We start from the raw sequence: 57,671 nt of genomic DNA, 5'->3' as shown, positions 1-57,671 counted from the left end.
ATATATTATTTGTTACATTATAATTAAAAATACTACATTTAAACCTTATTGTCAATACATAAATCAAAACTTATCAATAATGTACCCTAACAAGCCAAAACTTGATTTTTTTATTACTCCAGCCAAGATCCCACGGTACTCTATATCTATCAGTATTATGGCAATTTACAAGAGAATATCCCTTAGAATCATAGCCTGTTACAACTGAAATATGAGTTACCTTTCCTTTTTTTTCATAAGCTACAAAATCACCAGGTTCAAGCTTATAAGATGCCTTATAAACCTTGTCATAATCTCCATATGCTATCAAAGAAGCTCTTCCGCTATATATCATATAATTTTTAAATGCATGTGCATTTACCCAAGCCTTAGTAGCTCCACTTGAATCATAATTCCATTCTCTCGTTTTTCTAAAGCCTCCTCCCTCATATAACATTTGAGATGCGAAATTAGCACAATCTCCTCCTAAGGGATTATAGTTTCTATACTTACTGTTGTACTTATATTCATGTTCCTCATCTGCTGCTGCACCACAGAACATGTCTGCATACTCTAAGGCTTTTTTTCTTCTCTCATTAATATTATAGTTATCTCTTTTTTCTTGCTCTATAATATGTTTTTTTATATCATCAAACTTTATATTTTCTAAATTAAGAGAATCTGCAAAAGGATCTGTATACCACTCTTTAGTTATACACCATCCCTCTTCATTCTTGATAGTATCTAAGGAGTGATATGTTCCTATTCTGCATATATTAGTTTCATTTTTAGAATTATTATACTGATATTTATACTCAGTTGATGCCGTAAAATTTATAGAATATCCTCCTTCCTTAGATCTTATTCTATTTATCTTTACTTTAGTCTTTATATCTTTAAATGTAATTCCCTGTTTGTTTGACCAAATATGTAAGTACTTCATTTTTTTCATCTCATGTTCATATGCCCATACTCCATATTTAGTATTTTTATCATACAAATTGTTTAATTTACTCTCATCTTCATCCAAAAGTGCTTTATTTCTTGTTTCAAATATTTCTTCTAATATTTGCATACATTCTTGATCAGTAAAAGCTGTTATAACCTTTGATTTAATTTCTAATGAATATAAAGATATAGCCAAAACCAACATGCATATAATTCCAACAACAGATTTTCTTTTATTTATTATAATAAACACATTTATACCCCCTAAAATCTACTCAAAGAATTATATGTATTTAATTTTTAAAATATAATCTATATATTCTAATATTACTAATAATTATTTTTTTACAAATCATAAAGTGAAACTTAGGTTAGATGGATTTTTAGATCTTTTAACTTTTGGATAAATTAATATTTCAAACCTCTCTTTATTTTTTTTAAGTTATCTCTCATAATTTCTATATAGTCAGACTTTATATCATTATTTAAGTACTCAATAGAATCCAACTGCAATATGTTCACTTGTAATTTTTTCGATATTTTTCTTAAATTTTCATCTATTTTATTTTCTGAAAATATGTATTTTATTTTATTATCATTTATAAATTCATATAAATCATCCACTTTAGAAATATTTGAAATATCTATTTGATTTAGATCGTATCTATTTGCAATATAAGAAAAAGCATTACTTGAAACTAATATATCTTTTTTATTTAAGCTATTTATTTCATTAGAATATAGCTTATCTAATTTTATTAATTCTTGCTTAAATAAATAATAATTTTTTTCATAAATCTTTTTGTTTTTATTATCAGCTTTTATAAAAGCATTTTTTATATTATTTGACTCTCCTATTACATTTAAAGGATTTAACCATGTATTAAAATTCTTTTGTTCATCATTTATAGTTTTTATACCTTCACATGCTTTTACTATTATTACTTTATCATTTGAAATAGAATTTATAATATTATCAATCCATGGTTCTGATCCATTATATATTAATACATCACTTTTGTTTAAATCTTCTATAATTGCTTGAGTTGGCTTAAATTGATTTGGTTTTATTGAGTTGGGAATTATCATTTTTAAATCAATTTTATCTTTACCTATATTTTTTGCAAATTCATACATGGGATAAATTGTAGTGTAAACTTTAATCTTATCATCCTGCCTTAAAATTGCCTTAGATGTTTGTATTGTTTTACTTTTATTTACTGATATTATAAATATAGATAAAACAACAACACAAAAAATTAATATCTTACTTTTCATATCAAATTCCTCCTATTTTATATAGTCTCTATAATTTTTTACATAAATAGTTAATAATATACACATTAACTTATTTCTGAATTAATTAATATAAAAAATTCGTCTACTCGCTAACGCGGTGACTCATATCGCCAACGATCCTTACAGGCTCCGTTGCTCAAAAATAGTTGTAGGTGCAGGTGTTTTATCAATATTATCCACAATTTAAAAATCATATAATTTCCTTAAGCGTAAAAAAGAAAAAAGTTCTTCTATAAAGAATCTTAAATGTAAACTTTTTTGAAACTCCTATCGAAATTTATATTTATCAACAATTTAAAGAGGAATATAATTTCCTATAAAATCATAAATATAAAAATTTTATAGATTTAATATTAATATTGAATTTTTATAGATTTTTGAATAAACTATATACATTATTAATAAGGAGGTTTTTTATGATTTCAAATACATTATCTGTAGTATTAATATTGAATATCTTATTTGCAATTGCAATAATATTTTTAGAAAGAAAAAAACCAAGTGCTACTCTAGCTTGGCTTATGCTTTTACTTTTAATACCTAATATCGGTTTTATCGTTTATTTATTATTTGGAAGAAATTTAAGTAGAAAAAAAATATTTGAAATAAAGCCAGAAGAAGCTAATAGCATAAATACTTTTTTAGAAAACCAAAAACTACAACTGCAAAACAACTCTTTAAAATTCAATGATCCATCTATTGAAAATTACAAAGATATGGTCTATATGCATTTAACTCATAGCGAATCTATTTTTACACAAAATAATAATATTGAAATATTCACAGACGGAAACGATAAATTTGAAGCGTTAATCAAGAGCATTCAAAACGCTAAAGACCATATTCACATGGTTTACTTTATAATAAAAAACGATTCGTTAGGAAGAAAAATAGTAAATGAACTTACAAAAAAAGCAAAAGAAGGGGTAGAAATACGATTTTTATACGATGCTATAGGAAGTCATTCTCTTCCTAGAAGTTTTTTTAAAGATCTTAAAGCGGCCGGAGGACAAACTATCGCTTTTTTCCCTATAGTAATTCCTTTTTTAAATCTTAAAATAAACTATAGGAACCATAGAAAGATAGCTGTAATAGACGGTGTAGAGGGCTTTATAGGTGGTTTTAATATAGGCGATGAATATTTGAGTCTAAATAAAAAAATGGGCTATTGGAGAGATACTCATATTAAAATAAAAGGCGATGCTGTCCATATGTTACAAACTAGATTTTTACTTGACTGGAGAAGTGCTCACAATAAAAAATTAGAAATAAAGCCCAAGTATTTTCCTAAAATAACTTCAAACGGAAACAGCGGTGTCCAGATAATATCAAGTGGACCCGACTCTGAATGGGAACAAATTAAATACGGTTATATTAAAATGATTAACTCTGCCAAGGAAAATATATATATACAAACACCTTATTTTGTTCCAGATGAAAGTATACTTCATGCTTTAAAACTTGCTTCTTTATCAGGCGTAGATGTTAAAGTAATGATTCCAAACAAACCAGATCATATGTTTGTATATTGGGCTTCATCTTCATATGCTAGCGAATTACTCAAAGCAGGTGCTAAGTGTTATATATACGATAAAGGATTTATACATGCAAAAACAATAGTTGTAGATGGTAAAATAGCATCTGTTGGAACTGCCAATATGGATGTTAGGAGTTTTAAACTAAACTTTGAAGTCAATGCCTTTATATATGATAGTGTAATTTCAAATGAGTTTAAATCAATATTCGAAAAGGATATGAATGATTGTACGGAGGTTACTCAAGAAATGTATAATAACAGGCATTTAATAATAAAATTCAAAGAATCCATTTCAAGACTACTATCACCAATATTGTAGTTTTTAGAAACCAAAAAACAAACGAGGATATCCTCGTTTATTTTTTTATTATAATGAATCTAATATTTTCTCAATTTTTCTCACTACCTTATTAACTTTCTCTTCAATACCCTCACTTCTTATTTTAGCTCCACATTTTGGACAATAAATACTACTTTTAGGTAATATAGCGTTACATCCTGGTTCAGGACAAACTATATGTCCTACATCCTTTGATGTTATTTTTCTTTTACACCTAGGACATCTACTTCCTGGTATATCTGAAATTTGTTTATTGCACTTAGGACATTTTAGCATCTTTATCTCACCTCGTATAAATAATAAAAGAGCTATTTGATTAAAAACTCTTTATATATACTATTCTTTTTTGGGAATTATTGATAGAATATAAAAGTAAAATCTGCACGATTTTATATAAAAGCTAAAAATTCTAAAGCTTTATCCGTAGCAATTATAATAGGAGTGATTTTTTTGAATTATATAATTTTTGACCTTGAATTAAATAGTAAACCTTTTAAGCATAAGATACCAAACGAAATAATAGAAATAGGAGCTGTTAAGCTAAATAATGATTTAGAAATAATAGACAGGTTTCAAGCCTTTATAAAACCAAAGTATTTTTCCAAATTATTTTCATTAATAAAGAAAAAAACTAATATAAAGCAAATTGATATAGATGGTGCTGAATCTTTCAAATCAATAATAAAAAATTTCAAGGAGTGGCTAGACAAGGATTATTTATTATGTTCTTGGGGATATGATGATTATTACCATATAAAAACAAATTGTAAACTTCATAATATAAAATTAGGTTGGATTGATGAGTTTTTGGATATACAAAAACAATTTTCTAAAATCAAAAAATTAGAAAAAGGTAAAACAGCTAGCCTTTCAAACGCTCTAGCTTTGTGTGATATAGAAATAGAAGATACCAATATGCATAGAGCCGATATTGATGCAGAGTATACTTGTAAAATATTTATTCATCTATTTAAAAAACTCGATTTTTCTAATCTATCTATAAAAAAATAAAAGCTCAATATTGAGCTTTTATTTTTTTGTAAATATTTCTTTTGCTTCAATCATACGCTGAATTGCAGTTATAAATATCAATATAGAAAATATATTAGTTATTAAACCTGTATTATTTGGACTTAATATCATGCACGTAAAGAATATGAATCCTTCCGTTCTTTCAGCTATTCCAGCTTGATAGTAAAATGACTTTATGCCATTTTTTTCACTTAAAGCCCCCACAGTTAAAAATATAGTCATAGAAAAAATTATGCAACAAGTAAGTATCAAATAGTTAAATATTAATTGGTTAAATTTAAGTGCCAAACTTATTATAATAAATATTTCTACAATTCTATCGAAAGTAATGTCAAGTAATGTCCCCCAAAGAGTTGAATTATCGCTAGTTCTTGCCATAGCTCCATCAACAGCATCTAAAAAACCCGATATCCAAAGTAATAAGCATGCAACTATATTATGATTAAAATACACTCCAATAGATGCTATTATTCCAATTATAAATGCTAATACAGTGACTTGATTAGGTGTCATTTTCAAATTTAAAAACCCTTTCGAGGCTTTATCTATCATAGGATTAACATATTTTCTTGCATGAGTATCTAACATTGTATTTCCTCCTCATCTGCTATAAATAAAAGTCCTTTTTCATCATATTGTACAAAAACTCTTTCATCAAATTTAAATTCTACATTGGAGTCATAGACTTGTATTGTTTCAAGTTCCATAAAATTAATATCTATTTTAAAAACAATAAAACCTTGTCTAAATGAGAATTCTCTTATTGTACCTTCAAATACATTTACCATATCATAACAATTACTAATTTTTAACACTTTTAAACATTCAGGTTTTAAAAGAAGATTCCCACTTACATTATCTTTATTATATCTATTCAAATTTATCTTCAAATCGTTCGTTATAAATATTTTATTTTTAATATTTCCATACAAAATATTATTAATTCCCATAAATCTAGCAACATGAGTACTAATAGGATTTTCATATATTTGCATAGGAGACCCCTTTTGTACTATCCTACCTTCTTTCATTATAATCATATTGTCGAATAAATTAAATGCTTCTTCTATATCATGAGTTACAAACACTATAGTCATATTATATTCTTTATGAATTTTTAATATAAGATTCCTCATTTCTTTTCTTAATTCAGGGTCTAGAGCACTAAAAGGCTCATCCATAAGTAACAATTCAGGCTTTAATACCAACGCTCTAGCTAAAGAAACTCTTTGCTTTTGTCCCCCGCTTAATTCATTTGGGTATCTTTTTTCAAACCCTTTAAGCCCTACGGATTGAAGTACATCATATATTAATTTAGAAATTTCTTTTTTCCCAACTTTTTTAATCTTAAGTCCAAAGCTTATATTTTCATAAACATTCATATGAGGAAAAAGTAAATTTTCTTGAAATATCATACCTATATTCCTTCTTTGAGGTAAAATTTCATTAACTATATTTTGATTCATATAAATTTCTCCATGTTCAATATCGATAAGTCCTGCTATTATCTTTAAAAGACTTGTTTTACCACATCCAGATCCTCCAACTATTCCAAAAAAATCTCTATCTTCAATTTTAAGTTCATCTATATTTAAATCAAAATTTGACGTTTTTTCATATTTACTATAAGTTTTTTTTATATCTTTCAAATATAATTTCGTCATAATCAAATCTTCCTCTCATGTCTGGTATCACAGTGAATCATAATATCTTTTTAGATAGTATTCCATAATACCAAGTGTAGATAAGCATATAAATGCAAATATTATGGCGTATACACATCCTATAGTTTTTTCTCCAGAATTAATATACGGAACCATATTAGTTGAAAGAGTCTGTATTTGTCCTCCTCCTATTAAAATAGTCGTTATATATTGACTAAAAGATATTAATACCGTTAAGATAGAACCAGCTATAATCCCAGGAAGTAAAAAATACATTTTCACATTAATAAAAGTGTTTAATTTACTAGCTCCAAGCATTTGACATTGCTGCTCCCACTCAAATCCAAAATTCTCAAAACTAATTTTAATAGCCCTTATCATATACGGTAATGTAGGTACTATATGTACAAAAACTACTCCCCATATACTTTCTGTTAAATTCATTCTTATAAAAGTTTTATGTATTCCCATTGCAGATATTATAGGAGGTATTACAATAGGCATAATCAATAAAAACTCTATTATATTTTTGTACTTACAATTATATCTAGCTATTGCATCCGCTGCTGGAATTCCTACTACTAAATTTATAATCACTACAATCAAAGCTATTTTTAAACTCATAAATATAGCATCTAACGAATTACTATTTAATAAAACATACTTCCATCCTTCAACGTTGAGGTTTCTAGGAATTATATCAGGCCAAACCCATCCATTAGAAAAGCTCATAAAAAAAATAAAAACAACTTGAATTAAAGAAATTAATATTATTAATGACAGTACTATTAACGATATCTTATCCCCGTGTTTAACCTTCATCACTTTATCTTCCTCCATTTTCGCATACTTAAGTGATTTAAAATATACCCAACCCCAATTATAACTAATACTACAACTACATTTATAGCAAAAGCTTTTGGTCTTTCAATCAAATCTGAATTCATATACATTTGATATGAATAAACAGAAATCATTTTAGGATAAGTAACCCCTAATAAGAAAGGTATTTCAAATTCAGCAAAAGTGTATGCAAATATTATAAAACAAGATGTTTTTAGAGGATTAACTAACATCTTAAGTATAACTTTCTTAAATAATTCATTCCTACTTCCACCTAGCATATATGTCAATTCTAACCAAGATGATTCGACCTTTAAAATAACAGGGTATAGCATTAAAACTATAAATGGAGTGGTTTTTAATACATAAGTAACAATTATACCTATACCAAATTCATCATTTACTATTACCGGAAATTCATTAGCACTACTTATTATTCCTAATTTAAAAAGAATAGAACTTATCCATCCACTTCTATTAAATATAAGTAATATAATGTATGCATAAACTAAATACGGAAATAACATAGGTATTTGAATCAAGAGTTTAAATTTGGATGCAAATTTATAAAATACTCCAGTTTTCATTATATACAATAAATATACTATAAAAGTACCTATCAATGCAGATAATACTGTCGATATTATAGCTACTTTAAATGTAATACAAAATGACAGACAAAATTCTGTAGATCTAAACAATTCATGGTAATAATCAAGAGTAATATCACCTATATTACAAATAGACGTAATTCCTAAGCTCTGTATAAGTCCTTGTATTAATCCAGACACAAATAATACCATAGTGACTATTAATGCCGGTAATACTAATAAATACGGTCTAATTTTTTGAAACATTTTCGTCCCAGCCTTTTTCTATTTGATCTATGTATTCAGCCTTCATTTCTGGAATTTTGTGTTTTCTAATTTCATTTAAAAATTCCAATTTATTTTCTTTATAAATCTCATCTATCTTTAATTTATCTTCGTCTGAAAGTTTATCATACGCTATACTAAGTCCATCTCCCCAATTGCTAGGATTCAATTTATATATCTGAGATTTGGGTGATAATAAAAAATCTATAACTGCCATGGCTCCTGCTTTATTAGAAGCATTAAATGGTATACTCAAGTAATGAGTATTAGACAGTGTTCCATCATTCAACACAAATACATCTGTTGATTCTTTAAATTCTCCACTTTGTATTTTATTAAATGCATGAAGCGGATTATAAGACATACTCATTAATACTTCTGAATTTGAATATAACATATCAAGTTTAGCACTACTTTCAGGGTAAGTTTCTCCTTGTCTCCATAAATATGGTTTTATTTCATTCATATAATTCCACATACTTCTTAAATCTTTGTCTTCTATATAATCTTTTTTGAATAAATCCATATAAGTTTGACGTATGAATGCACTTCCTGTGAAATCTGGTACTGATGGATATGTAAATTTTCCAGGATTTTGTTTTATCCAATTAGTAAGTTCATTTATATCCTTTGGTGGATTTTGTATAACATTAGAATCATATATAAACACAAATTGAGATTTTCCAAAAGGAACTTCCATTCCCACAGTATCTTCTCCAAAATCATACTTAATATCGTCTGTTTCTTTATCAACATATTGATTATAATTTGGAAGTTTATCAGCAAAAGGTCCCCAAAGTAGTTTATTTTCATTTGCTAATTTGAAATTTTCTCCATTCATCCATATTATATCTATACTTCCATTTGATTTTTCTACTTCTTTTTCTGTTAATAGCTTATTTATCATATCTTTTGGATCATTTATAGCCACTCTATTTAAATTAATATTTAATTCTGCTTTTACTAATGGTTTAACCCAATTATCCATATATTCATTTACTGATTGATCTCCAGCCCACATATATATATTAACAGTTTCACCATCAGCCTCTTTAGAAATATCTTCCCATTTCATTTCAAGTAAATTCAATGATTCCTTATTATCTTGATTTGAGCATCCAGATAATACACTTAAACTAATTAATATTAAAAGTGCGATAGATATTATTTTTTTCATAAGTTATTCTCCTTTATTAATATTTTTTAATTGTTCAATATATGTTTTACACTTATGCCTATTTATCCATTTTTGCAAATAGTTAACTCCCTTTTGATTAAACTTTGAATTCATATTATCATCAAATACTAAATCTAGTACATGAATACTATTTTTACCTGCTGTTTTCATAGATTTAACACAAGATTCACAATACGACAATATATAATTAGAATCAGCTTCATAAGCTCTTTTTCTCATGTGCTTTAAAGCTAGTTCTTTATTTTGTATGCTTAATTTTTCTCCACAACATGAAGTTTTTTCTCTACAATTATTAAATTCTTCTATCTTGATACCCATTTCATTTAATACATCTCTAACACTTTCATGTATAATATTTTCTTTTCTTATAGGACATGGATCATGCAAAGCAAATACTATATCTAAATCTTTATATCTATTTTTAACATCACTTGGTATTCCAATATCATTTATAGATTCCCAAATAGATTTAACCTCAATGTCTGGACTATTTTCTTTTATAGTCCTATAACAGGTTTGGCATGCTGTTATTATCTCTTTTACTTTCATTTTTTCTATTTCTTCTTGTAATTGTGAATAATACGATTTAAAACCGTCTTTATTTCCTGATATTTTAGAAGGAGCAGCACAACATTTTAAAATAATACCTGTATTCCCTAGATTATCGCTTAAATATTTATATGTTTTCATTACTATTTCAGGACTATAATCAGTTAGGCTACATCCTGGAATAAAAACTCTCATATTATCTTTATTATAATCACTTGATGCAGTAAAAAATTTTGAAAAACTGGATAATTGATGTAGTTTAACTCCTATATTACTTTTTTTCATAGTCAATTCACCCTTTAACTTTAGTTTGTAGTATCGCTAAATTTAATCATATATATAAATAAAACCCTTCTTATTATTAAGAAGAGTTTTATTTATATATATCAAAATAAAGTATATCATATATAAATATTGTTTAACTATATAAAATTTATATAGAATATTAATTAATCATTAGATTTTTTTATAGTAACTTTCTATTCATTATTAAAAAAGGTCTTAATATCTAAGATATTAAGACCTTTTAGTTTATTAAGCCATAGCTGATTCTGATTTTTCTTTTAATGCTGCTTGAGCTGCTGCAAGTCTAGCAATCGGAACTCTATATGGAGAACAAGATACATAGTTAAGTCCTATATTGTGGCAGAATTCCACAGAAGCAGGTTCTCCTCCATGTTCTCCACATATACCAAGTTTTATGTCTTCTCTTGTTTCTCTTCCAAGTTTTGATGCCATTTTAACTAGTTTTCCAACACCATTTTTGTCTAATACTTGGAATGGGTCTTTTTCAAATATTTCTTTAGATTCATATTCTACTAGAAATTTATTTGCATCATCTCTAGAGAATCCATATGTCATTTGAGTTAAATCATTAGTTCCAAAACTAAAGAACTCAGCTTCTTTTGCTATTTCATCAGCAGTAAGTGCTGCTCTTGGAACTTCTATCATAGTTCCAACCATATACTTCATGTCTACTTTTGATTCTTTTAAAACTTCTTCTACTACATTTACAACAAATTCCTTTATATATTTAAGTTCATTTATATCTCCAATAAGAGGTATCATAATCTCTGGTGATACATCAAATCCATTGTTTTTAGCCTCGATAGCACCTTCCATTATAGCTCTTGCTTGCATTATATATATTTCAGGATAAGTTACTGCAAGACGGCATCCTCTGTGTCCAAGCATAGGATTAAACTCTTCTAAATCCTCAATTCTCTTTAATATATCTTCATAAGATATATTCATATCAGCTGCTAAGTTCTTTATATCTTCCTCTTTTTTAGGTAAGAACTCATGTAGAGGTGGATCTAAAAGTCTTATAGTAGTATCTCTTCCTTCCATAGCTTCAAATATTTCTGAAAAATCTTTTCTTTGCATAGGAAGTAGTTTTTCTAAAGCCTCTTCTCTTTCATCAACAGTCTTAGATAAAATCATCTTTCTAACAACAGGTATTCTATCTTCTTCAAAGAACATATGCTCAGTTCTACAAAGGCCTATACCCTCAGCCCCAAATTTAACAGCAGTCTTAGCATCCTTTGGAGTGTCAGCATTAGTTCTTACCTTAAGAACTCTTACTTCGTCTACCCAATCCATGAACTCTTCAAATTTTCCTACAAGCTCAACTTCATTTTTAGGTATATTTCCTATATAAACACTACCAGTTGATCCATCAAGAGATATATATTCTCCTTCTCTTATAACAAGGTCTTTAACTCTAAGTTCCTTTTTCTCTTCATTAACTTTTATATCAGAACAGCCTGCTACACAACATTTACCCATACCTCTTGCAACAACAGCTGCATGAGATGTCATTCCACCTCTTGCAGTAAGTATACCTTCACTTGATACCATTCCCTCTATATCTTCAGGTGATGTTTCAAGTCTTACAAGAATAACTTTTTCTCCATTTTCATTTGCAGTAACAACATCATTTGCATTAAAGTATACTTTTCCAGATGCTGCACCAGGTGATGCTGGAAGTCCTTTTGATATAAGAGTTGCTTCTTTTAATGCTTTATCTTCAAAGTTAGGATGTAAAAGTTGATCTAATTGTTTAGCATCAATTCTCATTATAGCTTCTTGTTTAGTTATTAGTTTTTCACTTACCATATCAACTGCTATATTTATAGCTGCCTTTGCTGTACGTTTTCCATTTCTTGTTTGTAAAATATATAAATTTTCATTTTCTATAGTAAACTCTATATCTTGCATATCTTTATAGTGATCTTCCAGTGCTCTAGTTATAACTTCAAATTTATTATATATATCAGGCATAATATCTTTTAAGCTTGCTATCGGTTGAGGTGTTCTAATACCTGCAACAACATCTTCACCTTGAGCATCTACCAAATATTCTCCAAACAATACATTTTCACCAGTAGATGGATTTCTAGTAAATGCAACTCCTGTACCTGATGTTTGACCCATATTCCCAAATACCATAGACTGTATATTTACAGCAGTTCCTAGCTTATGAGGTATATCATTTAACTTTCTATATATATCTGCTCTAGGATTGTTCCATGAGTCAAATACAGCCTTTACAGCTAATATTAATTGTTCCTTAGGATCAGATGGAAACTCTTGTCTTAATTCGCTCTTGTATATATTCTTAAATTCTTTAACTATATTTTTTAAATCATCAACATTAAGTTCAGTATCGTATTGGTATCCTTTATCTTCTTTTATGTTATCTAATACTCTTTCAAACTTATATTTTTGAATTCCCATAACAACATCTGAAAACATTTGAATAAATCTTCTATAACTATCATAAGCAAATCTTTCATTATTAGTCTTTTTAGAAAGTGCTTGTACAGCTGTATCATTAAGTCCTAAGTTAAGTATAGTATCCATCATTCCAGGCATAGATATAACAGCACCTGATCTTACTGAAAGAAGAAGTGGATTTTCATTATCCCCTAGTTTTTTATCTAAAGTTTTTTCTAACTCTGAAAGATTAGTCATTATTTCATCTAAAAGTTCATCCCATATCTTTTTATCTTTCTTGTAGTAAGTATTACACGCATCTGTTGTTATTGTAAATCCCGGAGGAACAGGAAGTCCTATTTTAGTCATTTCAGCTAAGTTGGCTCCTTTTCCACCTAATAGATTTTTCATTTCCTTTGAACCTTCTTTAAAGCTGTATACAAATTTTTCCACGTTTTACACTCTCCCTTTAATATAGACTTTAATATTATTTGATTATCTTATATTTTAGTAATTACATATGATTTTGTTTTAGCTATTAAGAAATCCCTTATACACTCTAAGACCATTTTCTTTCATTATATTTATAATAAGTCCTGCTGTTTCTTCAATGGCTTTATTTGATACATCTATTATTGGGCATCCTAACTTTTTCATTATATTTTCTGCATATTCAATCTCTTCTAATATTCTTTGCATATTCGCATAGTTAGCATTTCCAGACAAACCTAATGCCTTTAACCTCTCTTGTCTTATCTGATTTAACTTTTCTGGAGTATTAGTAAGACCTATTATTTTTTTGTTAGGTATTTCAAATAATTCCTTAGGAACCGGAACTTCAGGAACTAAAGGTACATTAGCTACCTTTATATTTTTATTTGCAAGGTACATACTAAGAGGCGTCTTAGAAGTTCTAGATACACCAACCAATACTAGATCTGACTTTATCAATCCTCTTGAATCTTTTCCATCATCATATTTTACAGCAAATTCTATTGCCTCAACTCGCTTAAAATATTTTTCATCAAGTTTTCTTATTATTCCAGGTTCTCTTAATGGATTTAAACTAGTTCTTAATCTTATTAAATCTATAAGAGGATTTATCAAATCTAATCCTGGTATATTGTTTTCCTGACAAAACATCGATGTACGGTTTGCAAGTTCTAAATCTACAAGTGTATAAACTATTATAGAATTTTGATGCTTTGCATCATTCAATATTTCATCTAGAAATTGCTTATCTAGTACATATGGATATTTTCTTATTTCATAGTTTTTTAAATCGAACTGACCTATAGAAGCTTTGGCTACTTGTTCTCCTGTCTCCCCTAGAGAATCCGATATTATATATATAACTAAATTTTCCATAATACACTCCTTTATTCTTCAAATAACTCTAAAAATAATTTTGTTATATTGGTTTTAGATACCCTACCCATAACTTTATAATATTCTTTATTATCTGCTAATTCTTTTTTTACTACAGGTACTGAATCTACCTCATGCTCTATTATCTTTTTCACTATCTTAATTACTGTATCTTCTTCTTTAGCAATAATAACATTTGGCATTCTAGTCATAATCATACCTACAGGTATTTTATTTATATCAATTCCGCCTATAGTACTTTTAAGTAAGTCTTTTCTAGATACTACACCCGATAAAAAACCATTATTTATTATGTATATACTTCCTACATCTTCTAAAAACATGGTAACAATAGCGTTATATACTGTAGTTTCTTCTGTTAACATAACTGGTATGCTCATTATTTCACTAACTTTTTTATTCTTTAATTCTTCTGATATTATATGATTTTTATTTATTCCAGCATAAAAATAGCCAACCTTTGGTCTTGCATCTAATATACCCGTCATAGTAAGTATTGCAAGATCTGGTCTTAAAGTCGCTCTTGTCACATTTAACATCGCTGCTATATTTTCACTAGTTATAGGCTGATGCTCCTTAACTATATCTATTATCTTAGTTTGTCTATCGTTAAATTGTATAATAAACACCTCTTTTCTTTTAATGTGATATACTTATTATCACCCGTTCCTTATATAGTATATTATATATACTTATTTGTTATATGTAAATAAAAAAATCAAATTTGGCAAAGAAATTTATTTAATGTCATCATACGCTTGACAAATATAGTTATTGCATATGACTAAAAAAATTCGTCTAGTCGCTACGCGCTGACTCATGTCGCCAACGATCCCTACCGGGCTCCGTTGCTCAAAAATAGTTGCAAGTGTAGTTCTTAAATAAATGTTATCCACAGATTCAAAATTATATAATTTCCTATAGTATAAAAAAGTCGGGAATTTCTCCCGACTTTTTTTACTTATATACTATTTTTGACAAATCACATATTAAAAGCATAGTATCATACACTTGTTTTAATAAAGCTAATCTATTATTCTTGATATTTTCATCTTTATCCATAATCATTACAGTCTCAAATAGATTGTCAATAGGATTTTTAAGTATAGTAAATTCATCTAAAGCTTTAGAATATTCTTTTTTATCTATCGATGATTTAACAATATCTTTTACTTTTTTAAACTCATCATATAAAACTTTTTCTTCATCAGCTTGTAAATATTCTTCTTTTATTTCGTCTAACTCAGCCTTTTGAGCTAAAGTAGATACTCTATTAAACGCAGTTAAAATTTCTACTATTTCATCTTTTTCTATCCACATATTAAGCTCTTTTGCTCTATTATACATATCAGATACATCATCTATATCCGAACTAATAACAGCATCTATAACATCATATCTTATGCCCATTTCACTGAATATATTTTTTATTCTTTGATTAAAGAATTCTAATATTTCTTGACTAACTTTTTCTTTATCAAACTCTAAATCGTTGTAATTACTTAAAGCATAATCTATTATACTTCTTAAGCTTATATTAATATTTTTATCCATTAATATATTAATTATACCTAAAGCCTGTCTTCTTAGTGCATATGGATCTTGAGATCCTGTAGGCTGTATTCCTATTGCAAAAAATCCTGCTATTGAATCCATCTTATCAGCTATAGCTATAATAGTTCCAGCATTCGTAGTAGGTAATATATCACCTGAGAATCTAGGAAGATAGTGTTCGAATATAGCATTTGCTACTGTATCATTATCACCCGATACCTTAGCATATTCCCTTCCCATAACACCTTGAAGTTCTGTAAATTCAAATACCATATTAGTAACCAAATCAGCCTTACAAATTTTTGCAGCTCTTATAGTATTGTCTCTTTCTTGTTCATATCCAAATTCTGAAACTAATTTTTTAGATAATTCTTCTATTCTTAAAGTTTTATCATATATAGTCCCTAATTGTTCTTGGAATACTACATTTTTAAGCTTTTCAATATATTTTTCAAGCTCTATTTTAATATCTTCTCTATAGAAAAATTGTGCATCAGCAAGTCTTGCCTCTAAAACTTTTTCATTTCCAGCTTTAACATTTTCGATTTTATAATCAGTACCATTTCTAACAGTTATAAAGTTAGGCAATAACTCTCCATTTTCTTTTAATACAGGGAAATATCTTTGATGCTCCTTCATTGGTGTTATTATAACTTCTTTTGGAAGCTTTAAATAATCTTTTTCAAACTCTCCATAAAAAGCTGTTGGATATTCAAGTAAATAGGTAACTTCATTTAATAATTCCTCGTCCATTAATACTTGTCCATTTAATGAACTTGCAACTTCTATACATTGTTTTTTTATGATTTCTTTTCTCTCATTTTGATCAAGTATTACATAGTTTTTTCTAAGTTCATCTAAGTATTCATCAACTGAATTTACAGTTATACTTTCTTTTCCTAAGAATCTATGTCCTCTTGTAACATTAGATGATTTTATACCTTCTATTTCAAAATCAAGTACCTCTCCATTGTATATAGATAATATCCATCTAATAGGTCTTGTAAATCTTAACTGTTTACCTCCCCATTTCATAGTTTTAGGGTAATTTATAGATTTTATCAAATTAGGAAGAATATCCTTTAATACATCTTCTGTATTTTTTCCTTCTTCTTTTAATTTTGCAAATACGTATTCTTCCTTACCTGCAACCTTAAAATATAGATCCTCTACCTTTAATCCCTTACTTCTCATAAAACCTTGAAGAGGCTTTGTCGGTTCATTATTATCATCAAAAGCTATTCTCTTTGCAGGTCCTTTTATTTCTTCTTCTAAATCTTCTTGATTATCAGAAAGCCCCTCTATCATCAAAGTAAGTCTTCTTGGTGTTCCATAAGTTTTTACATCTTCAAAATTTATTCTATTTTCATTTAATAATTTTTTTGAATTTTCTTTTAATTGTTTTAAAGAACTATCCATAAATCTTGCAGGAATTTCTTCACATCCAATTTCAAATAAAAGATATTTATTCATATTATTTTCCTCCTTTCTTTAAAAGAGGGTATCCCATTTCTTCTCTTTGATTAACATAAGCACTAGCAACCATTTTTGCCATATTTCTAACTTTTCCTATAAATGATGCTCTTTCACTTACACCAATAGCCCCTCTTGCATCTAATACATTAAATGTATGAGAACATTTTAATATATAATCATAAGCTGGTTGAACCAAACCTTTTTCCAATAATTTTTTAGCTTCTTCTTCATAAGCATTGAAGTGTTCAAACATCATATCAGTATTTCCTTCTTCAAAACTATAAACAGAATGTTCATATTCTGCTTTTTGGAATATATCTCTATAAGTTATTTCATCATTCCACTGAAGATCATATACATCGTCTTTTTCTTGAATATACATAGCAAGTCTTTCAAGTCCATAAGTAAGTTCTGCTGATTCAAGTTCGCAATCTATGTTCCCAACTTGTTGAAAATATGTAAATTGAGTAACTTCCATACCATCAAGCCACACTTCCCAACCAAGTCCCCAAGCTCCAACAGCAGCTGCTTCCCAGTTGTCTTCTACAAATCTTATATCATGTTCTTGTGGATTTATTCCTATAGCCTTTAAACTCTCTAAGTATAACTCTTGTACATTATCTGGAGACGGCTTAAGTATTACTTGAAATTGGTGATGCTGATATAATCTATTAGGATTTTCTCCATATCTTGCATCTGTTGGTCTTCTTGAAGGTTCTACATAACAAACCTTCCAAGGCTCAGGACCAAGTGATTTTAAAAATGTATAAGGACTCATAGTTCCGGCTCCCTTTTCTACATCATATGGATTCATTACTATGCAACCTTGCTTCGCCCAATAGTCTTGTAAAGAAAGTATCATATTTTGGAAATTCATTTTTTCCCCTCCTATATTTATTTAAAAAATTTAGCCTTTCGCTTTTGGCGAAAGGCTAAATTCTAAACAATTCTAACTTTAAATTTAACAAAATCAGGGTTATTTGTCAAGCTCATTACCCATTTCTTGAGTTTATTCCTTTATTATATCATCAGTAATATCTTTATTATCAGATTTATTAAAATTCATTTTTTCTTTTATATCATTAAATGATTCTTGTGTCATATCATTTATATCTACAGTTTCGCCATTTGTTTTTACTATTTTTATTTTGTACTTACCTACAACAGCAGCAGATACACCTACTATTGTAGCAATTGGTCCTAGTACTAACCCAATCGCTCCTGCTGTTACAGGTAGATTAAGCATTACATCTCCATCTTTTTCAAGCATAACCCTAGTTATATTTCCTTTTTTAAGAATTTCTTTTAATTTTTCTATCATTTCACTGCTTTTCTCATTTATACCCTTAAATACATTTCCTTCTCTTTTTTCAAGATAAACTAAAGCTTCTATAACATCTCCATTTGAATTAACTAATGCTTCTTTAGCTTTTTCATACCCTACATTCATTCTTTCCATAATCTGATCAATTTTTTCAAGTGTTATTTCCATACTATCCACTCCTTACCCTTTTAAATTCTCAAGAAAACTTAATGATTTCAAATCTAAATTTTCTATATGAGTCATTAAATATTTTTTTAAAATATTATCTAGTTGATTTATTATATATTTCGATACCCTTATTTTGTTACATATTACTATGTCGTTTTTTAATATGTATTCCATTAAGTTTACAGTTGTGGGATCAGTTTTTATACTATACTTATCTTCATCAATACATTGAATACACAACATACCACCCTCTGTTACGCTAAACTTTCCTTTATTCAAGTTATTATTCCCACAATTAGTGCATTTTAAAACACTAGGTTTATATCCTATATAATCCAAAAATTTAAGCTCAAATATATTTGTTATCAATTCGTAATTAGCATCATCATATGAATATAAATACAATGTTTTCAATAATAGATCAAATAGTCTATTGTTAGTCTGATTTTCAAATATATTCTGTTCAACCAATGAACTAATATAACTAGCGTGAGCTAAAGTATCTATATTATACGATAGATTGTAAAAATTTTGTTTTACTTCACATTGATTTAATTTGTACATATTACCACTTCTTCTAATAGAAAAATTAGAATATGAAAACACCTGAGTACCGGATAAGAATGTGCTCTTTGCTCTTCTAGCACCTTTCGCAAGTACTGAAATTTTCCCAAGCTTTCTAGTAAATATAACTATTATAGAATCTGCTTCTTCATACTTGATCGATTTCAGTACTATCCCATCTGTATTTATGAACATAATTATTTTCAATCTCCCTCATTGTATTTGATTTACACTTTAGGCTGTCGTAAGTCTTAACATACATATACGCATTTATGTCTCCTGTTTTTTTAAAATATTCCCATAATGATTTATTCATTTCAAAAAACCCCCTTCTGTCCATCTATATTTATTTTTGGGTAAGAAGGGGGATAATATACATAATATTTTTTTTTATTTTAAGAAAATTTTAGTAAAAGGGTAGTTGTTAATGTAAAGTATATAGTAAGACCAGTTATATCAAGTGTCGTTGAGATAAACGGAGCTGATGCAACAGCCGGATCAACGCCCAATCTTTTAAATACAATTGGTACTAATGTACCTATTGTAGCAGCAGTTAACATATTAGCTGCCATTGCTATTCCTACAACAATTCCTAATTTGAAGTCTCCTATCCATAAATAAGCAACTATACATATTATCAAACTACATATAAGCCCTACACTAAGCCCTATGCTCATTTCTTGAGATATTGTCTTAACAGCATTCTTTTGGTCTATATGACCTGTTGCTAGCCCTCTGACAGTAAGGGTAGATGATTGAGTTCCAACATTCCCTCCCATTCCAGTTAAAAGAGGCATAAAAAAAGATACAGCTGCATACGCCTTTATTGTACCTTCATATTTCCCAAGTATTCGCGCTGACAAAGTACCTCCAATTAATGTTATAAGTAACCACGGAAGTCTTGCCTTTACAGCAGATATTACTTTTGGAAAAAATTTAATGTCTTCTAAGTATTCACTCTCAGATTCAGATGTTCCTGCAAATTTATATATATCTTCTGTTGCTTCCTCTTGTATAACATCAATTATATCATCGACAGTTATTATACCTCTTATTTTACCATTTATATCTGTTACAGGAATTGCCAAAAAGTCGTATTTGGATACAATTCTTGCAACTTCTTCTTGGTCGTCATTTACATTAACATCAATTACCTTTTCACTCATTACATCTTCTATAATAGTATTAGGTTTTGAAACAATAAGCTCTCTTAAAGAAATAACTCCAACAAGCTTATCATTCTTATCCACTACATACACATAATATATAGTTTCTGCATCTGGAGCATTTTCTCTTAAATACTCTATAGCTGCATAGCATGTAATATCCTTACTTAATACAACAAAGTCTGTAGTCATTATACCACCAGCACAGTCTTCGTCGTATACAAGTAATTCCTTTATATCTTGAGCTAATTCCTTATCTAAAAGATTTATTATTTCATGTCTTTTTTCCTCTGATAAATCACTTAATATGTCGACCATATCATCTTGAGACATAAGATCTAATATTCTCTTTTTATGGTCTATACTAATTTTTGATAATATAGTTGTAAACATATCAGAATCTAAATCATCAAGCACCTTAGCTGCAACTTCTAGCGGAAGTACCTCAAATAATTTTATTTTTTTTTCTTCTTGTAAATCTATTAATATTTCCGATATATCTCGGGGATGAAGTTCTTCTATATATTCATTTAAGTCTACTATCTTCTCACTGTCTATCAATGCATTAACTTGGACTATTATCTCTTTAAATAAAACTTCATTTTTATTCATAGATTCCTCCCCCCATAATACACATTATTTATTGTTATATCCAAAACTACTTATATAGTTTTCTAAGTTTCTCCAATTAGATTTAACTTTAACCCAAGTTTGAAGATATACTTTTGAACCTAGAAGCCTTTGAATATCTTCTCTTGCAGATTTTCCTATTCCTTTTAACTTTCTTCCATTTTTTCCTATTATAATTCCCTTATGTGAATCCCTTTCACAGTATATAACAGCAGATATATCTATTATATTTCCACCTTCTCTTGATTTCATTTGTTCAACCTCAACTGCAACTCCATGAGGAACTTCTTCATGAACATAATGTAGAACCTTTTCCCTTATTAACTCAGAAATCAATACTCTTTCAGGTTGATCTGTTATCATCTCATCAGGAAAATACTTAGGTCCTTCAGGTAAATGTTTATTTATAGTATTTATTAATGAATTTAAATGACCTTCTTTTAATGCAGATATCGGTACTATTTCATCAAATATACCTTCTGCATCATATTTTTTCATAAGAATAATCAGATCTTCTTTTTCCATCTTATCTATTTTATTTATAACAAGTACTATAGGTGTTTTAACATTTCTTAGATCTTCTATAATTCTTCTATCTCCAGGACCTATAGTTTTAGAATCATCAACAACAAATAAAACTACATCTACTTCATTAAGAGAATCAGATGCAACTTTAACCATATACTCTCCCAATTTATTCTTCGGTTTATGTATTCCCGGTGTATCTAAGAACACTATTTGAAAATCTTTAGTAGTCAAAACTGATTGAATTTTATTTCTAGTCGTTTGAGGCTTATCACTCATTATAGCTATTTTCTCTCCAACAACTTTATTCATAATTGTAGATTTACCTACATTTGGTCTTCCTATTATACTTGCAAATCCTGATTTAAAACCCATTTTAGTCACCTCTTTATTTTTTAAGGTCTGCTCCGGTGAACCCATACGGAATCAATTCTTGTATAGACATTTCTCTATGCTCACCTTCAGACTCTCCTAATATAACTTTAATATCTCTACCAAACTCTAATATAACTTGTCTACATATTCCACAAGGATAAGTTTCCCCTATATTATCGCTAGTTATTGCTATTTTTTCAAACTCTCTTTCACCTTCTGATACAGCCTTAAATATTGCAGTTCTTTCTGCACAATTAGTTCCTCCATAAGATGCACATTCTACATTGCATCCAGTAAAAACCTTTCCTGATTTAGTTAAAAGAGCTGCTCCTACATGAAATTTAGAATATGGAACATATGCATTCTCCTTAGCCTTTTCTGCTATTTTTAATAATTCTTTATTATCCATTTTAAATTCCTCCTTTAGTTTTCTTTACAGCCTACAATTCCCCCTGAAACTATTATTTTAAGAGCATTGTCAATAGATAAATCTAAATAGACTATATCTTTTTTAGCTACTGCAACAAGCATTCCAGATGTAGGATTTGGAGTTGTAGGTATGAATACAAACACACTTTCTTCTCCTGTGTATCCATTTATAGAATCTGGTGCATTCGTAGTTATGAACCCTATTGTATATATACCCTTTGAAGGATATTGAACTAAGACAGTATTTTTAAAACCTTCTCCTTTTTTAGTAGCAAAAGCATCTACTACTTGTTTTACAGAAGAATATATCATTCCAACTAAAGGAATTTTATGCATTACCATTTCAAATCCATTAAATATTCTTTTTCCTATGACATCCGTTGCAAAAATACCTGCAGCAAATGTCAATATAAGTGTTATTACTATACCAACACCATAAAGATGAATTCCTAATAGTTTTTCAAGAGGAACTCTAAATATATAATCTACCTTATTGAAAAGCCAAAATACTAATGATATAGTAACAGCAATTGGAAGAATGGTAAAAATTCCGCTTATAAACACTCTTTTTATGTCTGTTTTATCAGAACTATTTTTTTTCAAAAACCCCTCATCCTTTCACTTTAGCTCTCTAAATCAACATACAGAGCATTTTCAATTATATCAAACATTTATGTTTTATCCAATATTTATTTAAACTATAGATTACATGCAAAGTCATTAAAAGAATGGAAACACTTCCATTCTTTTATCCAAGACTTATTTGGAAAACCAGTATAGTTGTTAGTATTCCCAATATAGCTCCAAATGAAACTTCTATACCACTGTGAATTTCTCCTTCTATTCTACTTTGCGCAACAAGTATTGCCAATATATATGTAAGAGTTGATACTAATATTTCCTCCGAAATAAATGTTACTGCAGTTGCAACTGAAAATGCAAGTGCAGCATGTCCGCTAGGCATTCCTCCCTTTAAATAAGTTCCTTTTTTGGTTACTGATTTAACTACAACTACCAATATAAGAACTATTACTATTGCTATAACAGTTATATGCATTTCTGATTTTCTTATCTTATTCAGAACAATATTTGATAGTGGATTTATTCTATCAAAAAATAGTAAGTACCCTATTACAATAGAATTTAAAGATGCAATTAAGACAGCTCCTGCTGAAACGTCTTTAGCAATCTTTGCAAGTTCATGGTATTCACTAGTGAACAAGTCTATAGATTTTTCTATTGCTGTATTTATCATTTCAGATATTACAACTAAGGATATAGTAAAGAACAAAATAATTATTTCATATTTAGTCAAATCAAAGAACAAACTTAAAAATAAAACTATTATCGATATTAGATAGTGTATTTTCATATTTCTCTCATTTTTAACCGTATATATTATACCGTCTATCGCACAATTAAAAGCATTTATAAGCTTTTTAGCTCTCATATTATATCCTCGCTATTCCAAGTTTAACCAAAACAGCTTCTTCCTTCGACCTCATAATCTTTGTATTTTCCTCTGTGTCATGATCATATCCCATTAAATGAAACATACTATGACAAACTAAAAAAGCCACTTCTCTTTCATAAGAGTGATTATATTCCTGACTTTGTTCTAAGGCTTTTTCCATAGATATTACAATATCTCCAAGAGCTTTTTCCTCAAGCTCTATATCAAACTCATCATCTCCTATTAATGGAAATGACAGTACATCTGTCTCTCTATCTATTCCTCTATACAATTTATTTAGCTCGTGTATTTCGTTGTTATCTACAAATGACAAGCTTATTTCATAATCCTCATCAAACCCTTCATACTTTAAACACTCTTTTGTTACATTATTTATAGTATTCATTAATGCATCACTTACTTCTATCTTATCTTGTCTATTATCCATTATTAACTGCATTTAATTTCCTCCTTCTTTGGGGTACTCTATTCTTTGATGAAACATACCCATAATGACTTCTATAAAAGCTTCCTTTATTAAGTCTAATTCTTTTAATGTCAAGTTGCTTTTATCAAATTGTCCATCATTTAATTTACCTTTAACTATTTTTTCTATCATATCTTCAATTTTTTCTTTGCTAGGTTCCTTTATACTTCTAATAGCAGCTTCCACCGAATCTGCCATCATTATTACAGCCGCTTCCTTACTTTGAGGTTCTGGACCCTTATACCTAAAATCCTCTTCCTTTACATCCATTTCCATTTCTTTAGCTTTATAATAAAAGTAGGCAACTGATGTTGTTCCATGGTGTTCTCTTATTATATTTATTATTTCTTTAGGTAATTTATGCTTTTGAGCAAGCTCCACTCCATAGCTTACATGTTCTTTAATTACCTTTGTACTCATTATAGGAGACATCTTATCATGAGGATTATCAGTAGTTATTTGATTTTCTTTGAAAAAATACGGTTTTGATAGTTTTCCCATATCATGATAATATGACGCGACTCTTGCGAACAAAGAATTTGCTCCTATTTTATCACAAGCTCTTTCTGCTAAATTCCCAACTATTATACTGTGATGATATGTACCAGGTGTTTCTATTAACATCCTTTTTAATATTTCATTATTAGCACTTGATAGTTCTAATAATTTAAGGCTTGTCAATATATCAAAATAATGTTCCCAAAGAGGTAAACTTCCAACCACAAAAATAGATGAAATTATACCTGACAATAAAGAAAGTAATGCATTTATAAAAGGCTCTTTTAAGTTTGTTGTAGTTATAAAACCTAGTGACATTACAAGTAATAAGTTTAAAACTCCTATTTTGAATCCTGTAATTATTACATTTCTTCTTTGTGCTATTTCAAGATTGGCAAAAGCCCCAAATGTTCCAGAAACTAATGATATCAATAAGATATTTATATCTCCAGTAGCTAGATAAAGCATTATAGCTATAATGAAGTTAGATATTATAGCTATATTAGTATTTAAAAGTATACTTATAAGCATACTTGCCCCAGCAACAGGTATTATATATAAAGATATTTTACTAAGACTTATACTAATTAGCATAGTAATAGAAATAATCAATATTATCAGTAATAGTTTCTTTTCATTTTTTAATATTCTTTTATCAAAAACATTTATGTATAAGGCTCCTAACACTTCAAGTATAAGTATTATAAGTATTAAACCTATTATAACAAAAAAATCTTCTTTACCTTTTTTTTGAACAAGTCCTATACTTTGCAACATTTCTAGTTTTTCTTCAGTTATAACTTCTCCCTTTGATATTATATTTTCATCCTTTGGTATTATAACCTTTTCAACAGATTCCTTTGCTTGTTCTGTTTTTTCTTGCGTTTTTTCTAAGTCCAAAAACTTATTAGGTCTTATATAACTATCTATTATTTCTATACTTAAAAGCTTTTCATTCTGGTTAAACGTTTTTATTTCTTCAAAAAACTCTGACACATTTTTCTTTTGGTAATCTACTTCTTCTTTCGTTATTCCAGTACTCATTATCTGATTTATTATTTCAAATATGTAATTCTTTAATTTTTCAAGTCTAGCTTTGTCCATATTAAGAGCTAAGTTTATAGATTTATTAGATATTGTTGGGTATTTTTGTTGCATACTTTCTAGTTTTTGCTTTAAATTTAATTCTTCACTATTGTTAATCTCATTTATATCATAAAAAAACTTTTCTATATCTGATTTTATCTCAGCTTGAACTGTTAAATTATTTTTATAAACAGGTTGAACCTGCTGAGCAGCCTTGTCAATAAGTTTTTGTGTTTCTATCTTGTTTTCTATATCTTTTGTTGCTTTTATATCTTCTTGGGCTCTTTGTCCTACTTTTAATTCGTACTTCTGAGGAGCTAAAAATGTAAATAATACTATAAAATTAATTATAAAAAACAAAAGAGCAAGGGAAAACTTCCTAAATTTCATGTTTCCCTCTCCTTTCTAATTTTTATTTTTCTTTTTGCTATTTTTATATTCTTGTTTTTCCTCGTATTTAGTATACGCTTTTATTATTCTTTGAACAAGTTCATGTCTTACAACATCTTTTTCTGTCAATTCACAAATAGATATTCCTTTTACACCTTTTAATACCTCTTTTGCATGTAAAAGTCCAGATTTTTTATTACTTGGAATATCTGTCTGTGTAATATCCCCAGTTACTACTGCCTTTGAGCCAAATCCAAGCCTAGTTAAAAACATCTTCATCTGCTCTGGAGTTGTGTTTTGAGCTTCATCAAGTATGATAAATGCATTATCTAGTGTTCTCCCTCTCATAAATGCAAGAGGTGCTACTTCTATTATTCCTCTTTCCATATATCTATCAAATTTTTCAGATCCAAGTATCTCAAATAAAGCATCATACAAAGGTCTTAAGTATGGATCAACTTTGTCTTTTAAATCCCCAGGTAAAAAACCCAGAGTCTCTCCAGCCTCAACTGCCGGTCTTGTTAAAACGATTCTATTTACTTCATCTTTTTTAAGTGATCTTGCAGCCATGGCAACAGCCAAATACGTTTTTCCCGTACCAGCAGGACCTATTCCAAATGTGATAGTATTTTCTTTTATTAAATTAATATACTTCTTCTGTCCAAGTGTTTTTGGTTGTATAGGTTTTGACTTTATAGTAAAAGCGATAACATCATCAGATAATACTTGCATTTTTTCTTCACTACCCTCAAATAATAGGTTTATACAGTAAGATATATTTTGATTATTTAATTCATTTCCCTTTTCAACCATAATTTCTAACTCTTTAATAAGCCTTTTGCCCAATTCTACATTTTTTTCTTCACCGATTAGAACTATACTTCCATCCCTTAAGACTACATCGACATTAATGCGTTCTTCTATAATTTTTATATTTTTATCAAGATTTCCAAATAATTGTTTTGAAAATTCATCATTCTCTATCTGTATCTTGCAATTTATCATCAGTATAATTTCCTCCTTCTACTTGTTCATACTTTCCTATATCTTCTAAGGTTTGTATAATAATCGTAAATTTTAAGATATTCTTCTCTACATTATAATTTTCATTTTTATCTATTATCCTTGCCTGTACAGGCAATAAATAATCCATTTTTTTTAAAGCTTTTGATTTAAGAGTATTTTTAATCGAATTTAAGTCCTTATCGTTTTTCTTTATATTAACCTCATAAAAAGTATCTACTTGAACTTGTATTGGAAATTCAAAGTTTTTATACTTTATTTTAAAATCCTTCGTTTTAACATCGTACTCTTTATAATCTATATTTTTATTTGTGATAAACTCCTTGTTATATAACTTGATCTTAAATATTTTTTTATTTTTGCCAGTTCTATATTTACTTTTGTTTGTATACTCTACTTTTTCTGTTATTTCATAAAATGTTTTCGCCCATACTTCACCCTTAGCCATAAGGTTTCCACCAGCTATTAATACATCTCCAGTTTTAACTATATCACCTTTTTTTATCAATGATTCTCCACTTCTTGGTATTACCTTCTCTATTATACCATCTTTTTTGGCAATTATATTACAATTTATTTTACTATTTTCTTTAGGCTCTTCAGCTTTTTTTACTATATCTACAAAAGCACTAGTTCCTTGTATGTTTATAGATATATATGCAACCGAATTAAATTTATAAAGTATACTATCTCTTATATCCTTTTTATTTATTATGTATTTATTAGTACCAGGCTTGAGACCACATTCGTAAATTTCACGTCTTAATGCTTTTTTATCTATACCCTCAGGGCAATCTATGTACACATTTGTTATAAACGTTGTCAAAAATAATAATATAAATACAGATAAAATTCCTCCAAATAAAAGAGTCTTTCTTTTATAAACCCTCTTCATTAAAAACGGAAGTCCAACTGATCTTTTAATCTTTAAATTATAGTTGGATTTTCTATAAATACTTATAAGTTTTTTAACATCATCTTTATATACATAGGCTTCTATTTTTGTTTCAGATATCCTTTTTATATTAAATATATAAATTTTATTTTTAGCCAAATTATTTATGAATTTTTCTAAATTCAAGCCTTCTATAGTAACAACGCAAAATCCTTTAATATATTGCCACAACTTCTATGCCCCCTTAAACCCAATATTCAACAGAGTATATTTTTCCCTCAACACACAAATCATCCTCAGTTATATATTTTATAATCAGGTTTTCTCCTTCTATTTTTAATACATTTACCTTTGTATCAACTTTTATCATCTGTTTAGAGTATTCCATAACACTTATATAATTTTCTATATTAATACATCCATTACCAATAGTAGTAACCCTTGGCAAATCGATTTGTAAATCATTAGGCAAGTTAACCATTATCACACCTCCCCTTATATAATTTTATGAACTCTATATTATTTAATTCCTAATTTTTAACTTATATTTTTAATTATCCTATTCACGCTAAGTTTCATAATATATAATTTTTTTGTTTATATCTAACCTCTTATTCATGTTTAGATTTATTAATCGAGGGAATATATATAATATAACAAATTTACTTTATGCTAACGCATAACTCATGATATATTCAAAATTATATAATTTTCCTAGATATAACGATTAATAAATTTTAAATGGAGGTTTTTCTAAATGAAAAGTTTAAAAGAATTTTTACAAACTGGAGATTTTAAAGGAGAAAAGCACGTACCTGTTATAAGTGTACCTGAGAATATAGAAAAAGATAAAGAATTTAATCTAAGAGTATCTATAGGCGACGAAATAAAACATCCTAATACTTTAGAACACCATATAGCTTGGGTTAAAGTATTCTTCAAAGGGGAAAATGATAAATTTCCTGTTGAAATAGCTAATTTTAATTTTTCAGCTCACGGTGAATCAGACAACGCAACTCAGCCTGTAGGGATTACAAGTGTAAAACTTATTAAATCAGGTACTATACATGCCCTTAGCTACTGTAATATTCATGGTCTTTGGGAAAATAGTGCACGTGTAGAGATTAAATAAATTTATAAAAAAGAATTCAGATTTTTATTTCTGAATTCTTTTTTATATTTTCACAAAACTTCATAATTTGACAAGATACAACTTTTGTAATATAATCAAGTTGTTACGTTAGTTGTTTAATAGTTTATTTTGAAATTTATTAATATAATATTAAATATAATTTACTATTAATTATAAAAACAGTTTACTCGATTAATTGTTTTTATTTTTTTGCATAAATAAAAAAGTCTTCCTTTGAAGATTTCAAATGTAGACTTTTTTGAAACTCATAACGGAAATTATATTTATACACAATTTAAATAAAAATATAATTTCCTATCCATTATAAAAAATATTAAAGAGGTGATTGTTTGATTTTAAACAAAAAAAATAACACAGTATTTATAATTTCAATTTTCTTAGTAGTATCAATAGTTTTATTGTGCCTTGTGGCTCCTAGTACATTTAATATCCTATCAAATAAGGCTTTAAATTTTTTAGTAGACGAATTCGGATGGCTTTATTTAATAAGTATGACTTTATTTTTAATATTCAGCATCATGCTAGCATTTAGCAAATATGGAAATATAAAACTAGGAGACAACGACTCCAAGCCAGAATACAGTTATATTTCTTGGTTTTCCATGTTATTTAGTGCAGGTATGGGAATTGGTCTTGTATTTTGGGGAGTTGCTGAACCCCTTAACCATTATGTATCTCCTCTCGGAATTGAAAGCGGATCAGAATTAGCCAAAAATTTCGCTATAAAAAAATCATTCATGCATTGGGGTCTTCATCCTTGGGCAGTATACAGCATATTAGGTTTATCTCTTGCATATATACAATTCAGAAAAAAATATCCTTGTTTGATAAGTAATATGTTTATCCCTTTCTTTGGCGAAAATGTTTCTAATAAAAAAATTGGTAAGGCTATAGATATTCTAGCAATTTTCGCTACTATAGGAGGGGCTGCTACTTCACTAGGCCTTGGAACACTTCAAATAAACAGTGGTCTTAATTATCTATTCGATATACCAGAAAGTTCCCTAGTTCAAACTATTATTATATTAATAGTTACAATTTTATTCATAATATCAGCTGTAGGTGGAGTTGATAAAGGCATAAAAATACTATCTAACTTAAATGTATTAATGGCCATGGTTTTACTTTTATTAGCTATGATAATAGGACCCACATTTGATATACTACATTCATTTTTCCTAGGTCTAAAAGATTATTCTATAGATCTTGTACTAGAGTTAAATCCATTTAGAAAACCAGATTGGTATAAATCTTGGACTATTTTTTATTGGGCTTGGTGGATATCATGGGCTCCATTTGTAGGAACTTTTATAGCTAGAATCTCAAAAGGAAGAACAATAAGGGAATTTATAATAGGAGTTTTATTAGTTCCTTCAGTAGTTTCATTTTTATGGTTTTCAACATTTGGTACTATGGCTATAAATTTAGGAATAGATACAGCAAACAATGCTATTCTAAAAACCTCAACTGCATTTTTTATTATTATGAACAACTATCCATTAGGAACATTAATATCTATAGTTGCCATAATACTTCTTTGTACATTTTTTGTTACATCAGCAGATTCAGCAACATTTGTGCTGGGTATGATGTCTTCTAATGGTAAATTAAACCCTAGCAATAAAACTAAGATAACTTGGGGAATATTACAATCATTACTTGCTCTATCTCTACTTTTATCAGGAGGTCTTCATATGCTTCAAACTATATCTATTGTTGCAGCTTTTCCATTTATATTTGTAATATTATCATCTACCTTATGCTTAGTTAAATTTTTAAGACAGGAAAACATTTAGAAAATTTAAATTTATTCATCTATACCATTATTTTTAGTATATGGTACAATTAATTGATATTAATTAAGTAGGTGATAAAATGATTTTCAAATTATTATTTTTATGTTTGTCAGGTTTCTCAGCTGCATTTATAGATTCAATAGCTGGCGGAGGAGGACTTATAAGTATTCCTGCATTTTTAATAGCGGGCATTCCCCCTCATTTAGCACTTGGAACAAATAAATTTTGTTCTACAACAGCAGCATTCACGAGTATCTTGAGTTTTTCTAAATCTGGTAAAGTGAGTTTTTCTATATTAAAATATTTTATACCATTCACTTTAATAGGAGCTATATTAGGAGTTAATACAGTTCTTCTGATAGACCAAAGTAAACTCCAATCATTAGTTTTAGTAATGATATTATTTGTAGGTTTATATAGTCTATTCTCAAAATCAATAGGAAAAGAAGATAAGTTTATTGGACTTAATAAAAAAAATCTTACACTAGGAATACTACTTTGTTTTTGCCTTGGATTTTACGATGGTTTTTTCGGTCCAGGTACTGGTTCATTTTTAATATTTGGACTTATAAGTATTTTTGGATTTGATTTTACAAAAGCTGCTGGAAATGCTAAAGTTTTAAACTTTACAAGCAATATTACAGCTTTATTAATATTTGCTTTTAACTCTCAAATAAATTATTACTACGGTATTCCAGTTGCCCTATTCATGATTATGGGTGCAAAACTAGGTACAAAGCTTGCTTTAGAGAAAGGTTCTAAGCTTATAAAGCCTATATTCGTAACTATGTCATTAGCAGTAGCTGGTAAGATGATATTGAATATTATTAAATAGAAGTAGTTGTTTCAAAATGTTAGAACATCTATATACTCAACACTAAGCTGCTATTCCTATCTGATTTATAACCTCTTTATATTTGAATTTATTAAGTAAATTGGTATAACAACCATGGAATACATGGGTCATTAAATTACCTTAGCCCTATAGAGTACAAGCTAATAATGTCCGACTAAAAAGTGTTGACAATCTATTAAGGTGCACTAAGGTCTTTGGTGACCCTTGTGTTTTTTATTGATTTATTAAGCAATATTTAAATATAATTATTTGGTTTTATCCATAAATAATTATTTTTTAGAAATGTAATATATCAGTTAGAGTAAAACTCCATCTAAATTAAGTTTTACTTTATAGTACACAAGAAAACAAGTTTTAAAGTTAGACATTATAAATGTGACTGGTAATCTGGGTTTATATGCTGTGAATTATATGGTATAGAATTCATCAAACAAAAAGATACAGATACGATCATTAATCTGAGAAAACGCCTTCATTTTCACATAATAAAAATCCTTTCTTTAAAAGTTCTTCAAAAACATTAGATTTTACTGGCTTGCTATATAAGTATCCTTGAATCTGATTGCATTCTTGTTCTTTTAAAAATGTTAATTGCTCTATGGTTTCAACCCCTTCCGCAACAATATTTAAATCTAACTCTTTAGCCAATGCTACCATTGCAGATACAATTGATGTATTATTAATATCCACATGAATACCACCAATAAATGATTTGTCTATTTTTAAAGTATCTATAAACAATGATTTAAGCTGTGCAAAAGAAGAATACCCTGTTCCAAAATCATCTATAGCCACTTTAACCCCTATCTTTCTAAACATATTAAATATCTCTTGTATATTCGGAATATTTTCCATAGAAATACTTTCTGTGATTTCAATTTTTAAATGTTTCGCTTCCAATCCAGTTTCTTCTAATATTTTCTTTACCTGATCTACAAAATTTTCTTCTTTAAATTGATTTACAGAAACATTTACATTTATTACAATACAAAATCCTCGATCTTGCCAATATTTGTTTTGTCTACAAGCTTCTTCTAGTACCCATTTTCCTATAGCTGAAATTAAATTAGCCTTTTCTGCTATAGGGATAAATTTATTAGGAGATACCATTCCCAATGTAGTATTATTCCATCTTAATAATGCTTCTGCACCTAATATTTCACCAGTATTTGCATGTACAATAGGTTGATAGACTAAAAACAATTCCTTTTTCTCTATTGCATGATTTAGTTCATTTTCTATCAAGAATTTTTCATTCAATGATTCTAGCATACATTCATCATAAAATTCATAAAATTTCCTCTTATGTTTTTTACATCGATACATAGCAATATCTGCTTTTTTAAGAAGAGTTTCCATATCTTGTCCATGATCTGGAAATATTGAAATCCCCATACTTGCTTTTATATGAATCAATCTTTCATCAATCTTTATAGGACTTTCAAAACTCCTTATAATTTTACCAATAATTTCATTAATATCCTTTGTTTTTTTCACCTCATTCACAATAATTAAAAACTCATCTCCACCTAGTCGAATAATATTTTCCCTCATCTTTAACTCATCTATAAACATTTTCCCAATTTTTTTCAATAATTGATCTCCTGCAGTATGTCCTAGGGTATCATTCACCATTTTGAATCGATCTAAGTCAATCAAAATCACACCAATTTTTGTATTATTTTCTTTTGCTATATGAATACAATTTTTTATACGTTCTTTTCCATATCTTCTATTATATACCTTTGTTAATTCATCTATAATGGTTTGATTCTTTAATTCCATATTTCTAAGTTCTAATTTCCCTCTAATCACACCTGCAATAGATGCAAAGCTACCTAGAAAAAAAGGAGCCGTATCAATCATAAATAACAATTTATTCTGATGGTGAATATATATTATATTCTGCAACTTGAAATTTAAATTTAATCGAATAATTTCAAAGACAATAGCACTCATAGGAAAGCTTAGTCCAAATAACATCCCTACAAAAGTATATTTACATACGATTTTATTAAAAATATTTTTAAGTTTTCCCATAAAAATCTCCTTTCACTGTCCTCTACTCTATATGTCTACTTATTTTATTCTTTTCTAATACTTTCGACATTTTATAATATTCTTCCTCTTTTTTTTATTGATTTCTAAAATTTACAATTTATTTTAAATGAAAAATGCGTTTATCCGTTGTAATATTAGACATAGCAAAAGTTGATACTATGCATGATTCTTCACAATAATCACTAAATTTATCTATACATTCAATTTTATGATATAAAATAACAATTTGAATATATGCCAAAAATCATTATGCTTAAAGTAAGAGAGTCTTTTCATGAGGGGTGGATACTTTTGGATTATTCTATTTTAAAATCCTGCAGTTAAGAAGTCCGTGATGCATATCTAAAAAAAGAATTAGGAAATGAAAAAGGCAAAATAATTGATAAATACAAACTAAAATGCAATACTAACTTTTACTGGGAAAAGGTTTAAAAAAAATACAGATACGTTCATTGATCTGAGAAATCTTGCAGCAATAAAAAAAATTGAAGACTTTAGAAAAATGTGTGACGATCTTGAAAAAAAATTTTGTAGATACTATTTATGGAAATTATTAATACACTTTCAATAAATAGTTGTACATATTTTCTTCCATATATATCTACGATATAGGCTTATACTAAAAATACCGTACTGAATTTTTTCAGTACGGTATTGGATTTCAATTGGTGGAGACAATGGGAGTTGAACCCCTGTGCGAAAGTTTTTTCCCTAAAGCTTCTACAATTGTAGCTGCTAATTTTCATATCATCTTTTTAACACCTAGCAGCAGGTTTTGAAAAAGACTAGCCTTAATTATTCTATCTTTAGTCAAGACATCCTAAAGACAGTTCCCCGCTAAAATGGCGCCCTACTTAAGATTGCGGGTGAGTTCTTACCTCTTTACTATATCTTAAGTAATAAATTATTTATTTTTTCACTCAATTTCTTTCTTTCCTCATATATCCATTCTTCATCAATAGTAAGTCCGAAAACTTTACCAAAAGAATAATACAAATTTATCTTCTGATAATAAATTTCTAGTTCATCAAGAGATTCAAATTTATACATAGGCTTGAACAGTTCATTTCTTTTAGCAATAAATAGTTCATCAACATATGATATAAATGTATTCATAAGTTCTTTATTATCCACATCAAATGGTATCTTCAAAAGCTTCCATCGAGTAATTTGTGAAATTTTATAACTTCTTATATTATGCAAAACAATTAAATATTCACCTATGTCCATTTTTTCATATAATAATGATTTACATTCTTTCTCGCTCCAAACTGATAATTTTTCTATTAAAGAAACATTTTCTATATTTAATATATCTTCACTTGGTCCTAAAATTGCATATTCAATAGGATTATCTTTCTTATTAATAGATTCCTTTATAAATTCATAATTATCTCCATATGCAGAAACATATCCAACATCATATATTCCTTTCCTACCCGCTCTGCCTGCTATCTGCTTAACTTCTTGAGAATTTAAAAATCTAAACTCTTTTCCATCAAATTTTTTTATTTCCATAAAGACTATTCTTTTAATCGGAAGATTAACGCCCATACCAATAGCATCTGTTGTAATTAAAATAGATGTTTCTTTATTTAAAAATTGAGTATACTGTTTTTTTCTAACCTCTGGTGGCAAATCACCATATATTATGCTGCATTTAATTCCAAAGTTTGAATAAAACAGAGCAAGTTCAAGAACTCTTTTTTTAGAAAACACAACTAGTGCATCTCCGTCCTTAACATCTTTATATCTAAACGACTTTTCTTGTATCTCAAGTGGAATATTACGTTTATACTCTTTAATGGTATAATCATCACCTATATCTTTTATGATATCAATTAATAATTTTTTTGCATTTAATGCTCCACATATATGTATTTCCCTGCATCTTAGTCCTAACAATGCTCTAGTCCATGCATATCCTCTTTTTTCATCAAATATCATCTGTATCTCATCAATTACCGCCGTTTCAAATTCTTCATTTATATTTAGTTTTTCTATAGTACATGAAATATGATCTGCATTTTTATGGATTATCTCTTCTTCTCCTGTAAACAAATTGCATGTTACTCCTTCTTCATTTAATCTCTCATAGTTTTCTAATGCAAGTATTCTAAGAGGAGCAAGATATATGCCTTTTTTACTTTTTTTAAGTCTTTGCATTGCATTATATGTTTTTCCAGTATTGGTTTCTCCTAAATGTAGATGAATAGTTCTCTTTATTTTTCTTGCTTGTTTATATTCATCCTTTGGATTTTGAGGAAATATTATATCCATTTTTTCATTTATGAGCTTTGGAATATATTTTGTAATCAAAACATTCATTAATCCTGAGCTTTTATAACATTCATAATTATTATCTATTATTTCTTCTATTTTATAATTAGCATTATTTTTTTGATTATAATCTGAAAGTAATCTCTCAGATACATAATTCAGTAGCTCCTCATAGTTTTTATATACTTTATTTGCTTCCTTTTGTTTTGTAGAATTTCTTTTTTTATTAAATATTTTCTCTATTTCTAATACAAGCTTCAATTTCTTACGTAAAGATGCTTCATGCTCCCACAGTGCATTTATTTTTGTGTTCTTTATTATTTGCTCAATCTGATTTATCTGATTTTTAAGTTTTTTAAGTTCTCTTTCTGCTACTGCTAATTTCATTTTTATTCCTCCTCAACAATTAGTGTTTGCTATTTTGTAGATAAAAATGAGTTTTTTTGCCATTATAATTTTTATATTAATTGAAAACAATAAAATAGTATATGAATTTAAAATTTTTATATTTCGGGAGGTATCAATGTCAAAAGAAGCAAAAATCCTATTGATAGTTAGTGGATTATTTACCCTTGCTAAAGGTTTATCTAATGTTTTTGTAAATATATTTTTATGGAAAAAATCAAATGATTTTATCCTGATCTCACAGTATAATCTAATTCAGTATATATTTTTACCAATTGCTTTTACTATCGCAGGATGGCTTGCAAAAAAAAGGAATGGTGTATGGGCACTTAGAATTGGAATTGTTTTTTATATATTATTTTTTATTCTTATTATTTTAATAAAAGATAACATTATAAAATATATTTACCCTCTTGGCATATTATTCGGAATAGCAGGGGGATTTTACTGGCTTGCTTTTGATGTACTAAGTTTTGATTTCACATCTACTAACAATCGAGATAGTTTTAATGGATATAATGGATTTATAGCTGGAATATCGTCTGCCATTGCTCCTTTTACAGCAGCTTATATTATCGAAAGAAGTACAAATACAACAGGATATATGATAGTATTTATACTCTCATTAATATCTTTTGTTATTCTAATACTTATAAGTTTATTGCTTCGCTCAAAGCACTATGAAGAAAGACTAGATTTTAAGAAAATAATAAGTAGTAATAATTTTGAGTGGAGTAATTTAAGAAAAAGTACAGTTGCTTGGGGACTAAGAGATGTTGTAATACTATTTTTACTCAATATACTAATCTATAAAACAACAGGAAGTGAAATGGAACTAGGAAAACTTTTTTTAATTGCTTATTTAATTTCATCAGTATCTTATATACTAGAACAAAAGTTTATAAAGCCTAACAGAAGAACATTTGCCCTACATATAGGTGCTCTATTAATGTTTATTTCGGTTTTAGGGCTAGTTGTCAAAATCAACTATTACTCCATACTATTCTTTATTATACTAGACGCAATAGCTGTACCATTTTTTTATGTACCTATGACCTCCGCTACTTTTAATGTACTAGCTCAACACCATGAAGATAATATGAGAATTGAATATATTATAGGTAGAGATATCGCTCTTAATACAGGAAGAATAATATGTACAACCTTATTAATGGCACTTTTAACTTTTATAAAAAATGACAGAGTGCTTAATTACTTTTTACTTTTTATAGGAAGCGGTCAATTAATTGCTCTTTATTTCTTAAGAAAACTAAAAATATGGGATGTTTAAAAGGGTGATTTAATAATCACCCTTTAAATTTCAATTTATTTATAAAACATTTAGATTTTTTAAATCACACAAAAATTCATTGAAATTCAATACCCTAGAAGGGTCTAATATAGTTTTTGCACTATTTATTATTTTTTTATCTTGAGTAACCAATGTATATTGTTTATTATTTTCACAAATACAAATAAGACTATAGTCATTTATAGAAAGTTTATTGCCATTTATAGAATAGATATGTTTATTAGAGTCATGCTTGATGCAAACATTAGGTTTGTAAATTTCTGAAATCCTAACTACATCCTCATTAATTATATGTCCTAATAATTTTATAAATCTATCTGTAAGCACTGACACTCCATCAAGTTCTCGAGATTCTTTTATAGCTAATTCTGCAGCTATATGATGATAAATCTTAAAATCAACGCCCTCATGTCTTTCTATAGCTTGAAATAATCCACTATATTCATTCCATATTTTTATAACTACATTCGCATCTAACAAGTACTCTTTATCAATCACTATAAACACCTCTTTAATCATATACAAGTTCATTATTCAACATAATTATAATGTTAGCAATTTTCTTTATCAACATTCTTTTTTTAACCTTTTAAAATACATTACGAAGAAATTATTTTTATCAATAATTTTCTACTCGAAAATAATGTATTTATTTATATTTATATTGTTATTCTTTTTCCCATTATCAGAACCATGTGTATATCCAATAACATCAAAATATTTAGCAAATTCTTTGGCAAATTCTTCATAATGGTCACACCTACCTCTTATACATGTAGATAAATGTACTTTGTCTACATCTGTTTTTTTAAATTTTTCTATTTTCACTTTAAGGCTTTCAACCGGATTTTCTTCACATCCATTACAATTGTTAAAACCAACTAATTGACACCCAACTTCTTCATATCTTCTAAAAGAATCCTCCTTTTGATTAAATGTTCTCAAACATCCATTAGCAGTACACTTTTTTGAAACTTCACCACATACATATATAGCAACCTTTTTCATCTTATATTCCTCCATATTTTATGCCTCTAATTTTCAAGATTCATTATATCATTGTTGAAAATAATTTTATGTACTAATTATCACAAAAAAATAGCTATCTCGAAATAGAAACTAATTTCTATTTCGAGATAGCCTTTTTTAATTACTAATAAATTACAAATTTTTTATCTTCTCATACTTTTCGGTTTATTTAATATCTCAGACATAATAATTCCCTTAATCAAATCATCTGAATCTGAAAAAAGATTAAATCCTTCATCAGAATTTTCTTGCTGTTCAATGTCCTCAGACAAAGTTTTTGGAATTTCTTTATCTTCCATATCGTCTATACGTATTTCCGATATAACTTGGTCTATATTTTTTTTATATTCTTCGTCTATATATTCTTTTTTAGACTCTTCTATATGTTTTTGTTTCTTATAGTTGTAACTTAATTCATTTAGATTGTTCTCTATTTTTTTTACTGTATTGTTTACAGTTTGTAATAAAGGACTTTTATTTTCAGTATTTTCATCATCTTCTTTAAAAAAAGATTTAAATGCTACACCTATTACATATATAATAGCCGGTATTAATAAGCCTTCCATATTATCACACCTTATTTATCGGACTTTATATTAGATTTATTAGATCCTACTTTTGATATAGACTCTCTCATATCTGTATCAGCCATAACATTCTTAAGGTTATAATAATCCATAACACCTAAATTTCCATTTTTGAATGCCTCTGATATAGCTAATGGAATTTCAGCCTCTGCTTCAACAACTTTAGCCCTCATTTCCTCAACCATAGCTTTCATTTCTTGCTCTCTTGCTATTGCCATTGCTCTTCTTTCCTCAGCTTTTGCTTGAGCTATCTTTTTATCAGCCTCAGCTTGATCTGTTTGAAGTTGTGCTCCTATATTTCTTCCAACATCAACATCAGCTATATCTATAGATAGTATTTCAAATGCCGTTCCAGAATCAAGACCTTTTTCTAATACTCTTTGAGAAATAGAATCAGGATTTTCAAGAACTGCCTTATGATTAACAGATGAACCTACAGTTGTAACTATACCTTCTCCAACTCTTGCTATTATAGTCTCTTCTCCTGCTCCTCCAACTAATCTTTCAATATTAGCTCTTACAGTAACTCTTGCTCTTGCTATAACTTCTATACCATCCTTTGCCATAGCTGCAATTTTTGGTGTTTCTATAACTTTAGGATTTACGCTAACTTGAACAGCCTCAAGTACATCTCTACCAGCAAGGTCTATAGCTGCTGCTTGTTCAAATTCAAGATTTATATTTGCTCTTTGAGCTGCAATTAAAGCATCCACAACAGAATTGACATCTCCTCCAGCTAAATAATGAGCCTCTAGGTTGTCTATTCCCAGATCTAGACCTGCTTTTGTAGCCTTTATCATTGGATTTACAATTCTAGCAGGTGAAACTCTTCTAAATCTCATTCCAACAAGTGTTAAAATAGATATCTTAACTCCTGAGAATAAAGCTGTAATCCAAAGTCCAACTGGTATAAAACTAAAAAATAAAACTATAAGTATAACTATTAAAGCTATACCTATTATAGGTCCTAACATAATTTTAACCCTCCTTAATATGCCTTACTATTATTTTGTTTGATTCAACTTTTGCTACCCTTACCTTTTGTCCAACCGCAATAAATATTCCCTCAGTTATTACATCCAGTATTTCTCCATCTATTTCAATTTTACCAGATGGTCTTAGGTCTGAAATAGTTATTCCTTCTTTGTTTAAATAGATTCTATTATCTTTTGATGGAATGTATCCTTTTTCATCATCAAGCGTTGTGTTTAGAAATAATGTCTTATACATTTTCCTCTTAGGAAGTTTTTTCAGTATATAGATTAGCGCAAATACACTTACTATAAACGAAATCATTATAACAAAAAAAGCTTGTATCATATTATTAGAAGCCATTATTATACTAAATATAATACTTCCTATTCCAATTATTCCAAATATACCAAATCCAGGAGCCATAGCTTCTATCACAAGTAGAACAATACCTATTCCAAATACAAATACAGTTGTACTGGTAGAATTTCCTGTATATACAGATCCCATAAAAAATAATGAAAACCCTATAATACTTATTATACCACCAAAGCCAAATCCGGGTGTTAAAATTTCTAATATCATGCCTATAAATCCTAATGATAGTAAAAGAGGTGCTATATAAGTAGATGTTATTATGTTTCTAAAAAGCCCCACCATCTTAATATTTGCATCTTTTTGAATATAATTATCTATATTCAAATCAGTGTAGATTTCCTTAGTTGTGGAAGCTATTCCATCTATAAATTTTATTTCAGCAGCTTTTTTAGTAGTTAAATTCAGCAATTTTCCTTTATCTACTAAATCTTTTATCTTTATATCCTTATCCGCCATGGCTGCCACAATCTCAGGATTTCTTCCATTTTGCTCAGCTACAGCTCTAAGTTGTGATGTCCAATAGGATATGTTTTTTTCTGTATTAGGTATAGTTTCAGCAGAACCTATCGTAGCGTAATCATTCATATATATATAATCGCAAGATATAGATATCAATACACCTGCAGATTCTGCCTTTTTATTTATATAAGCTATAGTAGGCGTATCCTGTTCTATTATAATATCACTTATATCAACAGCCGAATCTACACGACCTCCATAAGTATCTATATCAAAGAGTATATAATCTGCATTTTTTTTATTAGCTTCATTTACCGACTCTTTTATATAATGATACATACCCTTGTTAACTTCACCCTTAACATCGATTTTATATATTGTATTTTGTGAATCAGCAAATCCTTTATATGGTAATATTAAAATCATCATAAATAAAACTAATATTATTTTTCTTGAGTTTTTCAAATTTTCACCTTCTTATGAATTAAGTATTTTATCCACTCTCTTTTCTAAATCAGATAGACAAAATGGCTTTATTATATAATCATCTACCCCCTTTTCAAAACAATCGTCTATATCTTCCTGCTTACAATTACAACTCAATATAAAAACCTTTGTATGCTTATCTTTTTTAGTATTCTTTATGTAATCACATATTTCACAACCATCCATACCAGGAAGCATATAATCTGTTATAACTAAATCCGGCTTGAAGCTTTCATAAATTTTTATTCCTTCATTCCCATCGTGACTATATTCTACATCATAATTATTTACAAGTCTATCCTTTATAATTCTAACTATCATGTTAGAGTCATCTATTAACAATACTTTTTTCTTAGTATATTCCTTTTCCAAATAAGTTATCTTTCCCCGTCCCTCATCTTTGGAAATATACAAAGCTCTATCAGCACGATCGAGAGCTTCATGTATAGACTCATTTTTAGCAGTAGTTGTAATTCCAGCACTAAAAGATATTTTTATATTATTTCCTCGGTAATTAATATTTTTTTTACTTATATTATCTAAGCATCTTTGCATCACACTGCAAACTTGTTCCTTTAATAAATTCTTAAACAAAATTAAAAATTCATCTCCTCCAAAACGATATATCTCGTCTTGTTCTCTGAGAGATTCTTTAAGTTCATTTACGAGTATGCTCAATGCATAATCTCCAGCTAAATGACCATATCTATCATTTATACTTTTAAAATAATCAAAATCTATAAATGCTATCGATATACTTCCATTATATCCAAGACTATTTTCTATGCTTTTAATATTTTCATTGAAGAAATCTTTATTATATGCTCCTGTAAGATTATCTTTGCTTATTTTTCCATTATAATGATCAACTTTTTTTAATATGTTTTCTATTCTAATAATCAATTCCTCAATTTGAAACGGCTTAGTTATATAATCCTCAGCCCCCTCTTTTAAAGCCCTTATTCTATCTTTGGCTATATCTTTAGCCGTCAAAAATATTATAGGAATATGTATATTCTCTTTTTTAACTTGATTTAATAATTCGAACCCATTTTTATCTGGCATCATAATATCCAATATCATCAAATCAACTTTTTGAGTATTTAATATAAACATCACATTTTTAGCACCTAAAGATTTAATAACATTATAACCCTGTTTTTTCAGTATATCTTCTAATAAAGACAATAGATCCACATCATCATCTACTATTAATATTGTCTTATTCTTAATATCTTTTTTTATATTTTTCTGTATATCCTTATTACAGCTATTGAAACATTTTTTATTTCTATTACAATCAATTTCTTTATAAATACACGCTAATCCATTTAGTATTTTTCCAAAATACTCATCGCATAAATCACCCTTATAATTTTCTAAATAAGACTCGTACTCCGCTGCTATATTGGATAATCCATTCAATCCAAGCATTGCCGCAGTACCCTTGATATTATGAAAAAAACGATATATTTTTTTATAATCTTCTATTCCTGTATCCAACCTATATTTCATTAATATTATCATGATTTTGTCTAGTTTTTGCATTTGATTATTCAAAAACATATGTACAGCATCCTCAATCAAAAACTGTGAATCTAACAATGGTCTCTCTCCCCTTTTTTAAGTTTACCTTATATAATTCTCTAAATGTATATATATATCCTTGTGAATAAATAAAAATCCCAATAAATTGGGATTTTTACTTATTTAAAATCCATGTATAATAATTTAAAACAGTTGCAAATACCAGCCAAGCTACATAAGGTATCATCAAATAACCTGCAACCTTATCTACTTTATAAAACTTAATAGTAGTTATAATAACAAATATCAAAAGTAATATTATTTCTATTAAAGCAAACCCTCTAAGTCCTAAATTGAAGTAGATTATAGGCCACATAAAATTCAAGATAAGCTGTATAGCATAAAACATAAGGGCACTTTTGACTTCATCTCTATCATTTCCATATTTCCAAACTCTATAAGAAGCAATTCCCATAAGTACGTATAAAATAGGCCATACTACTTTAAATATATAACCAGGAGGAGCGAACGACGGTTTAATTAAATCATTATATAATTCCATAGAGTCCATAGTTATATAACCACTTAAACCACCTACTAATAGAGGTATTAATATGCTTATTATAAGTTTTTTTATGTTTCTCAAGTCTATTATCATATACACCACCCTTTCTTATATATTTATATGAATAGTCCAAACCCTTTATACGTTGTTTTTTATCTTTAGTTAATTTTCCCAAAAAAATAAAAAGACTAAAGCATTCGCTTTAGTCTTTTAAATCTATTGTAAGTGTTTTTTAACTAATTCATTTACAATTTTTCCGTCAGCTTTTCCTTTTACCTTAGGCATAAGAGCTGACATTACTTTTCCCATCTCTTTCATTGAAGAAACTCCGATTTCGTTTATAGTATCTACTACTATAACTTCTATCTCTTCTTCACTCAATTGAGCTGGTAAGTAATCTTTAAGTATTTCAATTTCTTCACGTGTTTGAGATATAAGATCTTCTCTACCTGCTTTTGTGAATTCTTCAAGAGCATCTTTTCTTTGTTTCATTTGTTTAGAAACAATATCAACTATGCCTTGATCATCAAGTTTAGATCTATTGTCTACTTCATACTGCTTAACAGCAGCTCTTATAAGAGTTACAACAGATTTTTTCACTTGATTCTTTTCCTTCATAGCAAGTTTCAAATCATCCATTAACTTTGCCTCAAGAGACATGCTCTCCACCTCTTATCACTATCTTTTCTTGCTCGCTTTTCTCTTAGCAGCTTCAGACTTTTTCTTACGCTTTACGCTTGGCTTATCGTAATGCTCTCTTTTTCTAACTTCAGATAATATTCCAGATACAGCACACTGACGCTTGAATCTCTTAAGAGCACTATCTAAAGTTTCGTTATCTCTTACTTTTATTTCTGACATTCTTCTTCCCTCCCTCCAATACCAGCAATCCTGCTATAACTATAGCTACGATCATAAACTTGGCTTACTACAGGGTTTTAATACCATACCAAATCATTATAAACTATTTTCTTATTTTTTTCAAGTACTTTTTAGTCATATATACCAACTATGAGAATTAATTTTTAATCAACTTTAAATTTACGGCCAATTTAAAGTTTTTCCAGCAATTATATGATAATGAATATGCTTAACTTCTTGACCTGCATTTTCTCCACAATTGTTAACTATTCTAAATCCATCTTTTTTAAAATTCATATCCTCAGCAATTTTATTTATGATTTTGTGAATATGAGCTACTATTTCCATTTCATTATCTTGTATATCAATTATAGATTCATAATGCTTCTTAGGTATCACTAATATATGCACAGGCGCTATAGGATTTATATCTTTAAAAGCCAATACCTTCTCATCTTCATATACTTTATTTGATGGTATCTCTCCATTTATTATTTTACAAAATATACAATTTTCCAAAGTGTACACCTCCATAATGTAATCTAAATATTATATACTATATTTAAGCCAAAATTCCTTCTATGAATCCATCTTTTGTATTAATTAAATTTACATTCAATATTTTTCCCTCTATATTCTCATCCGATTTAACCAAAACTCTAATATAATTAGAAGTCAAGCCTTCATAATATCCATTTTCAAGCTTTGCTTCAAATAATACTGATACAGTATCATTTGAAAATCGATCCATAAAATTCTTATTATTTTCATTAGATAAGTTCATAAGTTTTTCACTTCTTATTTGCTTAATCTTAGGATCTATTTGTTCCTTCATACTAGCAGCTGGAGTACCTTTTCTAGGAGAGTATTTAAACACATGCATTTGAGAAAGTTCTATTTCTTTTAAAAACTTATAAGTTGTCTCAAATTCATCATCAGTTTCTCCTGGAAATCCTACAATTACATCTGTAGTTATAGCTACATCTTTTATTTTTTCTCTAATATTCTTTACAATATCCCTATACTGAGTTGTATTATATTTTCTATTCATTCTTTTTAGAGTTTCATCACATCCACTTTGAAGAGATAAGTGAAAATGTGGACATATTTTTTTCATAGAAGCTATCTCATCTATAAATTCGTCACTCATCAAAAGAGGCTCAACAGAACTTAATCTTATTCTTTCAATTCCATCTATTTTGTGAATTTCTTTTAATACATCAAGTATATTAACATCTCCTAAATCTTTTCCATAAGATGCTACATGAATTCCTGTCAATACAATTTCTTTAAATCCATTAGAAGCTAGGTCTTTTACTTCACTTGATATATTATCTAATAATCTACTTCTAACCGGTCCTCTTGCATAAGGAATTATGCAATAAGAGCAAAATCTATCGCATCCCTCTTGTATCTTTAAAAAGGCTCTTGTCTTTCCTCTAACCTCTTTTATTTGCATTTCCTCAAACTCTCTAACCTTCATTATATCATCAACCGTACTTATTTTATCCTGTTTAGTTATACCTTCTATAATTTCTACTATTTTGTTTCTATCATTAGTTCCCATTACTACATTTACTTCTTCTATATCAAGTATTTCCTCTGGAGCTACCTGAGAATAACAACCTACAACTGCAATTATAGAATTAGGATTTATTTTTTTAGATCTTCTTATAAATTGTCTTGATTTTCTATCACTCATATTAGTTACAGTACAAGTATTTATTACATATACATCAGCATATTCTTCATGGTCTACAACTTCATAAGAAGCCTTTTTAAAAAGCTCTGTCATAGCCTCCGTCTCATATTGATTTACTTTACATCCTAATGTATAAAATGCTACCTTATTCAATACTACCATCTCCTTTTAGATGGGTTAGTTCATAAATAACTATTGAAGATGCCACTATTGAAGCAGTCTCTGTTCTCAGTATTCTAGGTCCTAAGCTTATAGACGTAGCTCCTATATCTTGAAGCATATTTATTTCTTCTTCATCAAATCCGCCCTCTGGACCTATAAATATACCTACTGAACTTATATTAGATTTATTTATAGCATCCTTTATAGATTTTGAATTTTCTTTTTCGTACGGAATTATATTGATACTATTTTCTTTCATATCTAAAAGAGCCTCTTTAAAACTTAAAGGACCTTTTATTTTTGGAATAATACCTCTTTTACTTTGCTTAGCCGCTTCATAAACTATTCTTTCCCATCTTTGAATTTTCTTATCTTTTTTATCTTCAACTTTCGCAACACTTCTCTTTGTTATAACAGGTACAATTTCACTAACACCTACTTCTGTTAACTTTTGAAGTATTAGATCCATCTTTTGCCCTTTTGGAAGCCCTTGATATAACTTTATTTTAACATCGCTCTCTCTTTTAATATCTACCGAATCTATTATATTTAAAAACACTTCTTTTTTTGTTATATCTGTTATCTCACATATATATTCATTGTTGTTTTTATCACATATTTCAAGTTTTTCTCCAACATTGCATCTTAAAACCTTTGATATATGCTTTACGTCATCACCTTGTATTAAACATTCCTTTTGTTCTAAATTTATGCTATTAGGATCCACAAAAAATCTATCCATTATTATTCACCCTTTTTAGATACGATAGCTGACCATTCGCCCATAGTATTAACCTCTAAAATCTCAAAATTATTTTCTAAAAGAGCAGCTTTAACAAATTCTATTTTATCAAGAATTATACCTGATGCTATGAATATTCCCTCGTCATTTAAGAAATTAGAAACATCCTTTGCAAGTATAGCTATAATATCTGCTATAATGTTAGCAACTACTATATCAGCTTTTTCAGTAACAACATTCATTAAGTTACCATATCTTATTTCAACAGAAGAATCTACGTTGTTCAATTCTGCATTTTCTTTAGAAACCTTAACAGCAACTTCATCAAGGTCTACACCTATAGTCTTTTTAGCTCCAAGCTTAGCCGCTGCAATAGATAATATACCACTTCCGCACCCTATATCAAATACTACATCTTCATTATTTATTCTCTTTTCTAATTCTCTTATGCACATAGTTGTAGTTTCATGAGTTCCCGTACCAAATGCCATACCTGGGTCAAGCTCTATTACTATATCACCGTCGTTTTTCTCATACTCTTCCCATGTCGGTTTTACAACTATTTTTTCTCCAACTTTAGCAGGCTTATAATATTGTTTCCAAGAATTAGCCCAGTCCTGTTCATCAACTTCACTTATATTAACGCTACCTTCCCCTATCTCAATTCCATATGTTGGTAGCAATTTGATTTTTTCTCTTATCATTTCAACTTCCCCAACAATATTTTTTTGCTCATTCAGATAAGCTTTTATTATAACACCTTCATATCCCGTCTCAAATACGTTCTCTTCTATGTAGTCCCAAGCAATTTCTTCTTTATCTTGAAATAAAAAATCATTAGGATCTTCTATTACTACACCGCCCACTTCACACTCATAAAGAATACTTGTAACCGCTTCAACCGCTTCCGTAGTAGTTTTTATTGTAACTTCAATCCACTTCATAACGATACCTTCCTTTTTATATAATTATTTTTTCCACTTTAACTGTAGTAATTATTATACAGTAATTCAAGACAAGAATCTACACAAAATATCATCTGTTCTATTTTTCTTAACTTTTCTCTTCTAAACATAATATTATTATCAACAATAATAACTTTGTATATACAATCCCGTAATTAACTCATCTAATATTAAGTAATTATTTTTAATTTTTTCTAATAACGTGAATATCTCTATATAAATTTACAAATAATACATTTGAATTTCTAAAATAATTCCATTATAAGCAAAAGGTAGGTGAAACCATGAAAATCAAAATAAACGAAGATGAAAAAAAAGATTTTGAAAAACTAGACGAAATAATAAATCAATATAAAGATGAAAAAGGTATGCTTATTAATATTTTACAAAAAGCACAAGAGCATTTTGGGTATTTACCAGAAAAAGTCCAAACATATATATCCCAAGAACTCGATATACCTATTTCAACTATCAACGGTGTTGTAAGCTTTTATTCCTTATTCTCACAAGAGCCACAAGGAAAGTATACTATAGGAGTTTGCCTTGGAACTGCTTGCTATGTAAAAGGGGCCCAAGATATTTTAGACGCAATAAAAGAAGAGCTACATATAGATGTCAACGAAACGAGTATGGATAAATTGTTTACTTTAAAATCCACACGATGCATAGGTGCTTGTGGACTAGCTCCCGTTATAACTATAAATGACGAGGTGCATGGAAGAGTATCTCCTGCTGACGTTCCTTCTATATTATATAAGTATCTCAAAGAACACAAAGATTCAAACACTTTAAATTAGGAGGTGATTTTATTGAATTTAAAAAAATTAAACTGTGTTGAAGATTTAAAGCAATTAAAAGAAAACGAACTTAAATCTATAAATATAAGATTTAAAGATGAAAGTATAGAAAAAGAAATAAACAAATACCATATACTAATTTGTGCGGGAACAGGCTGTACATCATCTAAAAGCGATCTAGTAAGACAAAAGCTTGAAAAAGAAATAAAAAAAAGAAATTTACAAAAAGATGTTAAGGTATTTAAGACAGGTTGTTTTGGATTTTGTAAGTTAGGTCCAATACTAGTAGTTCACCCTGATAGAACCTTTTATGTTCAAGTATCTCCTGATGATGTTGATGATATCATAAATGATCATATTCAAAACGGAAAATTAGTAGATAGACTTTTATATCATTCCCCTAAAAATGATGAAATCCAAAAAACTATTGATGAAATAGATTTTTTCAACAATCAAATGCGAATAGCCCTTAGAAACTGTGGTCTTATAGATCCTGAGAATATCAATGAGTATATAGCCATGGATGGATATATGGCTTTAGCAAATATTTTAAAAAACAATACACCTGCTCAGAATATAATTGAAGAAATAAAAAAATCCAAACTTAGAGGTCGTGGTGGTGGTGGATTTCCAACAGGAATCAAATGGGAATACGCAGCATCTTATGAAGATGATTCAAAATTCGTAGTATGTAATGCAGACGAAGGCGATCCCGGTGCTTTTATGGATAGATCTATATTAGAGGGAGATCCTCACAGTATAATAGAGGCAATGACTATAGCTGGATATTGTATAGGTGCTAATAAAGGATATGTCTATATAAGAGCTGAATATCCAATAGCAGTTGAAAGACTAAAAATTGCTATAAAGCAAGCAAAAGAAGTAGGCCTTTTAGGAGAAAATATATTGGGATCATCATTTAGCTTTGATTTAGATATAAGACTAGGAGCTGGTGCATTCGTTTGTGGTGAAGAAACTGCTCTTATTCAATCAGTCATGGGCCTTAGGGGTGAGCCTAAACCTAGACCTCCATTCCCTGCTCAGTCTGGACTTTGGAATAAACCCACTTTAAACAACAATGTAGAAACTTATTCAAATATTCCCATAATACTTTTAAAGGGTGCATCTTGGTATACAAGTATTGGAACCGAAGATAGCTCTGGTACAAAAGTATTTGCCTTGGCAGGACAAATAAACAATACAGGTCTTATAGAAGTACCTATGGGAACATCACTTGATACTATAATTTTTGACATCGGTGGTGGAATTAATGATAATAAGAAGTTTAAATCCGTTCAAACGGGTGGTCCATCAGGCGGATGTATCCCTAGTGAATTATTAGACACAAAAATAGATTTCAAATCTTTAACAGATATAGGTTCAATGATGGGTTCTGGTGGTCTGATAGTAATGGATGAGTCTGACTGCATGGTTGATATTGCTAGATTCTACCTTGAGTTTGCACAAGAAGAATCATGCGGAAAATGTATTCCATGTAGAATAGGTACAAAACGCCTTTTAGAAATATTAACTAAAATAAGTGATGGGAAAGGAGAAATGAAAGATTTAGATACATTAAAAGAACTTTCATACGATATAAAAAATGCCTCTTTATGTGGTCTCGGTCAAACAGCACCTAACCCTATTTTAAGCACACTAAAATATTTTGAAAATGAATTTATATCTCATATCAAAGATAAAACTTGCCCTGCTGGAGTTTGTAATAATCTATTGAAGGTCGTTATTTCAGATGAAAAATGCGTTGCCTGTGGAATTTGTGCTAAAATATGTCCAGTAAATGCTATTTCAGGTCAAGTAAAAAAACCTCCTTTCATTATAGACCAAGATACTTGTATTAAATGCGGGGCATGTATTGCAAAATGTCCAGTAGATGCAATATATAAAAAATAAAGGCAGGTGAAATTTATGAAAAATACTAAGGAAAATAACGAAGATATAATGGTTAATATAAGCATCGACAATATAGATTATGAAGTTCCTAAAGGAATTACTGTACTTGAAGCTGCTAGAATGCTCAATATTGAAATTCCAAGTCTATGTTATCTAAAGGGTATAAATGAAATAGGTGCCTGTAGAGTATGTGTTGTTGAAATAGAGGGTATTAATAATCTCCAAGCTTCTTGTGTATACCCAGTACGAGAGGGATTAAAAATTAAAACTAATACAGAAAAGGTTAGAAGAGCTAGAAAATCAGCCGTTACATTACTACTATCAAATCACCATAGAGAATGTTTAACTTGTGTTCGAAATTTAAACTGCGAGCTTCAAAATTTGGCAGATAATTTAGGCATTAGAGATATCCCATACACAGGAGAGATGCAGGATTATGGATTTAATGACAACAATCCAGCTATACAAAGAGATTATAATAAATGTATAAATTGTAGAAGATGTATGGCAGCATGTAATACTATACAAGATTGTAATGTATATTCTCCTTTAAATAGAGGTCTTGATACTATAATCGCACCTGCTTTTAAAAAGGATTTAGCTGATGTAACTTGCATAATGTGCGGTCAATGTATACTTGCATGCCCTACAGGTTCTTTGAGTGAAAAAGAAGAAATAAGCAATGTTTGGAAGGCTATATCAGATCCAGATAAAATAGTTATAGCTCAAACCGCTCCTTCTATACAGGTGACTATTGGCGAATCCTTTAATATGCCAATTGGTAAGCTTGTAACAAAGCAGCTTGTTACATCCCTTAGACGAATTGGATTTGACAAGGTATTTGCAACTGATGTTACAGCTGATTTAACAATAATGGAAGAAGGTAGCGAATTGGTTGATAGACTCTTAAATGAGCCAGAAAAACTTCCTCTTTTATCATCTTGCTGCCCTGGTTGGGTTAAATTTGCAGAAAACTTCTATCCAGAGTTTTTAGACCATCTATCATCTACTAAGTCTCCTCATGAAATGTGCGGTGCCTTAACGAAGACTTGGTATGCTAAAAAATACAATATAGATCCAAGTAAGATAGTAACAGTAGCTATAATGCCTTGTACTGCTAAGAAGTTCGAAGCTTCACGCCCCGAGATGACTTCAGATGGCTTTAGAAATGTAGACTATGTTCTTACAACTAGAGAATTGGTTAAAATGATCAGAGAAGTAGGTATAGATTTTGCAAATTTACCAGATAGTGAATACGATGAACCTTTTGATCAATTTAGTGGAGCCGGTATGATATTTGGAGCCACAGGAGGAGTATTAGAGGCTGCTGTTAGAAGTGCTCATACATTGATCACAGGAGAAGAGATGGCTGTTCCTGATTATGAAGAAGCCAGAGGTCAAAGTGGTCTAAAATACGGAACTGTACAAATTGGAGATAAAACAATTACAATAGCTATCGCTCACGGTACAAAAAACGCTAGAATAGCTATAGAAGATTTTAAATCAGGTAAGAAAAAATTCGATTACCTAGAAGTTATGGCCTGTCCTGGAGGATGTGTAGGCGGCGGAGGTCAACCGATACTTGCTAATAGAGATTATAAGTATATCTCTTTAAGCTACAGACACAATAGAGCTGACACCTTATATAATATTGATAAAAGCAAAATTATAAGACAATCACACAACAATCCAAGAATACATCAGATTTACGAGGAATTCTTAGAAAAACCCCTATCTCATGTATCTCATAAATACCTTCACACAACTTTTACACCTAGAGGAAAGTATCCTTATTTAGATAAAGAAAATCAAGAAAAATAAACAGCTGGTATATAATACCAGCTGTTTTCTTTAATCATTGTTTTTTATTTAAGTAGATCTTTCATTTTATCAAAGAAGTTTTTTCGTTGCTCGTGAACCTCTTCTCCACTTTCTTTTGCAAATTGTTTTAATAAATCTTTTTGCTTTTCTGAAAGTCGTTTAGGAACCTCTACTACAACTTTTACATATTGGTCTCCCCTTGTTTTTGATCTAAGTCTTGGTATACCTTTTTCTCTTAGTCTAAATACAGTTCCAGTTTGAGTTCCCTCAGGTATCTTATACTTAACCTTACCATCAAGAGTAGGCACTTCAACCTCATCTCCAAGAGCAGCTTGTGCAAATGTTATAGGCATTTCACAGTATACATCATTTCCGTCTCTTTCAAATAGTTTATGAGGTAATACATCTATTACAACATATAAATCTCCCCTTGGACCTCCTCTTAGGCCTAGTTCACCTTCTCCAGAAAGTCTTATTGCTGAACCATCATCTATTCCTGCTGGTATCTTAATATTTATCTGCTTTTTCTTGGTAATATCGCCTTTACCTCCACATTTAGAACAAGGTGTTTCAATTATGCTTCCACTACCTGAACAATCATTACAAGGTCTAACATTCATCATAGTTCCAAAAGGTGTTCTTTGAGCTTGTTTTACCTCGCCTGAACCTCCACAAGTAGGACAAGTTTTTTTAGATGTGCCCGGTTTTGCTCCTGTTCCAGAGCATTCATCACAGTTTTCACTTCTATTTATGCTTATTTCTTTTTCAATTCCAAATGCAGCGTCCTCAAAAGAAATAGACATTCTATATCTAATGTCAGAGCCTCTTTCTGGTCCATTTCTTCTTCTTGATCTTCCGCCTCCAAATATATCTCCAAACATATCTCCGAATATATCTTCAAATCCACCGAATCCAGATCCATTAAAGTCGAATCCGCCCTGGCCTCCATTTGCTCCAGCATGACCAAACTGATCGTAGTTTTGTCTTTTTTGAGCATCCGAAAGAACCTCATAAGCTTCATTTGCTTCTTTAAATTTATCCTCCGCTTCTTTATTATCTGGATTTCTATCTGGATGATATTTCATAGCAAGCTTTCTGTATGCCTTTTTCAACTCCTGGTCCGAAGCACCTTTTTCAACACCGAGCACTTCATAATAATCCCTTTTACTCAACTTATATCACCGCCCATATCATAATAATAGCTTGTGACTTTATTTGCCACAAGCTATTTATATTATTTTTCGTCATCAACAACTTCATAATCTGCATCAACAACATTATCGTCCTTAGGACCTTCTTGACCTGCAGCTCCTTGTGCTTGTTGATCTGCAGCTGCTTGTTGGTACATTTCTTGAGAAACTTTATGGAATTTAGTCATTAAATCTTCAGTAGCCTTCTTAAGTTCTTCTGAAGTTGCATCTTGCTTTTCTTTAACCTCTTTTAGATTTTTAATAGCTGCTTCTATTTCTGTCTTATCATTTGCAGAAACTTTATCTCCTAATTCATTTAAAGTCTTCTCTGTTTGATATATAGTAGACTCTGCATTATTAACAGCTTCTATCTTTTCTTTTCTTTCCTTATCTTGTTGAGCATTCATCTCTGCTTCTTTAACTTTTCTTTCTATCTCTTCTTCTGAAAGATTTGTATCAGATGTAATAGTTATCTTTTGCTCTTTACCTGTTCCCATATCCTTAGCTGAAACATGAACAATACCATTTGCATCTATATCAAAAGTAACTTCTACTTGAGGTACTCCTCTTGGTGCTGGTGGAATATCTGTTAATTGGAATCTTCCAAGTGTAGTATTGTCAGTTGCCATAGATCTTTCACCTTGAAGAACATGAATATCAACAGCAGTTTGATTATCAGCAGCTGTAGAGAATACTTGAGACTTCTTAGTTGGTATAGTAGTATTTCTTTCTATTATTTTAGTTAATACTCCACCTAAAGTTTCAATTCCAAGAGATAAAGGAGTAACATCTAAAAGTAATAAATCTTTAACTTCTCCAGTTAATACTCCACCTTGAATTGATGCTCCTACAGATACACACTCATCTGGGTTTATTCCTTTATGAGATTCCTTACCTATAAACTTTTTAATACCTTCTTGAACAGCTGGTATACGAGATGATCCTCCAACTAATAATACCTTATCTATATCTGATGGATTAAGACCAGCATCTGCTAATGCTTTTCTTGTTGGCTCCATAGTATTTTCTACCAATTTAGCTGAAAGTTCTTCAAATTTAGCTCTTGAAAGATCCATATTTAAGTGCTTTGGTCCAGTAGCTGTTGCAGTTATGAACGGTAAATTTATATTTGTAGTCATAACACTTGAAAGCTCTTTTTTAGCTTTTTCAGCAGCTTCCTTTAATCTTTGAAGACTCATCTTATCAGCTCTTAAATCTACACCTTCTTGTTTTTTAAAGTCCTCAGCTATATAATTGATTACTACATCATCGAAGTCATCTCCACCTAGGTGATTGTTTCCGTTAGTAGCTAGAACTTCAAATGCTCCATCTCCAATTTCAAGTATAGATACGTCAAACGTTCCTCCACCTAAGTCGAATACTAATATTTTTTGATCTTCATTTGCTTTATCAAGACCGTATGCTAAAGCTGCAGCAGTTGGCTCATTTATAATTCTCTTAACTTCAAGTCCTGCTATTCTACCAGCATCCTTAGTTGCTTGTCTTTGAGCATCTGTAAAATACGCTGGAACAGTTATAACCGCTTCTTTTACAGTTTCTCCCAAATGTGCCTCTGCATCAGATTTTAATTTCTGAAGTACCATAGCTGAAATTTCTTGTGGACTATAATCTTTTCCATCTATGTTAACCTTATGGTCAGTTCCCATATATCTTTTTATAGACATTATAGTTTTTTCAGGATTAGTAACAGCTTGTCTTTTTGCAGGCTCTCCTACTATTATTTCACCATCTTTTCCAAAAGCTACTATAGATGGAGTAGTTCTTAATCCCTCTGCATTAGTAATAACAGTTGGCTCTCCTCCCTCAAGTACTGATACACATGAATTAGTTGTTCCTAAATCGATTCCAATTATTTTGCTCATATCTATATCCTCCTTTTAAATTCCATATTATATTTATCTATTTTGATACTTTAACCATTGCTGGTCTTATAACTTTGTTTGTAAACTTGTATCCTCTTTGTAATACATCTACAATTTTATTAGGCTCTACTCCTTCTATCTCATCTTGAAGTACAGCATAATGATAGTTTGGATCAAAATCACATTCATCAGTTTGTATTTCTTCTACTCCAAACTTATTAAAAGTATCTACTAATTGCTTTAAAACAAGTTCTACACCTTTGTAGATACTACTTTCTTTTTCATCTTCCATTGAAGAATCAATAGCTCTTTGCATATTATCCATTACTGGAAGTAATTCTGTTATTATCTTTTCATTCGCAAATAAGCTTATCTCACTTTTTTCTTTTTCTACTCTTCTTCTGTAATTATTAAAATCTGCTTGAAGTCTTTGTAACGAGTCTTTAGCTTCTTCTAATTCTTTTTCTTTAGAATCTATATTTTCACAAGATTCTTCTGTTTCTTGTGATTGATCAGCATCTTGTTCAACATCTTGATCAATTTCATTTTCAAGTATTTCTTTTTCATTCAAAGTTTTCACCCCTTAACAAACTATATTACAGCTTTTTTTCAATAGATTTTTTCAGTGCTTCTCCTACACAATTGACTATAGAGCACATCTTAGAATAATCCATTCTAGTAGGTCCAATAATACCTATTTTACCTATAACAATTCCATCTATATCACAAGTAGCTGTTATAACACTGCAATCTTTTATTATATCGTGATAATTATCACTACCTATAACTATATTGAGATGTTCTTTAGTTATACCTTTCGTATTCAATATATTTGCAACAGTCTGCTTTTCCTCTAGTACATTTAGAAAAGCCTTGGCCTTTACTATATCATTAAATTCCGGAAAATTGAATATATTGGTCACGCCATTTAATAAAACCTCTAAATCATCTGTTTGGGATAAATTGTGATATATCCCATCTAATATGTTATCCAATATATTATTATAATTTAACATTTTAGAATGTACATGCTTTATAAACTCTTCATCCAAATCCCTCATTGTCTTACCAACAAAATGCTCACTTAACATTTTAGAGATTATATTAATTTTTTCTTCATTCATTTGCACAGTATGCTTTATTAAGGTATTTTTAACAACACCTTTATCAGTTATTATAATAAGTAAAATGCTATTTTCACTAACATGTACTATTTGTAAATGCTTTATTTTAATTTCACTAGCCTTCGGTGTTAATGCCACCGACGTACAATTGGTGAATTTTGAAAGAAGTTTTAGTGTATCTTCTAATAAATATCTAACTTCACCCATATTTTTTATTATGGATTGCTTTATAA

The 57,671-nt window shown here is 29.0% G+C and carries 55 protein-coding genes (1 of these 55 only partly in view); 9 read left to right on the top strand and 46 right to left on the bottom strand.

Annotated elements, in window-relative coordinates; genetic code table 11:
• Positions 1 to 73 precede the first annotated feature (73 nt).
• Both WJW32_RS09090 and WJW32_RS09085 read right to left on the bottom strand, forming a co-directional pair.
• A complete protein-coding gene (locus WJW32_RS09090; protein ID WP_340257558.1) occupies positions 74 to 1,180 on the bottom strand; it encodes an amidase domain-containing protein in 1,107 nt (368 codons plus the stop codon).
• Between the two features lie 155 nt (positions 1,181 to 1,335).
• The gene (locus WJW32_RS09085) at positions 1,336 to 2,205 is read right to left on the bottom strand and encodes a metal ABC transporter solute-binding protein, Zn/Mn family (RefSeq protein ID WP_340257556.1); all 870 of its coding nucleotides are present in this window, start codon (positions 2,203 to 2,205) and stop codon (positions 1,336 to 1,338) included.
• 437 nt (positions 2,206 to 2,642) lie between these two features.
• Between WJW32_RS09085 and cls the strand changes: the two genes are divergently transcribed.
• Entirely contained in the window at positions 2,643 to 4,082 is a 1,440-nt protein-coding gene (cls, locus tag WJW32_RS09080) for a cardiolipin synthase (RefSeq protein ID WP_340257555.1), read from the top strand.
• A 48-nt stretch (positions 4,083 to 4,130) separates the two neighbouring features.
• Here cls and WJW32_RS09075 read toward each other — a convergent pair whose 3' ends face one another.
• Entirely contained in the window at positions 4,131 to 4,379 is a 249-nt protein-coding gene (locus tag WJW32_RS09075) for a hypothetical protein (RefSeq protein ID WP_340257553.1), read from the bottom strand.
• A gap of 174 nt (positions 4,380 to 4,553) precedes the next feature.
• Between WJW32_RS09075 and WJW32_RS09070 the strand changes: the two genes are divergently transcribed.
• A complete protein-coding gene (locus tag WJW32_RS09070; RefSeq protein ID WP_340257552.1) occupies positions 4,554 to 5,114 on the top strand; it encodes an exonuclease domain-containing protein in 561 nt (186 codons plus the stop codon).
• 18 nt (positions 5,115 to 5,132) lie between these two features.
• Here WJW32_RS09070 and WJW32_RS09065 read toward each other — a convergent pair whose 3' ends face one another.
• The 24 genes from WJW32_RS09065 to WJW32_RS08950 all read right to left on the bottom strand — a co-directional run bounded on the left by WJW32_RS09065 (position 5,133) and on the right by WJW32_RS08950 (position 28,895).
• The gene (locus tag WJW32_RS09065; RefSeq protein ID WP_340257550.1) at positions 5,133 to 5,723 is read right to left on the bottom strand and encodes a CDP-alcohol phosphatidyltransferase family protein; all 591 of its coding nucleotides are present in this window, start codon (positions 5,721 to 5,723) and stop codon (positions 5,133 to 5,135) included.
• Positions 5,717 to 6,799 carry an ABC transporter ATP-binding protein gene (locus WJW32_RS09060; protein ID WP_340257549.1) on the bottom strand — a complete coding sequence of 361 codons (1,083 nt, stop codon included), beginning with the start codon at positions 6,797 to 6,799 and terminating at the stop codon, positions 5,717 to 5,719. The genes WJW32_RS09065 and WJW32_RS09060 overlap by 7 nt, the downstream gene beginning before the upstream one ends.
• 27 nt (positions 6,800 to 6,826) lie before the next feature.
• Positions 6,827 to 7,621, bottom strand: coding sequence for an ABC transporter permease (locus WJW32_RS09055; protein WP_340257767.1), 795 nt, complete (start codon positions 7,619 to 7,621; stop codon positions 6,827 to 6,829).
• Positions 7,621 to 8,499, bottom strand: coding sequence for an ABC transporter permease (locus tag WJW32_RS09050; RefSeq protein WP_340257547.1), 879 nt, complete (start codon positions 8,497 to 8,499; stop codon positions 7,621 to 7,623). Before WJW32_RS09050 ends, WJW32_RS09055 begins: the two co-directional genes overlap by 1 nt.
• Entirely contained in the window at positions 8,483 to 9,694 is a 1,212-nt protein-coding gene (locus tag WJW32_RS09045) for an ABC transporter substrate-binding protein (protein ID WP_340257545.1), read from the bottom strand. The genes WJW32_RS09050 and WJW32_RS09045 overlap by 17 nt, the downstream gene beginning before the upstream one ends.
• 3 nt (positions 9,695 to 9,697) lie before the next feature.
• A complete protein-coding gene (locus tag WJW32_RS09040; RefSeq protein WP_340257543.1) occupies positions 9,698 to 10,549 on the bottom strand; it encodes a heterodisulfide reductase-related iron-sulfur binding cluster in 852 nt (283 codons plus the stop codon).
• Positions 10,550 to 10,798: 249 nt separating this feature from the next.
• A complete protein-coding gene (ppdK, locus tag WJW32_RS09035; RefSeq protein WP_340257542.1) occupies positions 10,799 to 13,435 on the bottom strand; it encodes a pyruvate, phosphate dikinase in 2,637 nt (878 codons plus the stop codon).
• Between the two features lie 78 nt (positions 13,436 to 13,513).
• Complete coding sequence (locus tag WJW32_RS09030) at positions 13,514 to 14,350, bottom strand: pyruvate, water dikinase regulatory protein (RefSeq protein WP_340257540.1); 837 nt, start codon at positions 14,348 to 14,350, stop codon at positions 13,514 to 13,516.
• 11 nt (positions 14,351 to 14,361) lie between these two features.
• A complete protein-coding gene (locus WJW32_RS09025) occupies positions 14,362 to 15,000 on the bottom strand; it encodes a helix-turn-helix transcriptional regulator (protein ID WP_340257538.1) in 639 nt (212 codons plus the stop codon).
• A gap of 328 nt (positions 15,001 to 15,328) precedes the next feature.
• Positions 15,329 to 17,398 (bottom strand): glycine--tRNA ligase subunit beta, encoded by a 2,070-nt coding sequence (gene glyS, locus WJW32_RS09020; RefSeq protein ID WP_340257536.1) that lies wholly within the window; start codon positions 17,396 to 17,398, stop codon positions 15,329 to 15,331.
• Between the two features lies 1 nt (position 17,399).
• Positions 17,400 to 18,278, bottom strand: a complete 879-nt coding sequence (glyQ, locus tag WJW32_RS09015) for a glycine--tRNA ligase subunit alpha (protein ID WP_340257534.1) — start codon at positions 18,276 to 18,278, stop codon at positions 17,400 to 17,402.
• Between the two features lie 132 nt (positions 18,279 to 18,410).
• Complete coding sequence (locus WJW32_RS09010; RefSeq protein ID WP_340257532.1) at positions 18,411 to 18,893, bottom strand: DUF4342 domain-containing protein; 483 nt, start codon at positions 18,891 to 18,893, stop codon at positions 18,411 to 18,413.
• Positions 18,894 to 18,905: 12 nt separating this feature from the next.
• The gene (gene recO, locus WJW32_RS09005; protein WP_340257530.1) at positions 18,906 to 19,652 is read right to left on the bottom strand and encodes a DNA repair protein RecO; all 747 of its coding nucleotides are present in this window, start codon (positions 19,650 to 19,652) and stop codon (positions 18,906 to 18,908) included.
• Positions 19,606 to 19,773: a hypothetical protein gene (locus WJW32_RS09000; protein ID WP_340257528.1), complete on the bottom strand. Its 168-nt coding sequence runs from the start codon at positions 19,771 to 19,773 to the stop codon at positions 19,606 to 19,608. The genes recO and WJW32_RS09000 overlap by 47 nt, the downstream gene beginning before the upstream one ends.
• A gap of 79 nt (positions 19,774 to 19,852) precedes the next feature.
• Positions 19,853 to 21,235, bottom strand: coding sequence for a magnesium transporter (gene mgtE / locus WJW32_RS08995; RefSeq protein ID WP_340257526.1), 1,383 nt, complete (start codon positions 21,233 to 21,235; stop codon positions 19,853 to 19,855).
• A gap of 24 nt (positions 21,236 to 21,259) precedes the next feature.
• The gene (era, locus tag WJW32_RS08990; RefSeq protein ID WP_340257524.1) at positions 21,260 to 22,153 is read right to left on the bottom strand and encodes a GTPase Era; all 894 of its coding nucleotides are present in this window, start codon (positions 22,151 to 22,153) and stop codon (positions 21,260 to 21,262) included.
• Positions 22,154 to 22,166: 13 nt separating this feature from the next.
• Entirely contained in the window at positions 22,167 to 22,562 is a 396-nt protein-coding gene (locus WJW32_RS08985; RefSeq protein WP_340257522.1) for a cytidine deaminase, read from the bottom strand.
• Positions 22,563 to 22,576: 14 nt separating this feature from the next.
• Positions 22,577 to 23,185 (bottom strand): DUF502 domain-containing protein, encoded by a 609-nt coding sequence (locus tag WJW32_RS08980; RefSeq protein ID WP_340257520.1) that lies wholly within the window; start codon positions 23,183 to 23,185, stop codon positions 22,577 to 22,579.
• Positions 23,186 to 23,330: 145 nt separating this feature from the next.
• A complete protein-coding gene (locus tag WJW32_RS08975) occupies positions 23,331 to 24,032 on the bottom strand; it encodes a diacylglycerol kinase (RefSeq protein WP_340257518.1) in 702 nt (233 codons plus the stop codon).
• 1 nt (position 24,033) lies between these two features.
• Positions 24,034 to 24,495 (bottom strand): rRNA maturation RNase YbeY, encoded by a 462-nt coding sequence (gene ybeY / locus WJW32_RS08970; RefSeq protein WP_340257516.1) that lies wholly within the window; start codon positions 24,493 to 24,495, stop codon positions 24,034 to 24,036.
• Entirely contained in the window at positions 24,496 to 26,496 is a 2,001-nt protein-coding gene (locus tag WJW32_RS08965) for an HD family phosphohydrolase (RefSeq protein WP_340257515.1), read from the bottom strand.
• 15 nt (positions 26,497 to 26,511) lie between these two features.
• Positions 26,512 to 27,504 (bottom strand): PhoH family protein, encoded by a 993-nt coding sequence (locus tag WJW32_RS08960; RefSeq protein ID WP_445330231.1) that lies wholly within the window; start codon positions 27,502 to 27,504, stop codon positions 26,512 to 26,514.
• Positions 27,470 to 28,645, bottom strand: a complete 1,176-nt coding sequence (yqfD, locus tag WJW32_RS08955) for a sporulation protein YqfD (RefSeq protein WP_340257511.1) — start codon at positions 28,643 to 28,645, stop codon at positions 27,470 to 27,472. The genes WJW32_RS08960 and yqfD overlap by 35 nt, the downstream gene beginning before the upstream one ends.
• A gap of 13 nt (positions 28,646 to 28,658) precedes the next feature.
• Positions 28,659 to 28,895 carry a YabP/YqfC family sporulation protein gene (locus WJW32_RS08950; protein ID WP_340257509.1) on the bottom strand — a complete coding sequence of 79 codons (237 nt, stop codon included), beginning with the start codon at positions 28,893 to 28,895 and terminating at the stop codon, positions 28,659 to 28,661.
• A 276-nt stretch (positions 28,896 to 29,171) separates the two neighbouring features.
• Here WJW32_RS08950 and WJW32_RS08945 point away from each other — a divergent pair, with 276 nt between their 5' ends.
• From WJW32_RS08945 to WJW32_RS08935, 3 genes are all read left to right on the top strand, one after another.
• On the top strand, positions 29,172 to 29,546 hold the full coding sequence (locus tag WJW32_RS08945) for a class II SORL domain-containing protein (protein WP_340257507.1): 375 nt from the start codon (positions 29,172 to 29,174) through the stop codon (positions 29,544 to 29,546).
• Between the two features lie 350 nt (positions 29,547 to 29,896).
• The gene (locus WJW32_RS08940; protein ID WP_340257506.1) at positions 29,897 to 31,363 is read left to right on the top strand and encodes a BCCT family transporter; all 1,467 of its coding nucleotides are present in this window, start codon (positions 29,897 to 29,899) and stop codon (positions 31,361 to 31,363) included.
• Positions 31,364 to 31,442: 79 nt separating this feature from the next.
• Positions 31,443 to 32,198 (top strand): TSUP family transporter, encoded by a 756-nt coding sequence (locus WJW32_RS08935; RefSeq protein ID WP_340257504.1) that lies wholly within the window; start codon positions 31,443 to 31,445, stop codon positions 32,196 to 32,198.
• 474 nt (positions 32,199 to 32,672) lie between these two features.
• On the opposite strand, the gene WJW32_RS08930 is transcribed toward WJW32_RS08935, so the two are convergent.
• Together WJW32_RS08930 and WJW32_RS08925 are read right to left on the bottom strand one after the other, a co-directional pair.
• Positions 32,673 to 34,259, bottom strand: coding sequence for a putative bifunctional diguanylate cyclase/phosphodiesterase (locus WJW32_RS08930; protein ID WP_340257502.1), 1,587 nt, complete (start codon positions 34,257 to 34,259; stop codon positions 32,673 to 32,675).
• Positions 34,260 to 35,165: 906 nt separating this feature from the next.
• Positions 35,166 to 36,947 carry a helicase-related protein gene (locus WJW32_RS08925; protein WP_340257500.1) on the bottom strand — a complete coding sequence of 594 codons (1,782 nt, stop codon included), beginning with the start codon at positions 36,945 to 36,947 and terminating at the stop codon, positions 35,166 to 35,168.
• Between the two features lie 136 nt (positions 36,948 to 37,083).
• On the opposite strand from WJW32_RS08925, the gene WJW32_RS08920 reads away from it, so the two are divergent.
• Positions 37,084 to 38,256 (top strand): MFS transporter, encoded by a 1,173-nt coding sequence (locus WJW32_RS08920; RefSeq protein WP_340257498.1) that lies wholly within the window; start codon positions 37,084 to 37,086, stop codon positions 38,254 to 38,256.
• Positions 38,257 to 38,295: 39 nt separating this feature from the next.
• Here WJW32_RS08920 and WJW32_RS08915 read toward each other — a convergent pair whose 3' ends face one another.
• The 13 genes from WJW32_RS08915 to prmA form a co-directional block, all read right to left on the bottom strand.
• Positions 38,296 to 38,775 carry a hypothetical protein gene (locus WJW32_RS08915; RefSeq protein ID WP_340257496.1) on the bottom strand — a complete coding sequence of 160 codons (480 nt, stop codon included), beginning with the start codon at positions 38,773 to 38,775 and terminating at the stop codon, positions 38,296 to 38,298.
• Positions 38,776 to 38,907: 132 nt separating this feature from the next.
• Positions 38,908 to 39,285, bottom strand: coding sequence for a CGGC domain-containing protein (locus tag WJW32_RS08910; RefSeq protein WP_340257495.1), 378 nt, complete (start codon positions 39,283 to 39,285; stop codon positions 38,908 to 38,910).
• A gap of 164 nt (positions 39,286 to 39,449) precedes the next feature.
• Positions 39,450 to 39,872, bottom strand: a complete 423-nt coding sequence (locus tag WJW32_RS08905; protein ID WP_340257493.1) for a hypothetical protein — start codon at positions 39,870 to 39,872, stop codon at positions 39,450 to 39,452.
• Between the two features lie 11 nt (positions 39,873 to 39,883).
• Positions 39,884 to 40,867 carry a flotillin-like protein FloA gene (gene floA / locus WJW32_RS08900; protein WP_340257491.1) on the bottom strand — a complete coding sequence of 328 codons (984 nt, stop codon included), beginning with the start codon at positions 40,865 to 40,867 and terminating at the stop codon, positions 39,884 to 39,886.
• 4 nt (positions 40,868 to 40,871) lie between these two features.
• Complete coding sequence (locus WJW32_RS08895) at positions 40,872 to 42,167, bottom strand: NfeD family protein (RefSeq protein WP_340257489.1); 1,296 nt, start codon at positions 42,165 to 42,167, stop codon at positions 40,872 to 40,874.
• 12 nt (positions 42,168 to 42,179) lie between these two features.
• Positions 42,180 to 43,793 (bottom strand): response regulator, encoded by a 1,614-nt coding sequence (locus tag WJW32_RS08890; RefSeq protein WP_340257487.1) that lies wholly within the window; start codon positions 43,791 to 43,793, stop codon positions 42,180 to 42,182.
• Positions 43,794 to 43,890: 97 nt separating this feature from the next.
• Complete coding sequence (locus WJW32_RS08885; RefSeq protein ID WP_340257486.1) at positions 43,891 to 44,373, bottom strand: TspO/MBR family protein; 483 nt, start codon at positions 44,371 to 44,373, stop codon at positions 43,891 to 43,893.
• Between the two features lie 123 nt (positions 44,374 to 44,496).
• A complete protein-coding gene (locus WJW32_RS08880; protein WP_340257485.1) occupies positions 44,497 to 44,940 on the bottom strand; it encodes a GatB/YqeY domain-containing protein in 444 nt (147 codons plus the stop codon).
• 18 nt (positions 44,941 to 44,958) lie between these two features.
• Positions 44,959 to 45,141, bottom strand: a complete 183-nt coding sequence (rpsU, locus tag WJW32_RS08875; RefSeq protein ID WP_099187329.1) for a 30S ribosomal protein S21 — start codon at positions 45,139 to 45,141, stop codon at positions 44,959 to 44,961.
• A gap of 180 nt (positions 45,142 to 45,321) precedes the next feature.
• On the bottom strand, positions 45,322 to 45,660 hold the full coding sequence (locus tag WJW32_RS08870; protein ID WP_445330227.1) for a histidine triad nucleotide-binding protein: 339 nt from the start codon (positions 45,658 to 45,660) through the stop codon (positions 45,322 to 45,324).
• 43 nt (positions 45,661 to 45,703) lie between these two features.
• Positions 45,704 to 46,996: a tRNA (N(6)-L-threonylcarbamoyladenosine(37)-C(2))-methylthiotransferase MtaB gene (gene mtaB / locus WJW32_RS08865; RefSeq protein ID WP_340257480.1), complete on the bottom strand. Its 1,293-nt coding sequence runs from the start codon at positions 46,994 to 46,996 to the stop codon at positions 45,704 to 45,706.
• On the bottom strand, positions 46,989 to 47,747 hold the full coding sequence (locus WJW32_RS08860; protein ID WP_340257478.1) for a 16S rRNA (uracil(1498)-N(3))-methyltransferase: 759 nt from the start codon (positions 47,745 to 47,747) through the stop codon (positions 46,989 to 46,991). The genes mtaB and WJW32_RS08860 overlap by 8 nt, the downstream gene beginning before the upstream one ends.
• Positions 47,748 to 47,749: 2 nt before the next feature.
• On the bottom strand, positions 47,750 to 48,691 hold the full coding sequence (gene prmA / locus WJW32_RS08855; protein WP_340257476.1) for a 50S ribosomal protein L11 methyltransferase: 942 nt from the start codon (positions 48,689 to 48,691) through the stop codon (positions 47,750 to 47,752).
• Positions 48,692 to 48,996: 305 nt separating this feature from the next.
• On the opposite strand from prmA, the gene WJW32_RS08850 reads away from it, so the two are divergent.
• Genes WJW32_RS08850 through WJW32_RS08840 form a run of 3 tightly spaced genes read left to right on the top strand, consistent with a single transcriptional unit; the run spans position 48,997 to position 53,241 of the window.
• Positions 48,997 to 49,509 (top strand): NADH-quinone oxidoreductase subunit NuoE family protein, encoded by a 513-nt coding sequence (locus tag WJW32_RS08850; protein ID WP_340257474.1) that lies wholly within the window; start codon positions 48,997 to 48,999, stop codon positions 49,507 to 49,509.
• Between the two features lie 12 nt (positions 49,510 to 49,521).
• Entirely contained in the window at positions 49,522 to 51,420 is a 1,899-nt protein-coding gene (locus WJW32_RS08845; RefSeq protein ID WP_445330226.1) for an NADH-ubiquinone oxidoreductase-F iron-sulfur binding region domain-containing protein, read from the top strand.
• A gap of 15 nt (positions 51,421 to 51,435) precedes the next feature.
• The gene (locus WJW32_RS08840) at positions 51,436 to 53,241 is read left to right on the top strand and encodes an NADH-dependent [FeFe] hydrogenase, group A6 (protein ID WP_340257472.1); all 1,806 of its coding nucleotides are present in this window, start codon (positions 51,436 to 51,438) and stop codon (positions 53,239 to 53,241) included.
• 44 nt (positions 53,242 to 53,285) lie between these two features.
• Here WJW32_RS08840 and dnaJ read toward each other — a convergent pair whose 3' ends face one another.
• The 4 genes from dnaJ to hrcA all read right to left on the bottom strand — a co-directional run.
• Positions 53,286 to 54,413, bottom strand: a complete 1,128-nt coding sequence (gene dnaJ, locus WJW32_RS08835; protein ID WP_340257470.1) for a molecular chaperone DnaJ — start codon at positions 54,411 to 54,413, stop codon at positions 53,286 to 53,288.
• 62 nt (positions 54,414 to 54,475) lie between these two features.
• Positions 54,476 to 56,314, bottom strand: coding sequence for a molecular chaperone DnaK (dnaK, locus tag WJW32_RS08830; RefSeq protein ID WP_340257468.1), 1,839 nt, complete (start codon positions 56,312 to 56,314; stop codon positions 54,476 to 54,478).
• A 37-nt stretch (positions 56,315 to 56,351) separates the two neighbouring features.
• The gene (gene grpE / locus WJW32_RS08825) at positions 56,352 to 56,894 is read right to left on the bottom strand and encodes a nucleotide exchange factor GrpE (RefSeq protein WP_340257466.1); all 543 of its coding nucleotides are present in this window, start codon (positions 56,892 to 56,894) and stop codon (positions 56,352 to 56,354) included.
• Between the two features lie 16 nt (positions 56,895 to 56,910).
• On the bottom strand, positions 56,911 to 57,671 hold the 3' portion of the coding sequence (gene hrcA / locus WJW32_RS08820; RefSeq protein ID WP_340257465.1) for a heat-inducible transcriptional repressor HrcA. 274 nt of this gene lie beyond the right edge of the window; only the last 761 of its 1,035 coding nucleotides appear in the window; the start codon falls outside the window, past its right edge; the stop codon is at positions 56,911 to 56,913.

The sequence above is a fragment of the Tepidibacter sp. Z1-5 genome (genome assembly GCF_037844525.1).
Classification (GTDB): Bacteria; Bacillota; Clostridia; order Peptostreptococcales; family Peptostreptococcaceae; genus Tepidibacter_A.
This window is presented reverse-complemented; position numbering and strand designations above follow the sequence as displayed.

What these genes read in the sequence shown, in the direction of transcription:
- WJW32_RS09085 (WP_340257556.1), bottom strand. Translation starts at nt 2,205, where the DNA reads ATGAAAAGTAAGATATTAATTTTTTGTGTTGTTGTTTTATCTATATTT.
- cls (WP_340257555.1), top strand. Translation starts at nt 2,643, where the DNA reads ATGATTTCAAATACATTATCTGTAGTATTAATATTGAATATCTTATTT.
- WJW32_RS09075 (WP_340257553.1), bottom strand. Translation starts at nt 4,379, where the DNA reads ATGCTAAAATGTCCTAAGTGCAATAAACAAATTTCAGATATACCAGGA.
- WJW32_RS09065 (WP_340257550.1), bottom strand. Translation starts at nt 5,723, where the DNA reads ATGTTAGATACTCATGCAAGAAAATATGTTAATCCTATGATAGATAAA.
- WJW32_RS09060 (WP_340257549.1), bottom strand. Translation starts at nt 6,799, where the DNA reads ATGACGAAATTATATTTGAAAGATATAAAAAAAACTTATAGTAAATAT.
- WJW32_RS09055 (WP_340257767.1), bottom strand. Translation starts at nt 7,621, where the DNA reads ATGAAGGTTAAACACGGGGATAAGATATCGTTAATAGTACTGTCATTA.
- WJW32_RS09050 (WP_340257547.1), bottom strand. Translation starts at nt 8,499, where the DNA reads ATGTTTCAAAAAATTAGACCGTATTTATTAGTATTACCGGCATTAATA.
- WJW32_RS09045 (WP_340257545.1), bottom strand. Translation starts at nt 9,694, where the DNA reads ATGAAAAAAATAATATCTATCGCACTTTTAATATTAATTAGTTTAAGT.
- WJW32_RS09040 (WP_340257543.1), bottom strand. Translation starts at nt 10,549, where the DNA reads ATGAAAAAAAGTAATATAGGAGTTAAACTACATCAATTATCCAGTTTT.
- WJW32_RS09030 (WP_340257540.1), bottom strand. Translation starts at nt 14,350, where the DNA reads ATGGAAAATTTAGTTATATATATAATATCGGATTCTCTAGGGGAGACA.
- glyS (WP_340257536.1), bottom strand. Translation starts at nt 17,398, where the DNA reads ATGAATAAATATCTTTTATTTGAAATTGGATGTGAAGAAATTCCTGCA.
- glyQ (WP_340257534.1), bottom strand. Translation starts at nt 18,278, where the DNA reads ATGAATTTCCAAAATATGATACTTTCTTTACAAGACTATTGGGCGAAG.
- WJW32_RS09010 (WP_340257532.1), bottom strand. Translation starts at nt 18,893, where the DNA reads ATGGAAATAACACTTGAAAAAATTGATCAGATTATGGAAAGAATGAAT.
- recO (WP_340257530.1), bottom strand. Translation starts at nt 19,652, where the DNA reads ATGTTCATAAATACAGATGGGATAGTACTGAAATCGATCAAGTATGAA.
- WJW32_RS09000 (WP_340257528.1), bottom strand. Translation starts at nt 19,773, where the DNA reads ATGAATAAATCATTATGGGAATATTTTAAAAAAACAGGAGACATAAAT.
- mgtE (WP_340257526.1), bottom strand. Translation starts at nt 21,235, where the DNA reads ATGAATAAAAATGAAGTTTTATTTAAAGAGATAATAGTCCAAGTTAAT.
- era (WP_340257524.1), bottom strand. Translation starts at nt 22,153, where the DNA reads ATGGGTTTTAAATCAGGATTTGCAAGTATAATAGGAAGACCAAATGTA.
- WJW32_RS08985 (WP_340257522.1), bottom strand. Translation starts at nt 22,562, where the DNA reads ATGGATAATAAAGAATTATTAAAAATAGCAGAAAAGGCTAAGGAGAAT.
- WJW32_RS08975 (WP_340257518.1), bottom strand. Translation starts at nt 24,032, where the DNA reads ATGAGAGCTAAAAAGCTTATAAATGCTTTTAATTGTGCGATAGACGGT.
- ybeY (WP_340257516.1), bottom strand. Translation starts at nt 24,495, where the DNA reads ATGCAGTTAATAATGGATAATAGACAAGATAAGATAGAAGTAAGTGAT.
- WJW32_RS08965 (WP_340257515.1), bottom strand. Translation starts at nt 26,496, where the DNA reads ATGAAATTTAGGAAGTTTTCCCTTGCTCTTTTGTTTTTTATAATTAAT.
- WJW32_RS08950 (WP_340257509.1), bottom strand. Translation starts at nt 28,895, where the DNA reads ATGGTTAACTTGCCTAATGATTTACAAATCGATTTGCCAAGGGTTACT.
- WJW32_RS08945 (WP_340257507.1), top strand. Translation starts at nt 29,172, where the DNA reads ATGAAAAGTTTAAAAGAATTTTTACAAACTGGAGATTTTAAAGGAGAA.
- WJW32_RS08935 (WP_340257504.1), top strand. Translation starts at nt 31,443, where the DNA reads ATGATTTTCAAATTATTATTTTTATGTTTGTCAGGTTTCTCAGCTGCA.
- WJW32_RS08930 (WP_340257502.1), bottom strand. Translation starts at nt 34,259, where the DNA reads ATGGGAAAACTTAAAAATATTTTTAATAAAATCGTATGTAAATATACT.
- WJW32_RS08925 (WP_340257500.1), bottom strand. Translation starts at nt 36,947, where the DNA reads ATGAAATTAGCAGTAGCAGAAAGAGAACTTAAAAAACTTAAAAATCAG.
- WJW32_RS08920 (WP_340257498.1), top strand. Translation starts at nt 37,084, where the DNA reads ATGTCAAAAGAAGCAAAAATCCTATTGATAGTTAGTGGATTATTTACC.
- WJW32_RS08910 (WP_340257495.1), bottom strand. Translation starts at nt 39,285, where the DNA reads ATGAAAAAGGTTGCTATATATGTATGTGGTGAAGTTTCAAAAAAGTGT.
- WJW32_RS08905 (WP_340257493.1), bottom strand. Translation starts at nt 39,872, where the DNA reads ATGGAAGGCTTATTAATACCGGCTATTATATATGTAATAGGTGTAGCA.
- floA (WP_340257491.1), bottom strand. Translation starts at nt 40,867, where the DNA reads ATGTTAGGACCTATAATAGGTATAGCTTTAATAGTTATACTTATAGTT.
- WJW32_RS08885 (WP_340257486.1), bottom strand. Translation starts at nt 44,373, where the DNA reads ATGATAATAGACTTGAGAAACATAAAAAAACTTATAATAAGCATATTA.
- WJW32_RS08880 (WP_340257485.1), bottom strand. Translation starts at nt 44,940, where the DNA reads ATGTCTCTTGAGGCAAAGTTAATGGATGATTTGAAACTTGCTATGAAG.
- rpsU (WP_099187329.1), bottom strand. Translation starts at nt 45,141, where the DNA reads ATGTCAGAAATAAAAGTAAGAGATAACGAAACTTTAGATAGTGCTCTT.
- WJW32_RS08860 (WP_340257478.1), bottom strand. Translation starts at nt 47,747, where the DNA reads ATGGATAGATTTTTTGTGGATCCTAATAGCATAAATTTAGAACAAAAG.
- prmA (WP_340257476.1), bottom strand. Translation starts at nt 48,691, where the DNA reads ATGAAGTGGATTGAAGTTACAATAAAAACTACTACGGAAGCGGTTGAA.
- WJW32_RS08850 (WP_340257474.1), top strand. Translation starts at nt 48,997, where the DNA reads ATGAAAATCAAAATAAACGAAGATGAAAAAAAAGATTTTGAAAAACTA.
- WJW32_RS08840 (WP_340257472.1), top strand. Translation starts at nt 51,436, where the DNA reads ATGAAAAATACTAAGGAAAATAACGAAGATATAATGGTTAATATAAGC.
- dnaK (WP_340257468.1), bottom strand. Translation starts at nt 56,314, where the DNA reads ATGAGCAAAATAATTGGAATCGATTTAGGAACAACTAATTCATGTGTA.